At 69.3% G+C, this 57,671-nt stretch carries 49 protein-coding genes; 24 read left to right on the forward strand and 25 right to left on the reverse strand.

The window, feature by feature from the left end; translation table 11 throughout:
* Positions 1–308: 308 nt before the first annotated feature.
* Positions 309–1,556, reverse strand: a complete 1,248-nt coding sequence (locus tag BLV57_RS31645; RefSeq protein WP_091295996.1) for an alpha/beta hydrolase family protein — start codon at positions 1,554–1,556, stop codon at positions 309–311.
* 160 nt (positions 1,557–1,716) lie between these two features.
* Between BLV57_RS31645 and BLV57_RS31650 the strand changes: the two genes are divergently transcribed.
* From BLV57_RS31650 to BLV57_RS31675, 6 genes are all read left to right on the forward strand, one after another.
* Positions 1,717–2,352 (forward strand): acyl-CoA-like ligand-binding transcription factor, encoded by a 636-nt coding sequence (locus BLV57_RS31650; RefSeq protein ID WP_245757599.1) that lies wholly within the window; start codon positions 1,717–1,719, stop codon positions 2,350–2,352.
* A complete protein-coding gene (locus tag BLV57_RS31655; protein ID WP_091295159.1) occupies positions 2,346–4,079 on the forward strand; it encodes an ABC transporter ATP-binding protein in 1,734 nt (577 codons plus the stop codon). The genes BLV57_RS31650 and BLV57_RS31655 overlap by 7 nt, the downstream gene beginning before the upstream one ends.
* Positions 4,080–4,204: 125 nt before the next feature.
* The gene (locus tag BLV57_RS31660) at positions 4,205–6,103 is read left to right on the forward strand and encodes an ABC transporter ATP-binding protein (protein WP_176968919.1); all 1,899 of its coding nucleotides are present in this window, start codon (positions 4,205–4,207) and stop codon (positions 6,101–6,103) included.
* A 66-nt stretch (positions 6,104–6,169) separates the two neighbouring features.
* Positions 6,170–6,940, forward strand: a complete 771-nt coding sequence (locus tag BLV57_RS31665) for an NBR1-Ig-like domain-containing protein (protein ID WP_245757600.1) — start codon at positions 6,170–6,172, stop codon at positions 6,938–6,940.
* A gap of 225 nt (positions 6,941–7,165) precedes the next feature.
* A complete protein-coding gene (locus tag BLV57_RS31670) occupies positions 7,166–7,582 on the forward strand; it encodes a hypothetical protein (protein WP_091295162.1) in 417 nt (138 codons plus the stop codon).
* 155 nt (positions 7,583–7,737) lie between these two features.
* The gene (locus BLV57_RS31675) at positions 7,738–8,331 is read left to right on the forward strand and encodes a DUF4232 domain-containing protein (protein WP_245757601.1); all 594 of its coding nucleotides are present in this window, start codon (positions 7,738–7,740) and stop codon (positions 8,329–8,331) included.
* Between the two features lie 57 nt (positions 8,332–8,388).
* On the opposite strand, the gene tuf is transcribed toward BLV57_RS31675, so the two are convergent.
* The 6 genes from tuf to BLV57_RS31705 all read right to left on the reverse strand — a co-directional run bounded on the left by tuf (position 8,389) and on the right by BLV57_RS31705 (position 14,688).
* Positions 8,389–9,567 carry an elongation factor Tu gene (tuf, locus tag BLV57_RS31680; RefSeq protein WP_091295165.1) on the reverse strand — a complete coding sequence of 393 codons (1,179 nt, stop codon included), beginning with the start codon at positions 9,565–9,567 and terminating at the stop codon, positions 8,389–8,391.
* A 303-nt stretch (positions 9,568–9,870) separates the two neighbouring features.
* Positions 9,871–10,125, reverse strand: coding sequence for a hypothetical protein (locus tag BLV57_RS31685; RefSeq protein ID WP_091295168.1), 255 nt, complete (start codon positions 10,123–10,125; stop codon positions 9,871–9,873).
* A gap of 64 nt (positions 10,126–10,189) precedes the next feature.
* Positions 10,190–12,055: an anthranilate synthase family protein gene (locus BLV57_RS31690; protein ID WP_091295171.1), complete on the reverse strand. Its 1,866-nt coding sequence runs from the start codon at positions 12,053–12,055 to the stop codon at positions 10,190–10,192.
* Entirely contained in the window at positions 12,052–12,711 is a 660-nt protein-coding gene (locus tag BLV57_RS31695) for an isochorismatase family protein (protein ID WP_091295173.1), read from the reverse strand. The genes BLV57_RS31690 and BLV57_RS31695 overlap by 4 nt, the downstream gene beginning before the upstream one ends.
* 26 nt (positions 12,712–12,737) lie before the next feature.
* Complete coding sequence (locus BLV57_RS31700) at positions 12,738–13,508, reverse strand: 2,3-dihydro-2,3-dihydroxybenzoate dehydrogenase (protein WP_091295176.1); 771 nt, start codon at positions 13,506–13,508, stop codon at positions 12,738–12,740.
* Positions 13,509–13,512: 4 nt separating this feature from the next.
* On the reverse strand, positions 13,513–14,688 hold the full coding sequence (locus BLV57_RS31705; RefSeq protein WP_091295178.1) for a 3-deoxy-7-phosphoheptulonate synthase: 1,176 nt from the start codon (positions 14,686–14,688) through the stop codon (positions 13,513–13,515).
* 446 nt (positions 14,689–15,134) lie between these two features.
* On the opposite strand from BLV57_RS31705, the gene BLV57_RS31710 reads away from it, so the two are divergent.
* On the forward strand, positions 15,135–16,310 hold the full coding sequence (locus tag BLV57_RS31710) for an IS701 family transposase (RefSeq protein WP_091295181.1): 1,176 nt from the start codon (positions 15,135–15,137) through the stop codon (positions 16,308–16,310).
* Positions 16,311–16,516: 206 nt separating this feature from the next.
* Here BLV57_RS31710 and BLV57_RS31715 read toward each other — a convergent pair whose 3' ends face one another.
* From BLV57_RS31715 to BLV57_RS31725, 3 genes are all read right to left on the reverse strand, one after another.
* Positions 16,517–18,484 (reverse strand): FAD/NAD(P)-binding protein, encoded by a 1,968-nt coding sequence (locus BLV57_RS31715; RefSeq protein ID WP_091295183.1) that lies wholly within the window; start codon positions 18,482–18,484, stop codon positions 16,517–16,519.
* Positions 18,485–18,876: 392 nt separating this feature from the next.
* Complete coding sequence (locus BLV57_RS31720) at positions 18,877–19,650, reverse strand: arylamine N-acetyltransferase family protein (RefSeq protein ID WP_091295186.1); 774 nt, start codon at positions 19,648–19,650, stop codon at positions 18,877–18,879.
* Between the two features lie 110 nt (positions 19,651–19,760).
* Complete coding sequence (locus tag BLV57_RS31725) at positions 19,761–21,917, reverse strand: ATP-binding protein (RefSeq protein ID WP_143047193.1); 2,157 nt, start codon at positions 21,915–21,917, stop codon at positions 19,761–19,763.
* A 216-nt stretch (positions 21,918–22,133) separates the two neighbouring features.
* Between BLV57_RS31725 and BLV57_RS31730 the strand changes: the two genes are divergently transcribed.
* The 4 genes from BLV57_RS31730 to BLV57_RS31745 all read left to right on the forward strand — a co-directional run bounded on the left by BLV57_RS31730 (position 22,134) and on the right by BLV57_RS31745 (position 26,723).
* Positions 22,134–24,722: an ATP-binding protein gene (locus tag BLV57_RS31730; RefSeq protein WP_091295192.1), complete on the forward strand. Its 2,589-nt coding sequence runs from the start codon at positions 22,134–22,136 to the stop codon at positions 24,720–24,722.
* A gap of 141 nt (positions 24,723–24,863) precedes the next feature.
* Entirely contained in the window at positions 24,864–25,289 is a 426-nt protein-coding gene (locus tag BLV57_RS31735) for a hypothetical protein (RefSeq protein ID WP_091295195.1), read from the forward strand.
* A 15-nt stretch (positions 25,290–25,304) separates the two neighbouring features.
* Positions 25,305–25,670: a YchJ family protein gene (locus tag BLV57_RS31740; RefSeq protein ID WP_091295198.1), complete on the forward strand. Its 366-nt coding sequence runs from the start codon at positions 25,305–25,307 to the stop codon at positions 25,668–25,670.
* A 27-nt stretch (positions 25,671–25,697) separates the two neighbouring features.
* Complete coding sequence (locus tag BLV57_RS31745; RefSeq protein WP_091295201.1) at positions 25,698–26,723, forward strand: DNA polymerase IV; 1,026 nt, start codon at positions 25,698–25,700, stop codon at positions 26,721–26,723.
* A 262-nt stretch (positions 26,724–26,985) separates the two neighbouring features.
* Here the strand turns inward: BLV57_RS31745 and BLV57_RS31750 are convergent, their stop codons facing one another.
* Positions 26,986–27,708 (reverse strand): TetR/AcrR family transcriptional regulator, encoded by a 723-nt coding sequence (locus BLV57_RS31750; protein ID WP_091295203.1) that lies wholly within the window; start codon positions 27,706–27,708, stop codon positions 26,986–26,988.
* A 124-nt stretch (positions 27,709–27,832) separates the two neighbouring features.
* Here BLV57_RS31750 and BLV57_RS31755 point away from each other — a divergent pair, with 124 nt between their 5' ends.
* The 5 genes from BLV57_RS31755 to BLV57_RS31775 are packed head-to-tail and all read left to right on the forward strand — an operon-like array spanning position 27,833 to position 34,971.
* Entirely contained in the window at positions 27,833–28,237 is a 405-nt protein-coding gene (locus tag BLV57_RS31755) for a VOC family protein (RefSeq protein WP_091295206.1), read from the forward strand.
* Positions 28,238–28,277: 40 nt separating this feature from the next.
* Positions 28,278–29,690: a neutral zinc metallopeptidase gene (locus BLV57_RS31760; RefSeq protein ID WP_091295208.1), complete on the forward strand. Its 1,413-nt coding sequence runs from the start codon at positions 28,278–28,280 to the stop codon at positions 29,688–29,690.
* Positions 29,691–29,710: 20 nt separating this feature from the next.
* Positions 29,711–30,775 carry an ATP-dependent DNA ligase gene (locus BLV57_RS31765; RefSeq protein ID WP_176968895.1) on the forward strand — a complete coding sequence of 355 codons (1,065 nt, stop codon included), beginning with the start codon at positions 29,711–29,713 and terminating at the stop codon, positions 30,773–30,775.
* A complete protein-coding gene (ligD, locus tag BLV57_RS31770) occupies positions 30,772–31,788 on the forward strand; it encodes a non-homologous end-joining DNA ligase (protein ID WP_091295211.1) in 1,017 nt (338 codons plus the stop codon). The genes BLV57_RS31765 and ligD overlap by 4 nt, the downstream gene beginning before the upstream one ends.
* A gap of 57 nt (positions 31,789–31,845) precedes the next feature.
* Positions 31,846–34,971, forward strand: coding sequence for a S8 family serine peptidase (locus BLV57_RS31775; RefSeq protein ID WP_091295213.1), 3,126 nt, complete (start codon positions 31,846–31,848; stop codon positions 34,969–34,971).
* On the opposite strand, the gene BLV57_RS31780 is transcribed toward BLV57_RS31775, so the two are convergent.
* The 10 genes from BLV57_RS31780 to BLV57_RS31825 form a co-directional block, all read right to left on the reverse strand.
* Positions 34,956–36,752 carry an ABC transporter ATP-binding protein gene (locus tag BLV57_RS31780; protein ID WP_091295216.1) on the reverse strand — a complete coding sequence of 599 codons (1,797 nt, stop codon included), beginning with the start codon at positions 36,750–36,752 and terminating at the stop codon, positions 34,956–34,958. The genes BLV57_RS31775 and BLV57_RS31780 overlap by 16 nt on opposite strands.
* Positions 36,749–37,234, reverse strand: a complete 486-nt coding sequence (locus BLV57_RS31785) for a TlpA family protein disulfide reductase (RefSeq protein WP_091295218.1) — start codon at positions 37,232–37,234, stop codon at positions 36,749–36,751. Before BLV57_RS31785 ends, BLV57_RS31780 begins: the two co-directional genes overlap by 4 nt.
* An 8-nt stretch (positions 37,235–37,242) precedes the next feature.
* Positions 37,243–37,773 carry a MauE/DoxX family redox-associated membrane protein gene (locus BLV57_RS31790; protein WP_091295220.1) on the reverse strand — a complete coding sequence of 177 codons (531 nt, stop codon included), beginning with the start codon at positions 37,771–37,773 and terminating at the stop codon, positions 37,243–37,245.
* A gap of 29 nt (positions 37,774–37,802) precedes the next feature.
* On the reverse strand, positions 37,803–38,006 hold the full coding sequence (locus BLV57_RS31795) for a hypothetical protein (RefSeq protein WP_091296003.1): 204 nt from the start codon (positions 38,004–38,006) through the stop codon (positions 37,803–37,805).
* Between the two features lie 80 nt (positions 38,007–38,086).
* A complete protein-coding gene (locus BLV57_RS31800; protein WP_218134919.1) occupies positions 38,087–38,524 on the reverse strand; it encodes a S26 family signal peptidase in 438 nt (145 codons plus the stop codon).
* A 492-nt stretch (positions 38,525–39,016) separates the two neighbouring features.
* Positions 39,017–40,102 carry a metallophosphoesterase gene (locus BLV57_RS31805; protein ID WP_091295226.1) on the reverse strand — a complete coding sequence of 362 codons (1,086 nt, stop codon included), beginning with the start codon at positions 40,100–40,102 and terminating at the stop codon, positions 39,017–39,019.
* Positions 40,099–40,938, reverse strand: a complete 840-nt coding sequence (locus BLV57_RS31810) for a spermidine synthase (RefSeq protein WP_091295229.1) — start codon at positions 40,936–40,938, stop codon at positions 40,099–40,101. The genes BLV57_RS31805 and BLV57_RS31810 overlap by 4 nt, the downstream gene beginning before the upstream one ends.
* Positions 40,938–41,297 carry an adenosylmethionine decarboxylase gene (gene speD / locus BLV57_RS31815; RefSeq protein ID WP_091295231.1) on the reverse strand — a complete coding sequence of 120 codons (360 nt, stop codon included), beginning with the start codon at positions 41,295–41,297 and terminating at the stop codon, positions 40,938–40,940. Before speD ends, BLV57_RS31810 begins: the two co-directional genes overlap by 1 nt.
* Entirely contained in the window at positions 41,290–42,369 is a 1,080-nt protein-coding gene (locus BLV57_RS31820; protein WP_091295234.1) for a type III PLP-dependent enzyme, read from the reverse strand. The genes speD and BLV57_RS31820 overlap by 8 nt, the downstream gene beginning before the upstream one ends.
* A 9-nt stretch (positions 42,370–42,378) precedes the next feature.
* Entirely contained in the window at positions 42,379–43,383 is a 1,005-nt protein-coding gene (locus BLV57_RS31825) for a LacI family DNA-binding transcriptional regulator (protein WP_091295236.1), read from the reverse strand.
* Between the two features lie 164 nt (positions 43,384–43,547).
* Between BLV57_RS31825 and BLV57_RS31830 the strand changes: the two genes are divergently transcribed.
* The 7 genes from BLV57_RS31830 to BLV57_RS31860 all read left to right on the forward strand — a co-directional run bounded on the left by BLV57_RS31830 (position 43,548) and on the right by BLV57_RS31860 (position 52,448).
* Positions 43,548–44,612, forward strand: a complete 1,065-nt coding sequence (locus BLV57_RS31830) for an ABC transporter substrate-binding protein (protein ID WP_091295238.1) — start codon at positions 43,548–43,550, stop codon at positions 44,610–44,612.
* A 12-nt stretch (positions 44,613–44,624) separates the two neighbouring features.
* Positions 44,625–46,121, forward strand: coding sequence for a sugar ABC transporter ATP-binding protein (locus BLV57_RS31835; RefSeq protein WP_091295241.1), 1,497 nt, complete (start codon positions 44,625–44,627; stop codon positions 46,119–46,121).
* Positions 46,118–47,044, forward strand: a complete 927-nt coding sequence (locus tag BLV57_RS31840; protein ID WP_091295243.1) for an ABC transporter permease — start codon at positions 46,118–46,120, stop codon at positions 47,042–47,044. The genes BLV57_RS31835 and BLV57_RS31840 overlap by 4 nt, the downstream gene beginning before the upstream one ends.
* Positions 47,041–48,015 (forward strand): ABC transporter permease, encoded by a 975-nt coding sequence (locus BLV57_RS31845; protein ID WP_091295246.1) that lies wholly within the window; start codon positions 47,041–47,043, stop codon positions 48,013–48,015. Before BLV57_RS31840 ends, BLV57_RS31845 begins: the two co-directional genes overlap by 4 nt.
* Before the next feature lie 12 nt (positions 48,016–48,027).
* Positions 48,028–50,448 carry a LamG-like jellyroll fold domain-containing protein gene (locus BLV57_RS31850; RefSeq protein WP_091295249.1) on the forward strand — a complete coding sequence of 807 codons (2,421 nt, stop codon included), beginning with the start codon at positions 48,028–48,030 and terminating at the stop codon, positions 50,446–50,448.
* A gap of 153 nt (positions 50,449–50,601) precedes the next feature.
* Complete coding sequence (locus tag BLV57_RS31855) at positions 50,602–52,038, forward strand: MFS transporter (protein ID WP_091295251.1); 1,437 nt, start codon at positions 50,602–50,604, stop codon at positions 52,036–52,038.
* Positions 52,035–52,448: a MarR family winged helix-turn-helix transcriptional regulator gene (locus BLV57_RS31860; protein ID WP_091295254.1), complete on the forward strand. Its 414-nt coding sequence runs from the start codon at positions 52,035–52,037 to the stop codon at positions 52,446–52,448. Before BLV57_RS31855 ends, BLV57_RS31860 begins: the two co-directional genes overlap by 4 nt.
* Before the next feature lie 35 nt (positions 52,449–52,483).
* On the opposite strand, the gene BLV57_RS31865 is transcribed toward BLV57_RS31860, so the two are convergent.
* The 3 genes from BLV57_RS31865 to BLV57_RS31875 form a co-directional block, all read right to left on the reverse strand.
* Positions 52,484–53,611, reverse strand: a complete 1,128-nt coding sequence (locus BLV57_RS31865; RefSeq protein WP_176968896.1) for an iron-containing alcohol dehydrogenase — start codon at positions 53,609–53,611, stop codon at positions 52,484–52,486.
* A gap of 124 nt (positions 53,612–53,735) precedes the next feature.
* Positions 53,736–54,698 (reverse strand): FecCD family ABC transporter permease, encoded by a 963-nt coding sequence (locus tag BLV57_RS31870; protein WP_091295258.1) that lies wholly within the window; start codon positions 54,696–54,698, stop codon positions 53,736–53,738.
* Positions 54,695–55,678 (reverse strand): FecCD family ABC transporter permease, encoded by a 984-nt coding sequence (locus BLV57_RS31875; protein WP_091295260.1) that lies wholly within the window; start codon positions 55,676–55,678, stop codon positions 54,695–54,697. Before BLV57_RS31875 ends, BLV57_RS31870 begins: the two co-directional genes overlap by 4 nt.
* Before the next feature lie 43 nt (positions 55,679–55,721).
* On the opposite strand from BLV57_RS31875, the gene BLV57_RS31880 reads away from it, so the two are divergent.
* Positions 55,722–56,747, forward strand: a complete 1,026-nt coding sequence (locus BLV57_RS31880) for an iron-siderophore ABC transporter substrate-binding protein (RefSeq protein ID WP_245757602.1) — start codon at positions 55,722–55,724, stop codon at positions 56,745–56,747.
* Here the strand turns inward: BLV57_RS31880 and BLV57_RS31885 are convergent.
* The gene (locus BLV57_RS31885; RefSeq protein WP_091295265.1) at positions 56,734–57,642 is read right to left on the reverse strand and encodes an NAD-dependent epimerase/dehydratase family protein; all 909 of its coding nucleotides are present in this window, start codon (positions 57,640–57,642) and stop codon (positions 56,734–56,736) included. The genes BLV57_RS31880 and BLV57_RS31885 overlap by 14 nt on opposite strands.
* Positions 57,643–57,671 lie beyond the last annotated feature (29 nt).

Raw genomic sequence — 57,671 nt, forward strand, 5'->3', positions numbered from 1 at the left:
CTGACGTGGGCCGATCGATGATCGAGTACAAAGGGAGACCGGGCCTCTGCTGGGAATGATCGTGATGTGGTGTCAAGATCACTAGCAGAGGCCCGACCCATACCCACGGCCGGGATCACAGACAGGCTCTTAGAACCGCCCGCAACGCTCACGACCCCCTCACGCAACCCTTGCGCGATCCCGGGTTGGTGAGGGCCTCCCTCACCAACCCGGCCCGGGTGAGGGAGGCCCTCACCCAGACGCTCAGACGCGCCACGTCGGGCTCGCCGCGCGAAGAGAACCGGCCGCAACGCTCACGACCCCGGTGGTCACGCGATGAACTTGATCTCGGGGTAGCGGGGCGAGTCGCCGTCGAACAGGTGCTTGTCCCGGCCGAGCAGGTGCAGTGCGAAGAACGCGTCGAGGTAGTCGCGCTCGGCTGTCAGCGCCTTGGTCGCGTCGACCGTGCCGACGAACATCGCGCGCCGCTCGGCAGGCACCAGGTTCGCCAGCTGCGGCACGATGGCCTGCAGGTCGCTGTAGCTGTGGTGCGCGCCCTGCTTGAGCAGCAAGTCCCGCTTCCAGCCGCGCTGGTTGCCCCAGAAGTCGCCCCAGGTCTTGTCAACGGGATTCAGGTGCGTGTGCTCGACGCCGAACCCGCCGCCCATCAACAGGAACGGCCGGTCCAGACCACGCTTGACCACCTCGCCGGGCAGGTACGAACCGTCGAAGCCGTAGCCCATCGTGCCGTCGAGGTTGACGCCCGCGTCGATCCGGCGGTCGGCCACCATCGTCTCGCCCGCGGTGAAGCCGCCGTAGGAATGGCCGAACATGCCGACCTTCGACAGGTCGAGCGCGCCGGCGAGCCCGAGCGGGAGCGGGCGGTGCTCGGCGTCGGGGTTGGCGCCCTGGTTGAGCTTGGTGAGCTGGTCGAGGAGGAACCGGGTGTCCGCGACGCGGGCGTCGATCGCGGTCTTCATGGTCTTGGGGTCGTTGCCGAGCTGGAGCTGCGGTTCGACACGGCCGCCGGGGAACTCGACGGCCGCCGACTCGAAGGTGTGCGACAGCGAGACGACGATGTAGCCGCGGCTCGCCAGGTCGTCGGTGAGCACGGCGTGCAGCTCACGCGGGGAACCGAAGCCTGGCGAGAAAAGCACCACCGGGCGCTTGCCCTGCCAGCGGTCCACGGGCGTGTTCGCGTGCGCGTCGCGCTGGGCGGAACCCCAGTCGACGGAACCCGGGGGCAGGCCGAAGAAGTTCGGGTCGGCGGCGGCCGCCTCGACGACGGGCGCCATCTTCTCGCTCATCCACGGCACCCGTGGCGTGCCCGCGGTGAACCACGACGGGTAGGTGACCGTGGCCATGACCTCGCGCTTGCGATCGGGCTTCCACGGATCCTGCCGCGCCTGATCGACCAGGTGCAGCGTCGTGGTGCCGACCTGGTGATGACCGGTGAGCGCGGGCAGGGTCAGCTCGACCTTCGCCGGGGCCGCCGAAGCGGGCGCGGCGACGGCGAGTGCGGAAACAACGGCTAAGCCCGCAGCGAACAGGCCACGGCGGGAGCGCCGATGAGGCATGGTGGACACTGATTTTCCTTCCCCCAGGTGATTCGTCCTTGATTTCCACCGTGCCAGAGCCGTGCGCGGCGCCGCATCCCTCTCGAGGTTGAGTCACCCGAAAGTGCGGGGCGCGCACAATTTTGCGCGGCACGCAAAATTTTCGGGTAGAGTGGCACGCATGGAACATCCGGGGATGAGCCTGCGCGAGCAGAAGAAGCTGGCGGCCAGGGAGGCGTTGAGCTGGGCGGCGATCCGCCTGGCCACCGAGCGCGGGCTCGATCGGGTGCGCGTCGAGGAGATCGCCGCCGAGGTCGGCGTCTCCCCGCGCACCTTCAACAACTACTTCTCCAGCAAGGAGGAGGCGATCTGCGCGATCGGCGTGGACCGGCAGCGCCGGATCGGGGCGAGGCTGCTGGCCCGGCCGCCGGCGGAGCCGCTGTGGCAGGCGGTCACCGCGGCGGTGATGGAGCAGTACGACGAATACGGTGAGCCGGACCGCGAACAGGTCATGCGGGTCCGGCTGATGGTGGGCAACCCCGCGCTGCGCGGCGAGTACCTCAAGTCGCATCATGAGGTGGAGCGGGTGCTCGCCGAGGCGATCACCGAACGCACGGGGACCACCGACGAATTGCGCCCGAAATTGATGGCGGCCACCGTGTCCGCCGCGACCAGGGTGGCGCTCGACCATTGGCTGCACAGCGGAACCGAAAAAACACTCACGGAAATACTGCGTGAGGCTTTACGCGAGGTTTCTTCCGGTCTGCCCGATTTATCAATATGCGTTGCGCACCATAGGAAGATGAAGACGTGCTGATCAAGCTCATGCGCAGTTTCCTGCGCCCCTACCGTAAGGATCTGTCACTGGTCGTCGCACTGCAATTGGTGCAGACGCTGGCGATCCTCTATCTGCCCACGCTCAACGCCGACATCATCGACAACGGGGTGGTGAAGGGCGACATGGGCTACATCCTCCGCGTCGGCGGGGTGATGCTGGCCGGCACGCTGATCCAGATCCTCTGCGCGATCGGCGCGGTCTATTTCGGCGCGCGCACCGCGATGGCGTTCGGCCGCGACGTGCGGGCCGCCGTGTTCACCAGGGTGCAGGACTTCTCCGCGCGCGAGGTCGGCAAGTTCGGCACGCCCTCGCTGATCACCCGCACCACTAATGACGTCCAGCAGGTGCAGATGCTGACGCTGATGACCTTCGTGATGATGGTGTCGGCGCCGATCATGTGCGTCGGCGGCATCGTGCTCGCCGTCTCGCAGGACGTGCCGCTGTCGTCGCTCGTGCTGATCCTGGTGCCGGTGCTCGGCGTCTCGATCGGCATCCTGATCGCCAGGATGCGGCCGGCGTTCAAGCTGATGCAGGAGCGCATCGACAAGATCAACCAGGTGCTGCGCGAGCAGATCACCGGGATCAGGGTGATCCGCGCGTTCGTCCGCGACACCAAGGAGCGCGAGCGCTTCACCGAGACCAACACCGAGCTGTACGACGTCTCGCTGAAGGTCGGCAAGCTGATGGCGTACATGTTCCCGATCGTGATGCTGGTGATGAACGTGTCCAGCGTCGCGGTGCTGTGGTTCGGCGGGCATCGCATCGACAGCGGCGCCATGCAGGTGGGCGCGCTGACCGCGTTCCTGAGCTACCTCATGTACATCCTGATGTCGGTCATGATGGCCACCTTCATGTTCATGATGGTGCCGCGCGCCGAGGTCGCGGCCGAGCGCATTTCCGAGGTGCTCGACACCGAATCCAGCGTCGTGCTGCCGTCCAATCCCGTGCGGCTCACCGAATTGCACGGGCACCTCGAACTGTCCAATGTCGAATTCCGGTACCCCGGCGCGGAAAACCCGGTCGTGCAGGGAGTCGACCTGGTGGCGAGGCCCGGCGAGACCACCGCGGTCATCGGCAGCACCGGCAGCGGCAAGACCACCCTGCTCAACCTGATCCCCCGGCTGATGGACACCACCGACGGCGTCGTCAAGGTCGACGGGATCGACGTGCGCGAGCTGGGCGCGGACGCGCTCGCGAAGGCCGTCGGGCTGGTCCCGCAGAAGCCGTACCTGTTCTCCGGCACCGTCGCGAGCAACCTGCGCTACGGCAAGCCGGAAGCCACCGACGAGGAACTGTGGCACGCGCTCGAGGTCGCGCAGGCGCGTGACTTCGTCTCGGCGATGCCGGAGGGTCTCGACGCGCCGATCGCGCAGGGCGGCACGAACGTCTCCGGCGGGCAGCGGCAGCGCCTCGCCATCGCGCGGATGCTGGTGCAGCGTCCGGAGATCTACCTGTTCGACGACTCGTTCTCGGCGCTCGACTACGCCACCGACGCGGCGCTGCGTGCCGCGCTCGCCCGGGAGACCTCCGACGCGACGGTCGTCATCGTCGCCCAGCGGGTCAGCACGATCCGCTCCGCCGACCGGATCATCGTCCTCGACGACGGCCGCGTGGTCGGCACCGGCACCCACACCGAACTGATGGACGGCAACGAGACCTACCGGGAAATCGTGCTCTCCCAGCTGACCGAGCAGGAGGCGGCGTGAGCGCCACCCAGTCTTCAGAAACCACGGAGAAACCGGCGGCGTCCGGCAACGGGGAACGCGCCGTCCCCACCCGCGGCCCCGGCCCGTCGGGCGGACCGGGCCTCGGCCGCGGACCGGCCTCGTTCATGGCCGGGCAGTCCACCGAAAAGGCGCTGGACTTCAAGGGATCCGGCCGCCGGTTCCTCACGCTGCTCGCCCCGCAGCGGCTGTTCGTCATCGGCGCGCTGCTCACCGCGGCCGTCAGCGTCGGGCTGAGCGTCGTCGGGCCGAAGGTGCTCGGGAACGCGACGGACCTGATCTTCTCCGGCATCGTCAGCCACGACCTGCCCGCCGGGGTGACCAAGGAAGAGGTCATCGCCGGGCTGCGCGCGCGGGGCGACAACACCATCGCCGACATGTTCGCGGCGATGAACATCGTGCCCGGCCAGGGCATCGACTTCACCGCGGTCGGCCGGGTGCTGATGATCGTGCTCGGGCTGTACGTGCTCGCGTCGATCTTCAGCCTCATCCAGGGGCGGCTGACCGCGTCGATCGTGCAGCGCTCGGTGTTCGACCTGCGCGAGCAGGTGGAGGCGAAGTTCGCCAGGCTGCCGCTGAGCTACTTCGACCGGCAGCCGCGCGGCGAGGTGCTCAGCCGGGTCACCAACGACATCGACAACCTCGCGCAGTCGCTGCAGCAGACGCTCGGCCAGCTCATCGCGTCGCTGCTCACCATCGTCGGCGTGCTGACCATGATGTTCGTCATCTCGCCACTGCTGGCGCTGCTCGCGCTGGTGAGCGTGCCGATCTCGGTGTTCGTCGCGGCGAAGGTCGGCAAGCGGGCCCAGCCGCAGTTCATCAAGCAGTGGCGGACCACCGGCCAGCTCAACGGCCACATCGAGGAGATGTACACCGGGCACTCGCTGGTCAAGGTCTTCGGCAGGCGCGAGGAGGCGCAGAAGACCTTCGAGGAGCACAACGAGACGCTGTACAACGCGAGTTTCCGCGCGCAGTTCATCTCGGGGCTGATCCAGCCGGCGATGATGTTCATCGGCAACGTCAACTACGTGCTCATCGCCGTGGTCGGCGCGCTGCGGGTGTCGTCGGGCTCGCTCTCGCTGGGTGACGTGCAGGCGTTCATCCAGTACTCGCGGCAGTTCAGCCAGCCCATCACCCAGGTGGCGAGCATGGCGAACCTGCTGCAGTCCGGGGTCGCCTCGGCCGAGCGGGTGTTCGCGCTGCTCGACGCCGACGAGCAGGAGCCGGACCCAGCCGACCCGGTGCGCCAGCCGAAGGTGACCGGCAAGGTCGAGTTCGACCACGTGTCGTTCCGGTACAGCCCGGACACCCCGCTCATCGAGGACCTGTCGCTTTCGGTGGAGCCGGGGCAGACGGTCGCCATCGTCGGCCCGACCGGCGCGGGCAAGACCACGCTGGTCAACCTGCTGATGCGGTTCTACGAGATCGACAGCGGCCGCATCGTCCTCGACGGGGTCGACATCGCCGACATGACCCGCGAGGACCTGCGGGCCAAGACCGGCATGGTGCTGCAGGACGCGTGGCTCTTCGGCGGCACGATCGCGGAGAACATCGCCTACGGCGCCCCCGACGCGACCCCGGAGAAGATCTGCGAGGCCGCGCGGGCGACGCACGTCGACCGGTTCGTCCGGACATTGCCGGATGGCTACGAAACGATCATCGACGACGAGGGCGACAACGTCAGCGCCGGCGAGAAGCAGCTGATCACGGTGGCGCGGGCGTTCCTGGCCGAGCCCGCGATTCTCATCCTCGACGAGGCGACCAGCTCGGTCGACACCCGCACCGAGGTGCTCATCCAGCGTGCGATGAACTCGCTGCGGCAGGGCCGCACCAGCTTCGTCATCGCGCACCGGCTGTCCACCATCCGCGACGCGGACCTCATCCTGGTGATGGAGTCCGGCCGCATCGTCGAGCAGGGCACGCACACCGCGCTCCTCGACGCGGGCGGCGCGTACGCCCGGCTGTACGCGGCGCAGTTCGCCGAAGCGGTGGTCGAAGTCGACTAAGGCCGTCACGCCGCTTTCGGAACCGGCACCGGTTCCGAAAGCGGCGTTCGGGTACGTTCGTCGGCTGTGACGACGCTCGACAACCCGGCGACCACGCTCGCGGCCGAGCTCGCACGCCTGCGCCGGGAGGCGGGCGACCCGTCGTTCCGGAAGATGGCCGAACGCTCCGGCCGCATCTCCCACACCACCCTGCACGAAGCCGTCCGCGGCACCCGGTTCCCCTCCTGGGAGACCACCCGCGAGTTCGCCAAGGCCTGCGGCGCCGACGAGGAGCACTGGCGCCGACGCTGGGTCGAACTCCAGTCCGTCCCCGAGCCTCCCGAGCCGGACGCCGCCGATGAGGTCCCGGCCGCCGAACCGGACCACCACCGTCGCCGCCCGGTCGCCTGGGCCTTCGCCGCCGTGGTCGTCCTCATCCTCGCGGCCATCGCCGTCTTCGCCGTCCCGGCCAGCAGCCCACCGGTCGACACCGGCGCCCGCCTGCCCGGCGACGAAAGCGTCTTCGTCGCCGACGTCACCGTCCCCGACGGCACCGTCCTGCGCCCCGGCCAGTCCGTGCAGAAGGTGTGGGAGATCCAGAACGCGGGCACCGTCTACTGGCACAACCGCTACCTCCAGCGCATGGACCTGCCCGCCCCGCCGGAGGGCTGCCAGACCCCGGATCGGGTCCCGATCGGCGACACCGCGCCCGGCGAGCACGTGATGATCAGCGTGACGGTCCGCGCCCAGCAGGCACCCGGCCGATGCTGGATCGGCTGGAAGATGGTCGACGACAAGGGCGTCCAGTTCTTCGCCACCCGCCGCCCGGTCTTCCTGCTGGTCGAAATCGCGCCATAGGCCTGTCAGATTTTGTAAGACCTGGTCAGAGCCCTACCGAACACGCGGCCCCACCACCCAGGATGGTCCACGGCGGCGCCACCGCCTCGAGTCCATTTCCGAATGGCTGGGGGTGCGATGCGGGTTCCGCCCCCCAGCTTGTGGGAACCCGCATCGCTCAAAAAACCCATCAGCCCGACCTCCCCGTGTGGCATGCTCGACCCATGACCTGCTTCCGAAAGGGCGATGGCGCGTAGCCGCCCCGGCGCGCTCCGCGCCGCTCAAGCCCGGTTCCCCGCGAACGTTCCCGAGCGCCGGATTCCCGGACTGTCACCACGAGCACGCGAAGCGATTCGACTACTCGAGGCCCGCACCGGTGACTACAACGCCATTTATCTCGCGCTGGACGCCTACCGACAGGCTCTCCGCAAGCCAGGTCGAATCAACTCGGCCGAGCACCCGTGCCCGTGCTGCGACTCATTTGAAGCGCGAGACGTTCTCGGCCGGGCATTGGAGACACTGCCCGGCTACGCGCGGGCCGAGCTAGGCCGCCTGGTAGCGCCTCTCGATGCGATCCTCCTGCGGCGGACCGTCCCTTATCCCTGGCCGGAACGGCGTCCCTGGGCGACCGGCTGGTGGCACCTGCGCTGGCCGGAGCGGTGATCCGCTCGCGCCGCACGACGCCACCCGGGTGGAAAACCGGACACCGCCTGCGGTTGCTTCCCGTTGAGCAATGTCATAGGAAAGGCACCGCGCTGCTCGGGCAGACGTCTCCCGTAGGTACCTGTGGCCGACGAAGTCCTTACCGGGAGCGAAAAATGCGCAAGTCCATCATGGTCCTGACCGCCGCCGCGTTCTTGCCGCTGACGCTCGCCGCCTGTGGCAGCGGCGGCGGCACGACCACCGCGGCCGCGCCGTCGCCGAGTTCGAGCACCGAAACCCCGGTCGCGCCCGCCGCGGCCAAGAAGCCCGTCGAGGCCGAGAAAACCTGCACGATCAAGGCCGACCTGAACACCCAGCCCGACGGCGGCAAGGCGCTGCTCGCGCTGACCAACACCGGCACTGGCCCGTGCACGCTGCAGGGCTGGCCGACGGTCGGCTTCCTAGCCGCGAACGACAGCGCGATCAAGGTGCCGGTCAAGAAGGTCGACCAGCCGGGCGCCGGGCCGAAAATCGTCCTGGAGCCGGGCCGGTCCGCGTTCGCCGGCGTCAAGTGGACCACCTGTGACAAGGGCGAGGACACCTGCTTCGTGGCCACCACCGTGAAGGTCACCGCGCCGGGGACGACGAAGCCGGTGGTCGCGGACTTCATCGGCGCCGAGGGCGGCGGGCAGAAGGTCACCCAGCTCCCGGTCTCGTCGGTCGAGGTCGGCACGCTCCAGCCGTCGACGCAAGGCGTCGTCGCCTGGTAGCCCCGGGGTCGTGAGTGTTCCCGACGGTTCTAACCGTCGGCAACACTCACGAGCCCTTCAGTCGAGCACTTCGGTCACGACACCCGAGGCCACGGCGCGGCCGCCTTCACGGACGGCGAAGCCGAGGCCCTCGGTCATCGCGATCGGGCGGCCCAGTTCGACCGTGAACTCGGCGCGCTGGCCCGGGAGCACGACGCCATCGTCCAGCCGGATCTCCCCCACCACGTCACTGGTGCGGAAGTGGAACTGCGGCCGGTAGTGGTCGGCGAACGGCGTCCGCCTGCCACCCTCGTCCGCCGACAGCACCTGGACCCGCGCGCGGAACCGGCTGTGCGGGGTCACGCTGCCGGGCAGGCTCAGCACCTGGCCGCGGCGCACCGCGTCACGGCGGACCCCGCGCAGCAGGACGGCCGCGTTGTCGCCCGCCTCGACGCGGTCCAGCGCCTTGCCGAAGGTCTCGAGCCCGGTGCACACGCTGGTGACCGTGTCGCCGAGCCCGACCACCTCGACCGGGTCGCCGACGCGCAGCGTGCCCTGCTCCACCGCGCCCGTGACGACCGTGCCGCGGCCGCTGATGGTCAGCACGTTCTCGATCGGCATCAGGAACGGCCGGCCGAGGTCGCGGACGGGCTCCGGCACGTACTCGTCGACCGCGGTGAGCAGGTCGGCGATGCGCTGGGTCCACACCGGGTCGCCCTCGAGTGCGCGCAGGCCCGACACGCGGACCACCGGGACCGCGTCGCCGTCGAAGCCGTAGCGCGTGAGGAGCTCACGCACCTCGAGCTCGACGAGGTCCAGCAGGTCCTCGTCGTCGACCAGGTCGGCCTTGTTCAGCGCGACCACCACGTGCCGGACGCCGATGCCGCGCGCGACCACGAGGTGCTCACGCGTCTGCGGCATCGAGCCGTCCTGCGCCGAGACGACCAGGATCGCGCCGTCGAGCTGGGCGGCGCCGGTGATCATGTTCTTGACGTAGTCGGCGTGCCCCGGCATGTCGACGTGGGCGTAGTGCCGCGTCGGCGTCTCGTACTCGACGTGCGCGATGTTGATCGTGATCCCGCGCTCGATCTCCTCCGGCGCGCGGTCGATCCGCTCGAACGCGACGTAGCCGGTGCCGCCGGGCTCGGCGAGCACCTTGGTGATCGCCGCGGTCAGCGTGGTCTTGCCGTGGTCGACGTGGCCCATGGTGCCGATGTTGAGGTGCGGCTTGGTGCGCACATGCTGCTGCTTGGTCATTTTTTGTTCCCTGGAAGAAGAAAACGGACGCGCGAAACCGCGAAAAAGCCCAACCCTCCTCCACTGGTTCCGCGGGAAGGGAAAAGAGGAGGGTCAGCTTCGAGCGCCGTCGAACCGTGCCGAAACGGCGCTCGGCAGGGACAGGCCTGCGAGCGTCACGGATTCGGTCACGGGGAACATGACCACGAGGATGTCAGGCCGGATCCGGCCGTGTCACCCGATTTTCGGGCTTGGAGACACCACGATGCGATGGCGAGGGTGGCCGAGCCACGGCCAATGAGTATCGGCCACCCTCGCCACAGCTCACGCCGCCCGATCGGCGAGCGCCGCGAGCCCCGCGGGAGTCAAAGCGGCAGGGACGCGCTGGCCGATGGCGGCCAGGCGGGAGGCCGTGATCAGGCCCGCGTGCGCGAGCGCGTGCGCGGTGAACTGGTCCCCGCAGGACACGCCGTCGATGAAGAGGTCGGGTTCGCAGCTGCAGCTGACCTGCGCGCGTCCGGCGACCACCGCGCGCAGCATCGCCTGCGCCCGTCTCGTATAGGCAACCTCCGGTGTCATGGGACACCTCCTTCCCCCGTACATGGATCAGGAGGGAAGGAAAGCCCGAAGAGATACAAAAAACCTACGCGGCGACCGCCAGGCCGGGCGTGACCGCCCGTTCGAGCAACGCGCTGACCCGATCGCGCAGGATCCGGACTCCATCCGCCGTCAGCAGTGACTCGGGGTGGAACTGCAGCGAGGCGAAGTCGCGGCCACGCAGCGCGTGCACCTCGCCGGTCGCGGCGTCACGGCTGACCTCGACCCAGCCGAGGCCGGGCAGCGCGAACGCGCCAGCGTGGCTCTCTGCGGCGAAAGTGTTGTAGAAGCCGACTTTCTCGCGCTTGCCGAAGAGGTCGATCTCCTTCTGCACGCCCTGGTTGGGTTCGGCGCGGCGCGCGATCGGGAGCCCCAGCTGCAGGCTCAGCACCTGGTGGCTCAGGCACACCGCCAGGAACGGCTTGCGGTCCTGGAGCAGTGTGCGGACCGCGTCGTGGAGCCGGGTGATCTTGGGGTGGTCGGTGTGCCGGGGGTCCCCGGGGCCGGGGCCCAGCACGACCAGGTCGTAGGCGTCGAAGTCGAACTCGGTGTCGAAGCGGCGGACGTCGACGTCCAGTCCGAGCGAGCGCAGCTGCTGCTCGATCATCGACGTGAACGTGTCCTCGGCGTCGACGACCAGCACGCGCCCGGAAAGCTCGTCCGAGCTGCGCTGCTTGCCCAGCCAGAAGCCGGAGATGGACTTGTTGCGCTCGGCCAGCATCGCCCGCACGCGCGGGTCGTCGGCGTAGCGGACGGGACCCTCGGTGCGCAGCGCGGCCAGCAGACCGGCCGCCTTCGCGCGGGTTTCGGCGACCTCGGACATCGGGTCGGAGTGGCGCACCAGCGTCGCGCCGACGCTGATCTTGACCGCGCCGGTGGCGGAGATGTCGGCCGTGCGGATGACGATCGACGAGTCCAGCGCGTGGCCACCATCGGCATCACGGCCGATCAGCGCGACGACGCCGCTGTAGTACCCGCGGCCCTGCGGCTCGTAACGGTTGATAACCCGGCAGGCGCTTTCGAGCGGGCTGCCGGTGACTGTCGGCGCGAAGAGCGTCTCGCGCAGGATCTCGCGAGGGTCGCGGCTGGTCTCGCCCTCGATGAGGTACTCGGTGTGCGCGACCTTCGCCATCTCCTTCAGGAACGGCCCGAGCACCCGGCCGCCGCCGTCACAGACACGCGACATCATCTTGAGTTCCTCGTCGACGACCATGTACAGCTCGTCGGCCTCCTTGCGGTCGGCGAGGAAATCGAGCACGCCCGCGAGCGACGCGCCATTCTCGCCGTACCGGTACGTCCCGCTGACCGGGTTCATCACCGCGGTGCCGTGGTCGAGGCTGAGGTGCCGCTCGGGGCTGGCGCCGACGAACGTGCGGTCGCCCGTGTGCACCAGATACGTCCAGTACGCGCCCTGCTCCTTCTGCAGCAGGCGCTTGAAAAAGGACAGTGCACTGTGGACGGTGTAGTCGCTGATCTCGGCCAGGTACGAGCGCTTGATGACGAAGTTCGCGCCTTCGCCGGTGCCGATCTCGTCGGCGATGACCCGGCGGACGGTCTCCGCGTAGGTCTCGTCGTCGACGTCGAACCGGCCGCTCTCAAGGGAAATCGGCACGTCCGGCAGCCGCCACAACGCCTCGCCGACCGAGACCACGGCCTGCGACTCGACGCTCAGCGCGATCAACGGCTCGCCGTCGTCCGGCGCTTCGAAGCCGCGCTCGGCGAGCTGGCGATACGGCACGATCGTGAGCACCTGGTGACCACGGACGTCGGTCAGCGGCAGTTCGGCGAGCGTGTCCGGAGTGGACACCTCGCCGACGATGATCTCCAGCTTGCCGGTGCCGGTGCTCTCCGGCCGGTGCAGCAGCGCGAACGCGGGCGGGTTGTCGGCGAGGATGGTGTCGAAGAGGTTCATGCCGCGAACTCCCATTCACGCGTGACGGCCAGCCGGGACACGAGCTGCTCGGTGCTCACGACCATGCCGCAGCGCTTGGCCACGTAGTCGAGTGCGAGCCGGTGGTCGGCCTCGGAGAAATCGGCGACCGCGTCGGCGGCCAGGAACGGCTGGATGTCGTTGGTGTACGCGTCGACCGCGCTCATCATCACGCCGACGTGCGCGTAGACCCCGCAGATGACCAGCTGGTCGCGCCCCTCGGCACGCATGCGCTCCAGCAGGTCCGAGCGGAAGAACGCGCTGTAGCGCCACTTCGTGAACATCCAGTCGCCTGGCCGCGGCGCCATCTCGTCGACGACCAGCCGGTCGGCCGGGTCGACGCGCATGCCAGGTCCCCAGAAGTCCTTGAGCAGCCCGCGGTCCTCGGCCGTCATGTCACCGGGCTGCGCGGTGTACGCGACCGGCATGCCCGCCGCGTCGGCCCGCTCGCGCAGCAGCGCCGCGTTGCCCACCATCCGCTTGCGCAGCATCTCCGGCAGCGGCTTGAGGAAGTACCGCTGCAGATCGTGCACCAGCAGCACGGCGCGGGCCGGGTCGACCGCCCACTTCGCGGTGTTGGCGGGCAGCGTGTTCTCGGTGGGCATCGGGTAGGGCTGGATGCTGGGCAAGCCGGGCATGATCGTCTCCAGGGAGTTTCGGTGCGTCAGACGCCGAGCGTCGCGCCGCCGTCGACGGTGAGCTCGTGCAAGGTGATGTGGCAGGCGCGGTCGGAGAGCAGGAAGAGCACGGCGTCCGCGATGTCGGAGGGCTGGGCCAGCTTCTTGAGCGGGATACCAAGCCGGTAGGCGTCCAGGTTGCCTTCGAGCGTGGTCTGGCGGCCGGTCTCGTCGTGCCACATCGAGGTGAGCATCGGGGTGGCGGTCGAGCCGGGCTGGACGAGGTTGCAGCGGATGCCGTGCTCGGCGACCTCGAGGCCGAGCACCTTGGTGTACATGGTCGCGGCGGCCTTCGAGGCGGCGTACGCGGCCATCCCGGTGCGCGGGGTGCTCGCGGAGTTGGAGGCGACGGTGACCAGTGCGCCGCGCCGGCGCGGCACCATCCGGTTGGTGACCGCGCGGGAGACGTTGAAGACGCCGGTGACGTTGACCGCGAAGGTGTCGGCGAAGTCCGCGTCGGAGAGCTCGCGGGCGGCGCCCATGCGCAGGATGCCCGCCGCGTTGACCAGCTGGTCGATCGGGCCGAGGTCGCGCTCGACCTGGTCGACCACGGCCTCGACGTCGGCCGGGCGGGTGACGTCGAGCGGGTAGGCGCGCACCTTCAAGCCGGCCAGCTCGCACTTCTCGACGGTCTCGGCGAGCCGCTCGGTGTCGCGGTCCGCGGCGGCGACGGTCGTGCCCTGCGAGCCGAGCGCGCGGGTGACGGCTTCTCCGATGCCGCCTGCCGCGCCGGTGACGAAAGCGATCTTGTTCCCCATGACTTCAGGCCTTCCAGGTTCCGACGACGGACAGTGCTTGCGCGGCGGTGAGCCGCGGGTCGCAGAGGGTGGTGCGGCGCTCCCCCGCCAGCCCCGCCTGCGACTTGTTCTCGACACACTCGGTGACGTCGTCCGGCGTGGTCTCCAGGTGCAAGCCGCCCGCGACCCCGCCGCCCTCGCGGACCGCCGCCTGGAAGCCCTCGACCTCGCGCATGATCGTCTCGACGTACCGGGTCTTGAAGCCGCCCGGCGCGGTGACGGTGTTGGCGTGCATCGGGTCGCACTGCCAGATCACCGGGTGCCCGGCCATCCGCGCGGTCTTGACGAGCGCGGGCAGCCGCTCGGCGACGGCGTCGGCGCCCATCCGCGCGATCAGCGTCAGCCTGCCCGGCTCACCCGCCGGGTCGAGCCTGGCGAGCAGCACCATCAGCTCGGCAGGCGTCACGGCGGGGCCGATCTTGACCGAAACCGGATTGACGACGTCCGACAGCAGCGCGACGTGCGCGCCGTCGGCCTGGCGGGTGCGCTCGCCGATCCACGGCCAGTGCGTCGACGTGAGCAGGCGGCGGCCGTGCGCGTCCATGCGCAGCGACGGGGTCTCGTAGTCCAGCAGCAGCGCCTCGTGGCTGGTCCACACGCGCTCGGTCAGGTCGACGCTCAGCCGGTCCGGCGAGTTCCAGCCGAGGTGGTCCATCGCGTGGCGCGACGCGCGGTAGCCGTCGACGAGGCGGCGCGGGTTGGCCTCCCGCGCCTCCCGGTCGCGTTCGGGCGAATTGACCAGATGACCGCGGTAGACGGGCAGCTCGACGCCGTCGACTGTCTCGGTGTCGCTGGAGCGGGGCTTGGCGAACTGGCCCGCGATCCGGCCGACGCGGAGCACCGGCTTGCCGGTCACGCGGGTCAGTTCGCCGGCCAGCGAGGCGAGCAGCTCGACTTTGCCGGCGACGTGACGCTCGGTGCACTCGGCGGGGTCTTCGGCGCAGTCACCGGCCTGGACGATGAGCGCCTCGCCCGCGGCGACCCTGGCGAGCAGCATGCGGAGCAGGCGGACGTCGGTGGAGCGGACCAGGCCCGGCGCGTGGCGAAGCTCGTCACGCACGCGCTGGAGCGCCGCCTCGGATCCCCAGACGGGCTGCTGCCTGGCCTCGGGGGATCGGGGGTCGAGCCGCGTGCTGATCATCGCTTCCCACCTGGTTCGCTTGTCTGAAACTGACGTATGTCTATATCTTGCGCCGAATGATGCAAGGGAACACACGGGGTGAGACTTAGTCCGTCAGGTGCGCCCGGAATTCCGGCCCGCGTTACGAAGATCGTCCAATGTTACGAAAAATAGGGGCGTTACGAAAACCCCTACCGTTGCGAAAAGGTCCGAAAACTCACCCAATGTTTTTGCGGCACCTGGGAAAGGTCGGGTGTTCGCGGGTTTAGGGGCCTTTAGGGGTGTAGCGGCGACAGTGCGATAACTTAGCGTTAACCTCGGGAATTTCCTCCGCTTCGGCGCCGCCCTGAGGTGATTCCCCGACAGTTCGAAGCGATAACACAGTGTCGCGATTGGGACCGCCCGGCAGCTTCCCCAGCCCGCGACACCGATGAACTGGGTTCAAGGGGAGCGCAATGTTGCACACAATGGACAGAACTGAATACCGCAGCCAGGCGCCGGTGAGGACCGACGCCTACGACGTGATACTGGCCGAACTGTGTTCGGCCCTGTTCGCGTCGCTGCCACGGAGTGACCAGCGCAGAAAGGGCGTGGAATACCTGCGTGGCCTGCTGTGCGCGCCGGGCCGCAAGTCGATCCGCAACATCGCGGCACTGGTCGGCGGCCAAGCCACCGAACAGAGCCTGCACCACTTCATCAGCGACTCCACCTGGGACTGGACGCCGGTGCGCCGCGCGCTGGCCAAGTACGTGGCGCGCAACGCGCCACCCCAGGCGTGGGTGGCCAGGCCGATGGTCATCCCCAAGGCGGGACGGCACTCGGTCGGCGTCTCGCGGCGCTTCTGCCCCTCGCTGGGGCAGGCACTCAACGCCCAGCAGGCGATCGGCGTCTGGGCCGCGTCGGAGGAGCTGAGCAGCCCGGTGGGCTGGCGGCTGCACCTGTCGCAGGCCTGGCTGGACGACGGCCAGCGGCGCAGCCGCGCGTCGATCCCCGACGGCGCCGGGCTCGAGTCGCTCGGCGACTGCGCGATCGAGGCCTACCTCGAGACCGCGGCCAGGCAGGACCTCCCGGTTCTGCCGCTGGTCATGGACGCGCGGGAGATGGACGTCATCGCCGCCGTGCGCAAGCTGCGGATGGCGGGCGTCCCGCTGCTCATCAGGATCACCAGCACGCTCCGGCTCACCGCGGCCGATCCGGCGTTGCCAGGGCACAGCGCGGAAGCGCTTCCCGCCCAGCAGATCATGGGTGCGGCACGGGACTTCCGCCGCACGGTCACCTGGACCGACCACGGGTCCAGCACGGCCACCAGGATGAGCCTGGCCGCCGCCGTACGGGTGCGCATGCCGTACTGCGGGCGAGGCGAGTTCCTCCTCCTCGGCGAGGGCACCAGCGGCAGGCCGTGGCCCGCCGAGCTGTGGCTCACCGACCTGACGGGCGTCCCGCCCGCGACGCTGCTGCGGCTGAGCAAGCTGGTCAACCGCGTCGACCAGGACTTCACCGAGATCGCCGACAAGGTGGGGATCAGGGACTTCGCCGGTCGTTCCTACGACGGCTGGCACCGCCACATCACGCTGGCGTCCGCGGCACACGCGGCGGCGGCGCTGAGCGGCAGCACCGACCAGGGCATGAGCTTCGTGTCCTGACCACTCCCCCGGCCAACGCGGTTTCGGGGCTCCAGGACGGCCGCTCACCGGCCGGCGTGGAGCCCCGCTGCCGCGGGGGACGCCCGTTCCGTTGACCGGAACAGCTCTTCGGTAAGCCCCGAATTCCTTGTATGACAACGATGTCGCCATTCCCCTAGAAGAGGCCGCGCCGGATACTCCGGCGCGGCTTCGGTGTTTCCTGGCCCTCACACGATCACTCCCGCGAGCTGAGCCTCCTCGGCGATGCGGCGCTGCTCGGACGGCACGTGCGCGACCGGCGTCAGTGCGAGCACCGCACGCGCGATCGCGTCGGAGTCGCGCAAGGTCACCGAATCGACGCCAGGCCGGATGCCGGTGGCGGTCACCCAGTGCACGGATTCGGTCGGCACCCCGTACGCGAACCGGCGCGGGTGGACGCGGCCGTGCCCGTCGATCACGTGATAGGGCCGGTCGGTCACGGCGAGCCCGCCGGTCTCGTGGAACGTGCCGTCGTCGCTTTCGATGCGGTAGGGGCTGATCTGCTCGGTGGCCAGCAGCTGGCGCAGCAGCGGATCGGCCGTGCGGCGCAGGTCCGGCTCCGGCAGCCGCGCCTCGATGAGCACGGTCGCGCGGATCGGCTGGCCGGGCACCAGCTCGGATTCGGCGATGAACACCCGGTGTTTCGTGTCGAGCCGGATGACCGTGCCGGGGCCGGTGATCACCAGCACCCCGGCCTCGATCAGCGCGATCATCTCCTCGATGCGCGAGACCGGCGGGCCGACCGAGAGGAACGCGTTGAGCGGGGTGTACCAGCCTTCGAGGTCGTCGCGGTGCGAATTCCCTTCCAGGCCACCGTGATCGACCGCGAGCCGGATGTCGTTGCGCAGGTCGCGCAGCACGTCCAGCGCCGCCTTGAGCGGACCGCTGACGTTGCCCGCCCGTGCCGCGCGCACGTCGTCGTGCAGGTATTCGAGCAGCCACGCGGTGAAGTGCTCGCGGTCGGCGAATTCGCGGTCACCGTAAGGGTTCGTGAGCTTCTCCCAGTCCCAGCGATGCGCCGGGGTGATGCCGTAGGAGTCGAGCAGCCAGCCGGGATCCTCGTCCGACGGCAGCGCGAGGTACTTGCCGATGATCGCGTCCTTCTCGTCGCCGCGGCCCCAGGATTCGAGGAGCGTGCCGTAGTAGACGCTCTCGACCTCCTTCGCGATGACCGGCCACAGCTCGGAGGTGAACTGCACGCGCACGCCCTCTTCCGCGCGGCGGCGCAGCTGCGCGATGTACTCCGGCGTCAGCAGCCGCGGGTGGTAGCGCCCGGTCGCGCCCTTCTCGTTCTCGCCGCGCGCGTGGTACGGCACGCCGCGCCGCGAGCTGGCGTAGAGCTTGGGCTCGTTGCCGGACGGGCGATAGACCAGCCTGCCGTCCTCCCGCGCGAAGTAGCCGCCACGGCCCGAGGTGAACAAGGCCATGTGGTCGAAGAAGTTCAGGCCGAGCCCGCGCAGCAGCACCGGCTGTCCCGCCTCGATCTGCCCGAGGTCCAGGTCGGCGGGGTTGGCCGGGGTGATGTAGGTCAGGTAGTGGATCCGCGCGAGCTGCGCGGTGCGCTCCTCACGCGGCGAAAGGTGCGCGGGCACGTGGCCGACCGCGAGCACGATCGCGTCGAGCTGGTTGAGCCGCACACCGTTGTCGAGCCGGACGCCTTGCGGGCCACCGAACACGCCGAGTGTGTCGGCCATCGCGATCACGCGGGACTGGTGGACGACGACCTTCACGTGATCCGGCGCGCGGACGACCACGTTCTGGAAGCTGCTGTGCAGGTAGCGGCCATAGAACGCGCGGGTCGGGTAGGTGTCGGGGCCGAGGTCGCGAGCTTCGGCGAGCGTGGCGTCGTCGAGCTCGGTCGAGTCGGAGAACGTCTTGGTCCACTCGTACAGGCTCGGGCCGGGCTCGATCGGCCCGTCGATCTGGGTGCTCTCGTCGGTGTAGATGGTGATCTGCGACGCGACGGTGTTCATCAGCAGGTGCCGTGACTGGTCGGCGCGCCAGATCGTCCCCGCCCCGGGTTCCGACGGGTCGACGACGTGGATGACCAGCGCCTCACACGACGGCGACGCGCGCTCGTTGGCGAGCAGCCGTTCCAAAGTGGACAGTCCGCGCGGACCGGCGCCGACGATGCAGATCTCGACCTTGCCGCCCATGGCCGGCACTCCCGTTCCCTCTGCGAGCACATCCCCGGTCTTGGATGCTCGCAGAGCGTGGCGCCGGTGACCAGGCCGGGCGAGCCCGGTCCGTCAGGTCCGTCAGGTACGTCCAGGCCTGCCCCGGACGACATGAACGCCACTTGCGCAACGTCGGGCGTCGCAGAAGTGGCGTTCGGGCGGATGGGCAGGCGATCAGCGCGTCATCGCCCTGATCCAGTCGGCCAGGCTCGCGCCAGGCGGGTCGGGCCATTCCGGCCAGAAGAGCGGTGATTCGTTCGGTGAGTTCAGCCAGTAGCACATCGGCCAACATCCCGTCTTTGTCGTTTTCATCGGGTGGAGGAAAAGGCGAACCGGCAGCGCCGGTGGGTAAACCTCCTTCCTTTTTCAGGTCACACCGGGTCTTGGCCCGGCAGGTCTGGCAACCGGTCCAATTCGATCCCGAACGACTTGCGCACCTCGTCGAGGAACTCGTCGTCCTCCAGCACTTCGATCGTCCGCTTGCCGTTCTCGAACCGGGTCAGCACCCGGCCCTTCAGTTTGATCCGGCCCTCCGGGGTGGCGATGGACGCCCACAAAGCACTGTCCAAAGGAGAGTCCGGCGCGGTGCGCAGCCACCACAGCGGCGCCTCGAAATCGGTGAGTGAACGCTCACGGACTTCCACGCGGTACAAGGGATTCCCGTCCCGCAGCACGTCAACGTCGCCGTCCGGCGCGTCGACCACCTGGAACTCGCCCTCGAAGTCGCTTTGCGTGTGCCGCAGGTCGAGCCTGAGCGGTTTCCTTGCGGCGAACCAGTATCCGACGTCCACGAGCCAAGGTTCGTGGTGATCGACTCTGAGCACAAGATGCCCGTTCAGCGGGCCAAGGCGGCCGTCGGGGCCGACGACCCGCGCGCCGAGCAGCGAGACCTTGAACCCCAGTTCACGCAACAGTGACGCGAACAAGGAATTCAGCTCGGCTCCCGCGCCTCCCCTGCCGCGGACCACCTTGTCCAGCACGGCATCCCCGAGCACGATCGGTTCCTTGAACTGGAAGCCGAAGGTCTCGAACGGAATCGACTCCAGATGACGTTCTTGCAGGTGACGTAGCGCGTCGAAGTCGATCTCGAACGGCCTTCGCGTTCCGATCCGGTCCAGATAAGCCGCTACATCAGCTTTTTCCATTGCCGTGGCACTCCTCCGGCGCGAGAGATGAATCGGCTTCCCATCCTGAAACCGGACAAGGGAAGCCGCCATCCACGCTCACCGCACTACGTCAAGTCGCCGGCGAGCTTTTACCTGCCGGACAACACCGCGTGTCCGCGCCCACGCGCATAGTCGATGATCTGCTCACGGCGCAGCCGCCTGCCCGCCGCCAGCGCTGCTTCGGCGGCGGACGGCGCGAGCAGGCGCCGCGCGGAGGTCTCGGCCGCTTCGAGTTGTTCGCGCCAGCGTGGGCTTTCCTCGCCTTGCACCGTATTACGCATGCGTGCCGACGCACCTATCAGCCGCAGCGCGCGCTCCGCCTGCCCCTTGCGGGCGGCGACCACGGCGAGCCCGTCGATGAGGTACGCGGGCCCGCGGAAATCACCGGGCTGCAACAGCAAACCCTCGGTGAACAACGCCTCGGCCCGGTCGAGTTCTTTACGAGCCAACGCGACCACGCCCGCCGTGTGCAGGATCGCGGTCAGCTTGGCGCCGTTCGCGCGCAGCACCGGCAACGCCGCGGAAACGAGTTCGTGCGCTCGCTCGTTGTCACCGTTCTGCAGAGCCGCCCACGCGTAGTTGTGACGGCAGAACGCTATGTCGAGCGGGCTGGGTATTTCTTTGATCTCGCGAAGAATGTCGAGGCATTCCTGATAACAGACACAGGCGGGACCGTAATCACCGAGCGACACCCGGATACCGGCGAGCACGCTCAGCGCGCGGGCGACCGCGAGCGGGCTGTCGGCCGTCCGCGCGAACGCGAACGCGCGCTCGGCGAGCTGGCGCGCGACGATCTTGTTGCCGTCCATCACCTCGAGCCAGGCCAGATGCACGAGCGCGAGGCTGCGGTCGGCCGGTGAGCACGGCGTCCGCGCGAGCACCGTCGTGAGCAGCTTCCGGCCCTCGGACATGTAGCCCTGGCGCCGCCAGCACACGGTCAGCGCCGTCGCGAGCAGCAATTCGCGGTCGTCGCCGCGCTCACAGGCGGCTTCGACCGCCTTGCGCAGATTCTTGCTCTCGTCGGAAAGCCGTTCTATCAGCCCCGGCGGCGCGCTCGGGGTGAACACCGCGTCGACGAGCGGGCGGCACAGCGCGACCGCCCAGTCGATGCCCCGTGCCCGCCACGGGCCGGACTCGGCGGCCTCGTGCAGCCGCTCCTCGCCGAACCGCCGGATCGCTTCCAGCTGGTGATACCGCGTCGGCCCGCCGGGCACGGCGGTGGCGATCACCAGCGAGCGCACCGCGAGCGAGCGCACCAGTCCCTCGACGTCCTTGCCGGAGATGCCGGCGTCGGTGCACACGGCCTTGGCCATGTCCGAATCGAAGCCAGCTTCGAGCAGCGAGAGCCTGCGGAACACGCGTTTCTCCTGCGCGCCCAGCAGATCGTGGGTGACGGTGAGCGCGGCGGCCAGCCCGTACCGGCCCGCCGAGGTGAACCTCGTCGCGATCGCGCCGATCGGCAGCGTGTCGGCGAGCCGGGCGGCCAGCTCGATGGCGAGCGGGATCCCGGACAGCCGCTCGCAGATCGTCTCGACGGTCGCGGAGCCGTCTTCGTCGAGGGTGCCCGCGCGCTCGGCGAACAGGCGCGCGGACGCGGCGGCCGCCAGCGGGCCGACCGCGAAGATCATCTCGCCCGGCACGCCCAGCGGCGCGCGGCTGGTGACCAGCACGCGCAGGCCGGGACAGCGGCCGAGCAGCAGTTCCACCAGGTGGGCGCAGTCGGCGGCGACGTGCTCGGCCTGGTCGAGCACGATCAGCACCCGGCGCGAGCCGACCACCCTCGCGATCGCGGCGGCCACCGGCTCACCCGGCTGCTCGGGGATGCCCAGCAGGCCGGCGACCGTCTGCGGGACCAGCTCGCCGCCGGTCACCGCGGCCAGCTCGACCAGCAGCATGCCGTCGGGGCGCACGCCGCGGGTGCGGGTGGCCAGCTCGATCGCGAACCGGGTCTTGCCGATGCCCTCGGGGCCGGTCAGCGTCAGCAGCCTGGTGCGCTTCAGCGAGCGCGCGACCTCGGCGAGGTCGGCGTCCCGCCCGAGGAAGCTGTCGGCGGGGGCGGTCAGCTCGGCGGCGAAGGCGCGCGGGACGAGCGCGTGTTCCTCGCCGGGTTCGCTGCGGGTCCGCTGCCGGTAGGCACGCTGACGGCACGCGTTGGAGCAGTAGCGGGCTCGCCGCCCGGGGTCCTGTTCCGCTCGGACGGGCAGCGCGGCACCACACTGCTGGCAGCAGTCCGCCAGGTCGAACACCAAACCCCCTTGAAATTCCCTTTTCAACGGATCTTGATCCTCCGGCCGGAGCCGGGGGGTGCGCATCGGAAAATCGGGCAGTATCCTGCCGTCATCCTCCTGTGTACCGGTAAACGCCTGATAGACGCGCTCTGTACGTAATGAACAGGGGGCATCTGATCGATCGTGTACGAGCCTAGTACACGAATTGAGTCCAATCAGTTACGCTTTGTAGACGTGACCGGCGATGCGTCCCCCGAGGGGAGTGACCAGCCCGCTCTGGCGGACCACCTCCGCAGGCTGGAGCAGCTGATCGCCGCGTCCCTGCGCCTCGAACCGGGTATCGACCAAGCGGCCGCTTTGGCGGAGGTGCAGCGGGTAAGCGCTTCCGCGCTGCGTGCGGCGGTGGCGGGCGCGCGCGGGCAGGGTGTCACCTGGCGGGAACTCGCGAAGGGCGTCGGCATGCCCGCGATGACCCTGCACGGGCAGTTCCGGTCCGGCCGCGGGGTGATAGCAGTCGGCAATAGCACCACCGACCCGCCCAAGCCCGCCGTCCGCCAGCCCGGCGCCGCCGCGCAGAAGCGCTACGTCTGCCCGCCGCCGCGCGACCGGTTCATCGGCCGGGAACGCGAACTCACCGAGCTGCGCGGGGTGCTGGCCAAGAACCGGATGGTCACGCTGGTCGGCTGCGCCGGCGTCGGCAAGTCCCGGCTGGCGGGCGAGTTCCTGCGCGCGACCGCGGGCCGCGGCTACGGCGGTGGCGTCTGGTGGGTCGACCTGGCCCCGCTCGCCGACGGCTCGCAGGTCACCGAGGCGGTCAACTCCGCCATCCGCGACGGCCGCAACGGCTGGAAGCCCATCAACGAGGACCGGGGCAACGCGCTGCTCGTCCTCGACAGTTGCGAGCACCTCGTCGACGACTGCGCCGAGCTGCTCGAACAGCTCTCGGACAGCCATCCCCAGCTGCACGTGCTCGCCACCAGCCGCGAAGCGCTGCGCACGCTCGGCGAGGTCATCGTCAGCATCGAACCCCTGGTCGCCGCCGCGCCGTCGGCCTCGGACCCGCGCGGGGTGGACGCCGTCCGGCTCTTCGTCGACCGGGCCCGCTCGGCGGTGCCGACCTGGGAGCTGACCGACGAGCTGGTCCCCGTGGTCGCGGAACTCTGCCGCAGGCTGGACGGGCTGCCGCTGGCCGTGGAACTGGCCGCGCGCCAGATCGGCGTGCTCCCGCCCGCGTCGCTGCTGGAGCAGGCCGACCAGCGGCTCGACCTGCTCGCCGGCGGCGCGCGCACCGCGCCGGAGCGGCACCAGAGCCTGCGCGCGGCGATCGAGTGGAGCTACGACCTGCTCTGCCCGCTCGGTCAGGAGGTCTTCCGCCGGGTCGCGATCCTGCCCGGCGCGTTCGACATGCATGCCGCCACCGCGGTCTGCGCCGACCTCGGCACCGGGCCGGACGAGCTGTGGCCGGTGCTCACCGATCTCGCCGCCAAATCGCTGCTGGTGGCCAGACCCGGCACGGCGACCCGGTTCGTGCTGCTGGAGTCGCTGCGCAAGTTCGGCAGGGAACGGCTGGCCGAAGAGCACGAACTCGCCGGCGCGCACGAACGGCTGCTGGCCTGGCTCGCGGCGCTGTCCGAGGACTGGCTGTTCGACGCCGACGAGAACCCTTCGCAGATCTACGAAGAACAGCATCTGCTGCACTACGCCGTGACGGTCGCCGAGGAGTTGAAGGACGCCCGGTTCCCGTTGCTCTCGCTCGCGCTGGCTTCGTGGTGGCGGCGGCAGGGCGACTTCCGGCAGACCCGGCAGCTCATCGAGCGCATCCTGCCTTCCCTGCCCGAGGATTCCCCGATCCGCGCGCGCGGGCTGATCGAGCTCGCGCGCGGGCTCGAGATCCGGGGTGACTACGTCGAAGCCGAGTTGCACGCCAAGGAAAGCCTGACGCTGAGCTCCCGGCTCGACCAGCCGACGCTGGTGGTCCGCGCGCTGATGGCACTCAGCTCGGCCTACCGCGGACTCGAGAACGCGGCCTCGGCGCTCGAGGTCGACGTGCGCGCGGTCGAGCTGCTGCGCTCACTCGACCGGCCCGCGATGCTCGCCAGCACCCTCGCGCTGGTGGCCTGGGATCTGGTGCTGCGCCACCGCTACGCCGACGCTCAGTCCACAGTGGACGAGGTGCTCGCGTTGCTGGACAGCAACCCGGAAGAAGGGACGCTCGCGGCCGTCACGCACACCGCGGGCACCATCGCGTTGATGCGCGATCAGCTCGAAGAGGCGGCGCGGCAGTTCACCCGCTCACTGACCGCGACGATGCTCGACGCCGATAGTCCCCCGGAAGCACTAGAAGGACTGGCCGCCGTCGCAGCGCGTTCCGGTCAACCCGAACGGGCATTGCGGCTTTTCGCCGCGGCGAAGGCGACCAAACTCGCCATCAGCGCGGTCACCGAACCGTGGTCCGCGCGCCTGATGGCCGAGGAAATGGCTGCCGCGCGCGGCCAGCTTCCCGAGGCGAAGGTGATGCGCGCACAAGCGGAAGGCGCCGCGCTCACGGCCGAGCAGGCCATCGACTACGCGTTGCACGACACGCTGCCGACGGTGCCCGCGTGGGACTCTGAGCAGGTACTGACCCCGCGGGAGCATCAGGTCGCGGATCTTGTCGCGCAAGGACTGACCAACAAGCAGATCGCGCTGCGGCTCGCGATCTCGCCCCGTACGGTCGTAAGCCATCTCGAGCACATCAGGACCAAACTCGACTTGCCGACGCGTGCGCACATCACCGCCTGGGTCACCCGGATGCGCTTCGAAACGGTCCATTCTCGTCACTAGTACGTCACATGCAACTATGGCGATAAATGCCGCAGACCATCCTTCGAGTGAAGAAATCCTTTTCATATAGGGGAAACCCGGGGAAACTCCTTACCATCAGGCGACCACTCCTGCGTAAAACGAATGGGAGGATGAGTCGCCGTGACACAGTCCGTGGAAGTTCCGGTCCGGGAGTTCAGTCTGCATTGGACACTGCCGGGCAGCCGCGGTGGCAGAGTGAGCTTCGAGATCTCCGGTCAGGTCAGCCTCCTCAACAACGACCGCGCCTACAAGATCGATGGCGTCCTCTATGTTGCCGAGGGCACGACCTATTCCAAGGAGCTCGGCAACCCGAAGCTCTTCGTCCGCCGCAACGGGGTCGAGCACACCGGCAGGCAATGGGGCTGGGAAACCATCTGCGCCAAGAAATCCTGCGAACGCCTTTGCACAATGGACGCCTATTTCGTCCGTACCGGCTATTGGGCGCCCGCCGACAGGGCCATTCAGCTCAGCATCGGCGCCGAACACGGCTTCGGCGGCCGTCAGAAGACGTACAGCCCCACCGTGACGGTGAAGCTGATCGACTAAGTAAGTTCTTCGTTTGTGCGCTGTCCTTGTGGCTACGGCCTGCCTTACGACGAATGCTGCGGCCGTCTGCACGACGGCCGGGCGACCGCGTCCACCGCCGAGCAGCTGATGCGTTCCCGCTTCAGCGCGTTCGCGGTGGGCGACACCGCCTATCTCCGCAAGACCTGGCTGAAACCGCCGTCGCCGCTCGAGCTCGACCCCGGGCAGCGCTGGACCCGCCTGGAGATCCTCGGCACCACCGGCGGCGGCCCGTTCCACACCGAGGGCACGGTCGAGTTCCGCGCGCACTACATCGCGGACGGCGTCAAGGACTCGATGCACGAGAACAGCGCGTTCTCGCGAGTGGACGGCCAGTGGGTCTACGTGCGCCCGGTCGCCTGATCGGCGCAGGTCACGCACACTGGATCCGTGAAGGACTGGATCCTGCACTTCGACCTCGACCAGTTCATCGCCGCCGTCGAGGTCGCCAGGCATCCCGAGCTGCGCGGGCTGCCCGTGGTCGTCGGCGGCACCGGCGACCCGACCCAGCGCGCCGTCGTCGCGACGGCGTCGTACGAGGCCCGCGAGTTCGGCATCCACTCGGGCATGCCGTTGCGACTGGCCAAGAAACGCTGCCCTGAGGCGATCTTCCTGCCCTCGGACGCGCCCGCGTACCTCGAAGTCTCCGCGCGCGTGATGGACACCCTGCGCGAGTTCCCGATCGTGGTCGAGGTGATGGGCTGGGACGAGGCCTTCCTCGGCGCGCACACCGACGATCCCGAAGCGCTCGCCCAAGAACTCCGCCAAGCGGTGACCGACTCGACCGGTCTGGCCTCCTCGATCGGCATCGGCGACAACAAGCTGCGCGCGAAACTAGCCACCGGCTTCGCGAAACCGGCCGGGATCTACCGGCTCACCAAGGAGAACTGGGCCGAGGTGATGGGCTCACGGCCCACCGACGCGTTGTGGGGCATCGGCGCCAAGACCACCAAGAAGCTCGCCGCACTGGGCATGCACACGGTCGACGAACTCGCCGCCGCCGACCCGGCGATGCTCGCCGAGCGCTTCGGCCCGACGATGGGCCCGTGGTTTCGCGTGCTCGCGCACGGTTTCGGCGACACGGAGGTCACGGCGACCCCGTACGTCCCGCGGTCCCGTAGCCGCGAGACGACCTTTCAGCAGGACCTGACCGAGTCCGAGGACATCACGGCCCAGATCAAGGTCTTGGCCCAGCGGGTCTTCGAGGACGTCGTCGCCGAAGACAGGCCCGTCGCGCGGGTCGCGGTGAAGGTCCGGTTCAAGCCGTTCTTCACGCAGACGCGGAGCATGACGCTGCCTGGGCCGATCGCGTCCGCGGCCGACCTCGAAGCGGCGGCGCTGACCGTCCTGGCCAAGTTCGACCTCGACCGCCCCGTCCGCTTGCTCGGCGTCCGCGCCGAGTTCAAGGACTCGTGACTGGGCTCCCCGGGGGTGGGCGAACGTTGCGAAAGGGGCGCTCACAACGCCCAAGGTTGCGAAAGAGGCGCTCATTCCGTCCAGAAGCCCCCGCGAGCCCGGACCGAGGAAGTCGATCTTTGCGAAACCCGAGTTTGGGCCACTGGATGGCCCAAACTCGGGTTTCGCGTGGTCACGTCTCACATCGCTGGGCCGTCCAGGGTGCCGGAAGGGAACAAGGGTGGCCCTTGTAACGCTCAGCGTGACAAGGGCCGCCCTTGTGTCATCCGCGGGGCGCCGCGCGGGAGTCGATGAGGACGGCTAGGCCGTCGAGGATGCGGTCGAGGCCGAAGCGCCAGCCGTTGTCGAGCGGGGCGCCGTTGGCCGAGGCGGTGGCGGCGGCGAGCGCGGGGAAGGCGTAGCCGTGGCGGGCGAGCAGGTCGGTGATCACCGGGTCGAGCTCGCGGCCGCGGGTCCACGGCTGGGTTCCGGCGGTCCCGGTGGACTGGGTGTTGCGGATGTGGCCGCTGAGCAGGAAGACCGCGTCCATCCGCTCGGCGCCGTCGAGGCCGGTGTCCTCCAGCGCGGCGACCGCGGACTCGGTCCAGCCGATCTCGCGCGGGCCCTCCATCCGGTCGCCGACCGTGGCGACCGGGATCCACGGGTGGCGCTGCCAGGCCTCGCGCATGCCTTCGGCCCACGTCACCAGCCGCTCGCGCCAGTGCGGGATCGCGGTCAGGTCCGGTGGCTCGCCGACGGCCGTCTCGATCATGACCGCCACGAGTTCCGCCTTGTTCGCGACGTGGCGGTAGAGCGCCATCTTGGTGACGTCGAGCCGGGCCGCGACCTGCTGCATCGAGACCGCGGGCATGCCTTCGGAGTCGGCGAGGTCGATGGCGGCGGCGGCCACGCGTTCGAGGTTCAGTGTCGGCCTGGTCTTGGGGACGGGACGGTCGCGAAGGCCCCACAGGCGCTCGGCACTCTCCTCGGAAACGCTCTCGGCCATCCGCTCTCCGTTCACATTTTGGGACTTGCCGCAGGCACCTTGATGTGTCTACCGTACACGATGTGTCCGGCGGACACATAGGTTTCCTGGGGATACAATCACCGCACCGAGAGTGAGGCTTGCCATGGCCAAGATGATCTTCGTCAACCTGCCGGTGGACGACGTCGCCAAGTCGACCGCGTTCTTCAACAAGCTCGGCTTCGAGACCAACCCGCAGTTCTCGAACGAGTCCGGCTCCAGCCTCGTGGTCAGCGAGAACATCTTCGTGATGGTGCTCGACAAGACCAAGTTCGCCGAGTTCTCGACCAAGGAGATCGGTGACACCTCGAAGACCACCTCGGCGATCATCTGCCTGAGCGCGGACAGCCGCGAAGAGGTGGACACGCTGGTGGACAACGCATTGGCGGCTGGCGGCCAGCCCGCGCAGGAGCCGCAGGACCACGGCTTCATGTACGGCCGCAGCTTCCTCGACCTCGACGGCCACCACTGGGAGGTCGCGTACATGGACATGTCGGCCATGCCGTCCTGACGCGTTGAACCGGTTTCGCGCGCGGTCCGTGTAGCCAGGCATGAAGGCGTTGACACGGGCCGCGTGCGCGGCCGCACTGGTCGCCGTGCTCGGGGGCTGCGCACAGGCCGTTCCGGGGTCGAGCACCGCCGACCGGCAGGATCCGACCAAGGTGGCCGGGCTGGCCATCACCGACGGCCCGAGCGGGCCGAAGACCGGGGTGGCCGACGCCGGGCTCAGCGTGCTCAACGGCGACGGCGGCGCCATCGACAAGCTGGCCGCGAACGCCGTCGCGGATGTGCAGCAGTACTGGAAAGAGCAGCTGCCCGAGCACTTCGGCAGGCAGTTCAAGCCGATCACCCGGCTCGTCTCCTACGACTCCGGCGCACGCGGGCTCAACCTCTGCGGCAGCTCGACCGCCGGGCTGGTCAACGCGTTCTACTGCGCGAACGACGACACGGTCGCCTGGGATCGCGGCGAGCTGCTGCCGAGCCTCGACGAGTCGTTCGGCCCGATGTCGGTGGTCGCGGTGCTCGCGCACGAACTCGGCCACGCGATCCAGTTCCGGCTCGGGGCGGGCGACGCGCCCTCGATCGTCAAGGAGCAGCAGGCCGACTGCTACGCGGGCAACTTCTTCCGCTGGGTCGCGGAGGGCAACGCGCCGCATTTCCAGCTCTCGACCGGCCCCGGGCTGAACCAGATCATGTCCACCTTGTTCTTCATCAGGGACAACGCGGGCACCAGCGCCGCGGCCGACGGCGCGCACGGCGACGCGTTCGACCGGGTCTCGGCGTTCCAGTTCGGCTTCGGCGAGGATCCGAAGCGCTGCGCGAAGATCGACGTCGCCGAGGTCCGGCAGCGGATCAGCCAGCAGGCGTTCAGCCCGGACGAGCGGGATTCGGGACTGGGCAAGGGAAATCTCCGGGTCACCGACCCGAACGCGCTGAAGAACCTCGAGGACTCGCTGCGGATCGCGTTCCCCGGCACGCAGCCGCCGTCGTTCACCCAGCGCACGGCCAGCTGCGCGGACGCCAAGCTCACCACGCCCGCCGCCTACTGCCCGGCCACCAACGTGGTCACGCTCAACCCGGCCGAGCTGACCAAGATCGGCACCCCGCCCCGGCGCGGCAACAAGGGCGGCATCGGCGACTTCGCCGCGTTCGCCGAAATCGCGTCGCGGTACGCGCTGGCGGCGCAGAAGGCCTCAGGTGGCTCGCTCGACGGCCCGGTCGCGGGCCTGCGCACCGCGTGCCTGACCGGCACCTGGGCCAGCACCATGCGCGGCGACCAGGAGACGCCGCTGAAGCTCTCCCCCGGTGACCTGGACGAGGCCGTCGCCGAGATGCTCAAGGCGAACAGCCTGATCGCGGGTGACCTGGACGGCAAGAGCGTCGGATCCGGCTTCGCCCGGGTGGAGGCCTTCCGCGACGGGTTCGCGTCCGGGTCCGCGATCTGTACCAGCAAATACGCCTGATCGGATCTACGATCGGCGGCGTGGATCTGCCACTGATGCCGCCGGTCAAGCCGATGCTCGCCAAAGCCGTGCACGAGGTTCCGCGTGCGCCGGGGCTGGTCTACGAGCCGAAATGGGACGGGTTCCGCTGCGTCGTGTTCCGCGACGGCGACGACATCGAACTCGGGTCCCGCAATGACAGGCCGCTGACCAGGTACTTTCCCGAGGTCGCCGAGCTGCTGAAGGCCGCGTTGCCGCCGCGCTGCGTGGTCGACGGCGAGATCGTGCTCGTCACCGGCGAGGGCCTGGACTTCGAGACGTTGCAGCTGCGGCTGCATCCGGCGGCGTCGCGCGTCAAGAAGCTGGCGGAGGAGACACCCGCCAGCTTCGTCGCGTTCGACCTGCTCGCGCTCGGCGACCGCGACCTCACCGATGAGCCGTTCGCCGAGCGCCGCAAGCTGCTCGAAGGCCTGCTCGACGCGTCGGTGGAGCGCGTCCACCTCACCCCGATCACCGCCGACCCCGACGTGGCGCAGGACTGGTTCACCCGGTTCGAGGGCGCCGGGTTCGACGGCGTGATGGCCAAGCAGTCCGAGCTGCCCTACGAGCAGGACAAGCGCACGATGTTGAAGGTCAAGCACGTGCGCACGGCCGATTGCGTGGTCGCGGGCTTCCGCTGGCACAAGGACGGCGCCGGCGTCGGCTCGCTGCTGCTCGGCCTGTTCGACGACGAGGGCGTGCTGCACCACGTGGGCGTGGCGAGCAGTTTCACGGCCGCGCGGCGCAAAGAGCTGGTCACCGAGCTGGCCCCCCTGCGCGAAAACGCGCTGGAAGGCCACCCGTGGCGGTCGTGGGCGGAGGTCCAGGACACGCGGCTGCCGGGCGCGCAAAGCCGGTGGGCGCCGACCAAGGATCTGACCTGGGAGCCGCTGCGGACCGAGCTGGTGGCGGAGATCCGGTACGAGCACCTGCAGGGCAGCCGGTTGCGCCACGGCGGCAGGCTGGTGCGGTTCCGCACCGACCGCACGCCGGAGTCGTGCACCTACGCCCAGCTCGAAGAGGTCGCGCCCGCCGAGCTGGCGACGCTGTTCTCGGAGGCACGATGAGTGAGTTCCTGATGCTCGATGTGGACGGCACCGAGGTGAAGATCTCCAGCCCTGCCAAGGTGTACTTCACCGAGCGCGAGGAGACGAAGCTCGACCTCGTCCGCTACTACCAAGCCGTCGCCGAGCCACTGCTCGCGACGCTGCGCGGGCGTCCGCTCATGCTCGAGCGCTACCCGGACGGCGCGAGCGGCAAGTCCTGGTTCCAGAAGCGCGTGCCGAAGTCGGCGCCGGAGTGGCTGACCACGACCGTGGTGTCCACCCCGAACGGCACCACCAGCGACGCCTTGGTCGCGGCGGATCTCGCGCACATCCTGTGGGCGGTGAACCTCGGGTGCATCGGCTTCCACGTCTGGCCGATCCACGCGGACCAGCCCGAGATCGCCGACGAACTCCGCGTCGACCTCGATCCGTCGCCGGGCGTCGGCTTCGAGGAGATCCGCTCGGTCGCCGTGCTGACCCGGGATTTCCTGCGTGAGCACGGCATCGAGGCGAAGGTGAAGACCTCGGGCTCGCGCGGTCTGCACATCTACGTCGGGCTGGAACCTCGTTGGGACAGCTACGAAGTCCGCGCGGCGGCGGTCGCGCTGGCTCGTGCCTTGGAGCGCAAGTACCCCGACCTGATCACCGCGCAGTGGTGGAAAGAGGAACGCGGCTCCCGGGTCTTCATCGACTTCAACCAGAATGCTCCACATAAGACAGTGTTCGGCGCCTGGTGCGTGCGCCCCCGAGTGGGCGCCCAGGTCTCCACCCCGCTGTTCTGGTCCGAATTGGACAGTGTGGACCCGGCCGAGCTGACGATCGCGACCGTGCCCGCGCGAGTGGCGGAAGCGGGAGATCCTTGGCGTGACTCGGTTCCGCAGTCGCTGGAACCGTTGCTGGAGATGTCGCGGCACGACCTCTCGCACGGCTTGATGGACGCGCCGTGGCCGCCGGTGTATCCCAAGCAGCCCAACGAACCACCGCGCGTCGCGCCCAGCCGGGCGAAGCAGATGCCCGCTGATCGGGACGGGTGAACCTGGCGATCTCCGCATCCGTGCTCTCATCGAGTCCCTACTGTGAGAGGTCCGAAGATGCGCTTCAGGCACCTGTGTGTCGGTTCCGTGCTGGCCCTGACCGCTGTCTCCCCCACACCCGCGCTGGCCGACGACGGAACGCCGGAACCGGTCATCGTGCTCATGGCCGATCAACAGCCGTTGACGGCCCAAGTCCCTTTGCTGGACCGGATCAACGCGAAGGCAGTACACCGTTTCAGTGTCCTCAATGGATTCGCCGCGAAGCTGACCTCGGCCGATCAAGCGAAACTGGCGGCGGACCCGCGTGTCAAAGCCGTCGTGCCCGACCTGATCGTCAAGCGCCCCAAGCCGGTGCCCGAGGCCGAGCCGACCGGCGCGTCGGCGACGGTGAAAGCACCGCTCAGCGGCACTTGCCCGGCGGATCCGGCGAAACCCTTGCTGGAGCCGGAAGCCTTGCGGCTGACCAACGCCGAACAGCCTCAAGCCACCGGACAGGGCGTGAAGGTCGCCTTCCTCGCCGACAGTGTCGACATCCGGAATCCCGACTTCCAGCGTGCCGACGGTTCCGCGGTCTTCGCCGACTACAAGGACTTCAGCGGTGAAGGACCCGACACACCGAACAGCGCACGCGAGGCCTTCGGCGACGCGAGCGCCATCGCCGCACAGGGACGGCAGGCGTACGACCTGAGCGAATACGTGAATCCGGCTTCCCCCCTGCCCCAGGGCTGCACCATCAAGATCCGCGGTGTCGCACCGGGCGCTTCACTGGTCGGGCTCAAGACCTCGGGCGACGACGGCGCCCCCACCTCGACCATCGTCCAGGCCATCGAATACGCGGTGAAGGTCGCGAAGGTCGACGTGATCAACGAATCGCTGGGCGGCAACCCCTATCCCGACCGGCACACCGACCCGATGTCGCTGGCCAACCAGGCCGCGGTGGCCGCGGGAGTGACCGTGGTCGCCGCCAGCGGCGACGCGGGGTTCAACAACACCATCGGCAACCCGGCGGGCGACCCCGCGGTGATCAGCGTCGGCGCGTCGACCGCGTTCCGGGTGAACGCGCAGACCCAGCGCGGCATGCCGGGCCTGACCGGGTTCACCAGCGGCAACATCGCGTCGATCAGCTCGGGCGGGGTCACCGAGGGCGCGAGGACGCTCGACCTGGTCGCGCCCGGCGACCAGGGCTGGTCGGTGTGCACGCCCGACCCGGCACGCTTCACCGGCTGCAGGAACTTCCGGGGCGCGCCGTCGCCGATCTTCAACTTCGGCGGGACGAGCCAGTCCGCGCCGCTGGTCGCCGGCGCGGCCGCGCTGGTGATCGAGGCGTACGCGTCGGCGCACTACGGGGAGAAGCCCAAGCCGGCGCTGATCAAGCGGCTGCTGACGAGCACCGCGACGGACCTCGGCGATCGCGCCGAACAGCAAGGCGCCGGTCTGCTCAACGCGGGCGAAGCCGTTCTCGCGGCGAAGTCGCAGGGTGACACCCTGCGGGTCGAGCAAACCCAGCTGTCGGCGACGGCCGCGCCGGGGTCCGCGAAGGACTTCGCGCTGACGGTCACCAACACGGGCACCCGCCCGCAGACGGTTTCACCGCGTACCAGTGCGTTCACCAAGGTGCTCGCCGACACGCGCGGCTCGGTCGAGCTGGACGCCACCACAAGTCCACAGTGGACAAGCGGCTCCGGCACGACGTTCGGCTTCGTGACGAAGAAGTTCACCGTCGCGCCGGGTGCCGAACACTTGGACTTCTCGCTGGCCTTCTCACCGAGCGGCGGGAATTCGGTGAACCTGCGGCTGCTCGATCCCCAGGGCTCGTTGACCGCGGTCTACGGCTCGCAGGGCGACTCCGGCTTCGGCCACGTCGAAGTGCACGCGCCGATCGCGGGCACCTGGACGGCACTGTTCGACAGCAAGGCGGCGGGCGGCTACCGAGGTTCGATCGCGTACGGCGTCCGTGCTTCCGCCTCGGCTCCGCTGGGCACCGTCTCCCCCGCCTCGGCGACGGTGGCGCCCGGCCAGAGCCAGACCTTCCACGTGCTCGCGCGGACCCCGGACGCGCCGGGCGACGTCGTGGCCGCCGTGCGGGTCGGGCGTTCCGTGGTGCCGATGGTGTTGCGCAGCCTGGTCAAGACCACCTTCAGCGGGGTGCTGACCGGCGGCAACGGCCGTGACTTCATCGCCGCGCAGAACAGCTTCTACCAGTTCGACGTGCCGGCGGGCCGTCGTGACTTCGGCATCAACCTCAAGCTCGCCGGCGACCCGAACCAGATGATCTTCGGCTACCTGGTGAGTCCCGACGGGCAGATACTGAGCCAGCAGAACAACGTGCGGACCCTCGACGGGAACGGGAACCCCGCGACGTTCGGCGCCACACTGCAGGAGTTCCGGCGGGATCCGGCGCCGGGCCGGTGGACGTTCATCGTCGCGGTGTCCAACCCGGTCGCGGGCACCACCACCGAGCAGAAGTTCACCGGTGAGCTGAAGTTCGACACGGTCGACGTGCGGGCGATCGGCCTGCCGTCGGGCGCGGTGCTGCCCGCCGGGACGCCGGTGACGGCCCGGGTCGAGGTACGCAACACCGGCAACGCGCCGCTGTCGTACTTCGCGGACGCGCGCTCGACGGCCACCGGGAACGTGCGGCTGCTCGCGAACGGCCCGGAAAAAGGCGTTCCGCTGCCGATCGGACGGCCGCTGATCTACCTGGTTCCCCCGGCGACGACCAAGCTCACCGGGACGGCGGCCGCGAACGCGCCGGTCGACGTCAGCCTGATCGGCTTCCTCGGCGGCCCCGAGCTGCTGCGACGTTCCGGCCCCGACTACGTCGCGAACGCGGCCGTGTCTTCCCCCGCGGTCGCGCCAGGGCCGTGGCTGCTGGCCGCGAACACCGTCGGCTCGGGCGACCGCACCGCCGACTTCAAGATGGTGGCGACCACGCGGCTGTTCGACAAGACGGTGACCACGTCGACCGGCAACGCGTGGCTCGGCGCGAGCGAGCCGAACCCGCCCGCGTTCACGCCGCTGGTGCTCCAGCCGGGGCAGAGCGGCACCATCACGGTGACGCTGAACCCCGGCGCCGCGTCGGGCACCAAGGTGTCCGGGGTGCTCTACGTGGACGACTTCAGCGACTTCGCCACCACCGGCGACGAGCTGAAGGCGTTCCCGTACTCCTACACCGTGCGGTAGCCGTCGGCCTGGATGGCGAACAGCCTGGCGTACTCGCCATCCAGGCCGATCAGCTCGTCGTGCGAACCACGTTCGATGATCCGGCCGCCGCCGAGCACGACGATCCGGTCCGCCTCACGGACCGCGCCCAGCCGGTGCGAGACGAGCAGGCTGGTCCGGCCGGCGCGGTGCGTGCGCAGCCGCGCGTGGATCTCGTGTTCGGCCTGCGCGTCGAGCCCGGCGCTCGGCTCGTCGAGGATGAGCAGATCGCTTTCGTCGCGCAGCAGCGTTCTGGCCAGCGCCAGGCGCTGCCACTGGCCGCCGGAGAGCGAGACGCCCTGGTCGTCGTCCTCATCGGCGAAGATCCGGCTCAGCATGGTGTCGTAGCCGCGGGGCAACGACTCGATGGCCATGTCGATGTCGGCCCGGCTCGCGGCGGCCTCGATCTTTTGCCGGTCCCCGAGCGCTTCAAGGTCGCCGACGCCGATGTTCTCGGCGACGGTCAGGTCGTAGGACATGTAGTCCTGGAAGAGCACGCCCATCCGGCGGCGCAGCTCCTCCGGCGGCACGTCGCGGATGTCGACGCCGTCCCACAGGATCGCGCCACGGCAGGGATCGTAGAACCGGCAGAGCAGCTTGATGAGCGTGCTCTTGCCCGCGCCGTTGAGGCCGACGAGCGCCAGCGACTCGCCGTGCGCCAGCGTGAGGTCGACGCCGCGCAGCACCCATGGCTTGCTTTCGTCGTAACGGAACCACACGTCCCGCAGCTCGATGCCGGTCCTCAATGGAGGGAGGACGGCGTCTCCGTCCGATGGGAGATCGTCGGGCAAGGACGTCATTTTCGTGTGATAGGCGAACAAAAGCAGGGCCTGGTGCGCCATCGCCACACTGCCGACCAATCCGACGAGCGCGCCCTGCGCGCCGGCGACCGCGGCGACGAACGCGGTGACGTCACCGACGCTGAGCCGCCCGCTCGCGGCCGAGTACACCGCCCAGACCAGCCCGGCACCCGCGACGACCGCGGACAGCAGAGCCAGCTGCGACCGGGTGCGCGCGTCGCGGCGGTCGAGTCCGCGCTCACCGTCCTGAATGGTGTCGAGCTCGGTGAGCATCCGTCCGGTGAGGAATCCGCCGAGCCCGAACAAGCGGGTTTCCTTGGCACCACGGACATCGGTGATCAGCGACGAGTAGAAGACCCGGCGCCGCGTCGACGGTGACAGCCGGGCCATGGTGCCTACCCGGCCTTTCGTGAGCGCCAGGCTGGCGAACAGCGCGGGCACGGCGGCCGCTGTCACGAGCGCGGCCATCACGGGGCTCAGCAACGACAGCGTCGCCAGCAGGCTGACCAGCGTGATGATGGTGCGCCCGGCGTCGAACAGACCGGTGGTGACCGGCCGCATCGCGCCACCGGAAGCCTGGACGGCCATGTTCAGGTCGTTCAGGAATCCCGGGCTTTCGAAGCGCGCCAGCCCTTGGAAACCATTGATCCGGTTGTAGAGCTCGTCCTGCATCGCGCGGTCCATCCGCCGGGACAGTTCCGCTTGCAGGTAAGCGGAAAGCGGGGGCAATACCCCAGCTGCGACACCGGTCAGCAGCAGCCCGCCCGCGTCGAGCAGCGCGCGTTCCGGACGGGCGGCGACGAGATCGTCGACGACGAACTTCGTCAGCCAGGCCGTCGCGGTCGGCAGCAGCCCGCCGAGCACCGCGAGCGCCAGCTGGCCCAGTGCGAGTGACCGTCCGGCCCGCCAGCACAGCCGCCAGACCACGGCCGCTTGGCTGGCGAGTTCCCGCGTCTTGGTCACGCCGACGGCACCGGTTCGGCGAGCGCCGCCACGGAGGTCTGCGCCTGGTCGATCCGGGAGCCGCTGACCCGCAGGAAGGTCGGGAACGCCTGGATGTCCACGGCGGTCACGAGTTCCGAGGCCTCGTCACCGAGCACGAGCGACGCCACCGGCGAAAGCAGCTCGATGAGGTCGGTGACGTCCTTCGGCGCGCCGCTGATGACGGCGAGCGCGGTGTGGTGCACGGCCAGTTCGGCGAAATGCGGCGCTTCCTCATGGCAGGTCGGGCAGCCGGAGTCGAAGAAGCCGACCAGGTCGTGGCCGGTCACCGGGATTTCCTTGCCTGTCAGCACCGCGGGGTCGTACCGGTGCCCGTGCTTCGCCTTGAGGGCCGCCAGTTCCTCGCCCTGCTCGCGCAGGCGCCGCAGCACGGCGAAGGTGAGCAGCAGCTCGAACAGGCACAACGCGCCGACGAACACGACGGCCGCCACCAGGAAAGTCATCTCCAGCCTCACTTCGAATCTTGGGTGACGGCGAACAACGCCATCAGGTCGTCGGCACGCACCACGAGCAGGACCCCGACCGCGGCCGCGGCCAGCGCGAGCACCACCCCGCCCGGCTCCGTCGCGCCGGTGGAGCCCGCGAAGGCGAGCCCGCCCGCGCTCGCGGCGAGCAGGATCAGGTTCCGCACCACATGGCCGGTGCCCAGCGGAGTGACCGAGGCGCCGAAGCACCGGCAGGGCGCTTGACGGCCTTTGCCGATCGCGACCACGATCGCGCCGGTCATCCCGATCAGCAGCACCGCGGCGAGCCCGAAGCCCGCCACGACGGTGCCGGGCACGGCCAGCAGCACCACCACGGCGGCCTCGGCGGCCACCACCAGCGCCGCCAGGTGCGCCGACCATTTACGGGGCGTCAACCGCAGCCCCTGTAGAGAAAGAACGAACTCCTCGAAAGCCGCCCGTCCCCGCGCCTTTCCGAGTACGGCGAAAAGGAAGACGCCGAGCAGGAAAGCGCGGAAGAACAATTCGGCATACGACATGAGAACCTCCCGCGCTTTCCCGCCCGGATTCAGCAGCCGATGCCGCGGATCTCGCAGGGCCCACAGGAGCTGTGGCCACCGACGACGTGGCAGTACCGCTCGTACCGGTAGGTGGTGCCATCCACGGTGCCGCAGTAGCAGCGGCTCCAGAAGCTGGTGTCCGCCTTCGCGGTCGTCTTGGGGACCAGACGCTCGAGCACGCGGTCGCCGATACGGCCCAGTACAGAGTTCATCGGGTTTTTCTCCATTCCCATCACCGAAACGTGATGCCCGGACATTAGGAATGGCCCGTATATGAATCGTACAAACCGCCCTAGTGCCGGTTTATACGGCGGCTGACCACGCCAAGCACCTGATCGGCCGGATAGAACCCCCGCTGCCGCGAGTCGACACTGTCGGGGTTGTCGCCGAGCACCACGAGCATCCCCGCCGGCACGGCCTCGTGCCCGTCCGACCCCGCGATACCCGGCGGAACGGGGTCGCCCGCCAGCGCCACGGCCCGCTTGAGGTTCCAGTACCGGCCATCCGCGCCTGGCCCCGACGGAAGGTACGCCCCGCTCGGGTCGAGCGGCGGCTCGAGCACGACCACGTCACCGCGCCGCACCGGCCTGCCCTTGCGCACGAGCACCCGGTCCCCGTCGGCGAACGTGGGCCGCATGCTGACACCGTCCACAGTGACCACCAGCACCCGGCGGCGCACCCACACCACCGCCAACGCGAGCCCGGCGAGCACCCCGGCGAAGATCTTCACGCACCCCATCCTAGGGCTCGTGAGTGGTATGGCCGGTTCTAACCGGCCGCAACACTCACGACCCCCACGCGATGGACAAGCAGCCTGACTGAGGAGGGTTTGCGGCGTTGAACGCATTTCCGCCTCAGCCGACCTGCCGAAGTCAGCGTCGGGGGCAGGTGAAACCCGAGTCCGAGCGCCCCAACGGGCCCGACCCGGAGGAACGAACGGGGCTTATGTTCCGCTCAGTGTTACAAGAGTGGCGTCTGTGCGCTCCGCGCGACCCGAGTCGAGCGACCGGGCATAGCGGAGCCCGCGCGCGGTGGCGCGAGTGGTGACATTGCTGCGTCTAACGGAGCAGAGGTACCACTCGCGCAGGCTTTGCCGCTACTGAGCGAGGGGTTCCCCTGCTGCGTCAGATGCAGCAGGGGAACCCCTCGCTCACAGCCCGGCCGCGCGAGAGCGACACCTGGGGTCGTGAGTGGTATGGCCGGTTCTAACCGGCCTAAACACTCACGACCTCTTCAGGGTCAGGACGGTGATCTCGCTGGGGGCGAAGACCCGCAAGGGCGGGCCCCAGAAGCCGGTGCCGCGGGTCGTGTAGAGCTGAGTGCGGTCGCTGTGGCGGGTCAGGCCGTGGACGGTCGGCTGGTCGATCCGGACCAGGTAGTGGAACGGCCAGATCTGGCCGCCGTGGGTGTGGCCGGAGACCTGCAGGTCGACCCCGGCCGCCACGGCGTCGGAGATCTGCTTGGGCTGGTGCGCGACGAGCAGCACCGGCAACGACGGGTCGGCGCCGGACAGGGCACGCGGGAGGTCCGCGCCGTGGCCCGGCAGGCGGGAGGCGGCCGCGGTCCGGTCGTCGACACCGGCGATCACCAGCTGGGCGCCGTCGCGTTCCACGATCACGTGGCGGTTGTGGAGTGGTTCCCAGCCCAGGGTTTCCATGTGGTCGAGCCAGGACTGGGCTTCGCCGAAGTACTCATGGTTACCGGTTGCGTACACTTTGGACAGGCGAGCCCGCACGTCGGCCAGCGGAGCCGCCTGGGGCGTGCGGCGGCCGACCGAGCCGTCGGCGATGTCGCCCGCGTGGATGGCGATGTCGGGCTTGAGGTCGTTGACCACCGCGACGACCTTGGCCATCCAGCGGGCCCTGTTCAGCGGGCCGAGGTGGGTGTCCGAGATGAGGACGACCCTGGTGCCGTCGAGCCCCGCGCCGAGCCGGGAGATGGGCACGTCGACGTGCTTGACGCGTGGAACGCGCATGGCCTCGAAGTTGCCCCACAGCACCAGGATGACCGAGATCGCCAGCACGACCAAGGCCACTGTGGAGCTGTCGAAGAAGATGTGCAGCAGCTGGCCGAGCGCGCTCCACGCGAAGAGCACCCAGATCACGCCCAGCATGGTGTCACCGACGCGGGCCGCCCAGTCGAGGGCGCGGCGGCTGTGGCCGAGGTACATCATCAGCGGGAACAGCAGCAGGGCGGCCACGAACACGATCGTGCCCGGCAGCACCAGCACGCCCGGGGCGAGCACGAGCGTCCACCACGGGAGGCCGAACAGCAGAGCCAGGATGATGAGCAGTACGGGAAGCCTCACGGGTGCACCATTCGGAGAGAACGCGGCGGAACCGTTCCACCGCGCAGAGCCAACGCGTCCAGTGTGGACGGACGATACGGGAGTACGGGCAGGCGGTCGGCCACCGACACTTCTACCTGGTCACGGCGGCCGGAGAGGAAGGCCCATTCGTGTTCGTCCGAGCCGTAGTAGAGGACCGTGCCGAACACCTCGGAGAACCGGCGCCACGACGCGAGCAGCGTCTCGTTGCGCCACAAGGTCGGGCACCCGGCCTGGCAGCTCAGCACGCCGCCGTCGGTGAGGTGCGAGGCGCATTCGCGCAGGAACTCCGTGCCGTACAAGCGATTGTGCTGGGCTTCGGGGTCCGTGTTCTCGTCGGGGAGGTCGATGACGATCAGGTCGTACAAGCCGCTGTTCGCCAGGAACTTGAAGCCGTCCTCGTAGTGGACGTGGATCGGGCCTTCGCCGCGCTCGGCACGCTCCAAGGCGGAAGTCGTGTAGCCGTAAGGCAAGAAGGAAGCGCAAGCCCGCACTGCCTCGGTGTCGATGTCGACGTGGTCGACGTGCGCGGCGCCCGCTTCGACGGCCATCTCGCAGACCACGCCTTCGCTCGAGCCGATGATGAGCACCCGGTCGAGCTGGGACGCGAGCAGCATCGACGGGACCATCAAGGCCTCGTGGTAGACGAGCTGGCTGGCTTCCGTGCTTTGGCGTTCGTTGTCACAGAACAAGGTCACGCCTTGGGCGGTCTGTCCGATGAGGACTTCCTGGAACGGCGTCCGTGCCTCGAAGAGGACCTCGTCCACCTCCCAGAGCCTGGTCAGGCCGGTGCCCATGGGCTCGGCTATCCGGCGCATCAGTGTTCTCCTCGCAGCACAGTGGACAGTTCGACCGAAGTCGCGTTGAGCGCCTTCGCCAGCAGGCGGACCGCGTGTTCGGGGTCGGCGCGGTCACCACAGGTGAAGACGTCGACGAAGACCGCGCCGATCTCGGGGTACGTGTGGACCGAGGCGTGGGACTCGGCCAGCAGCGCGAGCACCGTCACGCCCTGCGGCGCGAAGCGGTGGGCCATCACCTCGCGGACGGTGGCGCCCGCCTCGGTCACCGTCGTCTCCAGCGTCGAACGCAGGAACTCCGAGTCGTCGAGCAGTGCCGGGGAAATGCCGTGGAGTTCGGCGAGCACGTGGCGGCCCGTGAACCGGCCGACGTCACGCATGGGCGAACCTTCCGACGCACCGGACGGCGAGGGGCTCGATGCCGTTGAACGCGACCGACGCGTAACTCGCCGTGTACGCGCCGGCGCCGGGGATCTCGACGAGATCGCCCGCGCGCAAGGAAAGTGGCAGCTCATAAGGCGTCCGCTGGTACAGCACGTCGTCGCCGTCGCAGGTCGGGCCCGCGAGGATCACCGGGCCGGACGGGCCGTCGCGCTCGGTCAGCAGGCGGTAGGCGATGGCTTCGTTCTCGGTCTCGGCGAGGCCGTTGTAGCGGCCGATGTCCAGATAGACCCAGCGCGGCGAGCCGGGTTTGACGAGGACCACCTCGGTCCGGATCACCCCCGCGTCCGCGACCAGCACCCGGCCGGGCTCCAGCAGCAACGGCGGGTGACCGTCCGGGAAGTACGCCGCCAGAGCCGAAGCGATCGCTGAGGCGTACTCCGCCAGCGGAGGCACGGAGTCCCGATAGGACACCGGGAAGCCGCCGCCGATGTTGACCCGCTCCAAAAAGAGCCCCTCGGCTGCGAGCTTGGCCGCGGTGGCGATCCCGATCTCCCACGCCCGCGGATCCGGCTGCTGTGAGCCGACGTGGAAGGCCAGGCCGACACGAAGTCCTAAAGCGACAGCCCGGCGCGCCAAGTCCAGCGCGGCCTCGGGCTCGCAGCCGAACTTGCGGCCGAACGGGGTCACGGAGTCGGGAGCGTCCAGGAGCAGCCGGATCGACACGAGCGACCCCGGCGCGTACTCGGCCAGGTTCTCGATGTCGCTCAAAGCGTCCGAAGTGAACTCTCGAACCCCGTGTGCGTAGGCGAAAGCGATGTCGTCGCGCTTCTTGATCGTGTTCCCGTAGGCCAGCGTCGCGGGATCGGCGCCGCGCGCGAGGCACAGCTCGATCTCCGCCCGCCCCGCGACGTCGAACCCGGCGCCCACGGACAGCACCGCGTCGAGCACAGCGGGTTCCGGGTTCGCTTTGACCGCGTAGCGGACATGCGCGCCGGGGAACAGCGAGACGAACTCGCGGGCGCGTGCCTCGACCACATCGGTGTCGACGAGCAGGTACGGGTGGTTCACAACCCGATGCTAGACGAGCCCGCTGGTGCTCTCCCTGACCTCCAGCGCGAACGGCGTCTGCACCTCGGTCGGCTCGAACTCCCCTGACTCCGCACGCCGGTGGATGAGGTCGACGGCCGCGCGGGCGATGGCGGCCTTGTCCGGCGCGATCGTGGTCAGCGACGGGAGCGAATACGCGCTCTCCTCGGTGTTGTCGAAGCCCGCGATCGCGATGTCGTCGGGCACGCGGAAGCCGCGTTCGGCCGCCGTGCGGAGCGCGCCGATGGCGAGCATGTCGTTGAAGCAGAAGACCGCGTCCGGCGGTTCGGGCAGGCTGAGCAGGTGCGCCATGGCGTTCGCGCCGTCCGCGCGGTGGTAGTTCAGCGCGGGCGAGACGTACTCGGGAATCGACGGCAGCCCGGCGGCGACCAGTGCTTCGCGGTAGCCGGTCAGCCGCAGTGCGGCCGTGCCACGGTGCGGGTTCGCGCCGATGGCGGCGATGCGGCGGCGGCCCATCGCGGCCAGGTGCGTGACGGCGGTGCGGGCGGCGAGGACGTTGTCGATGGCGACGCGGTCGATCGGCACGTCGAGCGCGTGCTCGCCGAGCATGACCAACGGGACTTTCGGCGCCAATTCGGTGAAATCGTCGACCTCGAGTGCCTCCGGGCCGATGATCGCGCCGTCGATCATGTGCGGGCCGAGTGACGCCAGCGTGGCGCGCTCGCGCTCACGGGTGCCCTGGGTCTGCTCGATGAGCACACTCCAGTCGCGGTCGTGCGCGGCCGTGATGACCAGGCCGGCGAGCTCGCCGAAGTACGGAATGCTCAGTTCCGGCACCACCAGCGCGATGAACCCGGTGCGGCCGCGGCGCAGGTTCCTGGCGCCCATGTTGGGCCGATATCCGGTCGCCGCCAGCGCTTCTTCGACGCGGCGCCGGTTCTCCGGCTTGACGAAGTCGTAGCCGTTGACGACGTTCGAAACCGTCTTCACCGATACCCCCGCCAACGTGGCGACGTCCTTGAGCGTCGGTGCCATGGGCCTCCCCTTCCGGTCTCGCTCGCCGATCCTAGCTACAACCTTTGCCGCTTTACAACGTTGTGCCAACGATGTAAAAACTGGAGGAAGCCATCCGGAGTGACGCGGGTCACCGCCGCCCCGCACGTCCGCCGACGTCTCCCCGGCATGAAGGAGCAGCACCCATGCACGTCCCCGCCAAGCGCGCCGCGGTCGCGGCCGTCTCACTCGCACTGCTCGCAAGCTGCGCCAAGACCGAGTCGCAGAACTCGGCGCCGTCCGGTCCCGGGCCCGCCGCCTCGGCCGCGCCGCAGCAGTCCTCCGGCCCCGGCTGCACGCTCGCCCAGACCGGCTACCCCAAGCTCGACCTGAAGACCACGAAGATCGGCTTCTCCCAGTCGGAGAAGGAGGCCAACCCGTTCCGGATCGCCGAGACGCAGTCGATCAAGGACGAGGCGGGCAAGCTCGGCATCCCGGCGTCGAACCTGCTGGTCACGAACGCGCAGAGCGACCTGAACAAGCAGATCGCCGACATCAAGTCGATGCTCGACCAGGGCGCGCAGGCCCTGATCGTGGCCCCGCTGAACTCCGATGGCCTGCAGCCGGCGCTCGACGCCGCGAAGGCGAAGAAGGTCCCGGTCGTCACGATCGACCGCAAGGTCACGCAGGCGCCGTGCACGGACTACCTGACCTTCATCGGCTCGGACTTCGTCGCGCAGGGCAAGCGCGCGGCCGACGAGATGATCAGGGTGACCGGCGGGACCGGCAAGGTCGCGATCCTGCTCGGCTCCTCGGGCAACAACGTGACCACTGACCGCACCAAGGGCTTCACCGACCAGCTCGCGAGCGCCACCGGACTGTCCATTGTGGCGCAACAGACCGGTGAGTTCGACCGGTCCAAGGGCCAGGCCGTGATGGAGCAGCTCATCCAGAGCCACCCCGACCTGACCGCGGTCTACGCCGAGAACGACGAGATGGGCATCGGCGCGGTCAACGCGCTCAAGGCCGCTGGCAAGAAGCCGGGCAAGGACGTCAAGATCGTGTCCATCGACGGCACCCGCAACGCGGTGCAACTGATCGTTGACGGTTCGTACAACGCGGTCATCGAATCGAACCCGCGCTTCGGCAATCTCGCCTTCTCGACACTGCAAAAGTTCGCGGAAGGCAACCCCATCGGGCCCTCCGTCGTGATCTCGGATGACCAGTACGACGAGACCAACGCGGCGCAGAAGGTCGCGAACGCTTACTGAGAGGGCACGAACGTGCTGGAAGCCGTCGAAGTCTCCAAGGAGTTCCTCGGCGTGAAGGCACTCGACCGGGTCTCGTTCACGCTGAGACCCGGTGAGGTGCACGCGCTCGTCGGGGAGAACGGCGCCGGGAAGTCCACGCTGATCAAGGTGCTGACCGGGGTCTACCAGCCGGATGGCGGGGTGCTGCGGCACCACGGCGCGCCGGTGACCTTCGCCAAGCCGATCCAGGCGCAGCAGGCCGGGATCTCCACGATCTACCAAGAGGTCAACCTCATCCCGTTGATGAGCATCGCGGCCAACGTGTTCCTCGGCCGCGAGCCACGCACCCGGGGCCTGATCGACTGGCGCAAGCTCAACGCCGACGCCACCGAACTCCTCGCGGGGTATGGCATCACGGCCGACGTCCGCAAGCCGCTCGCCAGCCTGGGTGTCGGCGCGCAGCAGATGGTGGCGCTCGCCCGCGCGGTCTCGCTCGACGCGCGGGTGGTCATCATGGACGAGCCGACGTCCTCTTTGGAGCCTCGCGAGGTCGAGACGCTGTTCACCGTCATCGAGCGGCTCCACTCCGACGGCATCGCGATCCTCTACGTGAGTCACCGGATGGACGAGCTTTACCGGATCTGTGAGCAGGTCACGGTTTTGCGCGACGGCAAGCTGGTCCACAGTGGACCTCTGGCCCACCTGCCCAGGATCGAGCTGGTGTCGATGATGCTCGGCCGGGCGGTCAGCGACATCCGTGAGCATGGCACGACGAGTTTCGGCGAAGACCACCACGCGTCGAAGGAACCGTTGCTCCGCGCGGAAAACCTGACCAGCGGCACCCGGATCAACGACGTCTCGGTGACGGTCAGGCCGGGCGAGGTCGTCGGGCTCGCCGGGTTGCTCGGCTCCGGCCGCAGCGAGACCGCGCGCGCGATCATCGGCGCGCTGCCGCTCGACAGCGGCACCGTGCTGCTCGGCGGGAAACCGGTCAAGCGCACGGTCGCCCAGGCCATGCGCGCCGGGATCAGCCTGCTCGCCGAGGACCGCAAGGCGGACGGGATCATCCCCAACCTGACCGTCCGCGAGAACATCGTGCTCGCCGCGCTCCCCCGGCTCTCCCGGTTCGGGCTGGTCAGCCGGTCCAAACAGGACAGGATCGTGGACACGTTCATGAAACGCCTGCGGATCAAGGCATCCAGCCCGGACCAGAAGGTGGCCGAGCTGTCCGGCGGCAACCAGCAGAAGGTGCTGCTCGCCCGCTGGCTTTGCACTCAGCCGAAAGTGCTCCTGCTCGACGAACCGAGCCGTGGCATCGATGTCGGCGCGAAGGCCGAGGTGCAGGCGCTGATCGACGAACTCGCCAAGGAAGGGCTCGCCGTGCTGCTCATCTCGTCCGAAATGGAGGAGCTCATCGACGGCGCGGACAGGATCGTGGTGTTGCGCGACGGCACCGTCGCTGGCGAGCTGAGCGGCGAGGACGTCACCGAGAAGAACGTGCTGGCCGCGATCGCCGGGACGCGCCCATGACGAGGACCAGATGGCTGCAGGAGTACGGCGTCTACCTGGCGGTCGCCGGGTTGTTCGCGTTCAACCTGCTGTTCACCGAGAACTTCGTGTCCGCGGCCAACTTCCGCACGCAGCTGCTGCAGGCGGCCCCGGTGTGCATCGTCGCGCTCGGGATGGCGCTGGTCATCGGCACCGAGGGCGTCGACCTGTCCGTCGGCGCGGTGATGGCGTTGTCCGCCGCGCTCATTCCGCTCTATCTCGGCTATGGGCCGCTGCTGGCCGTCCTCGTCGCGCTCGTGGTCGGGTTGGCGGCGGGCTTGTTCAACGGCTTTTTGGTGGCCCAGCTCGGAATTCAGCCGATCGTCGCCACACTCGGGCTCTTGGTCGGCGGGCGTGGGCTGGCACTCGTGATCGCGGAAGGCAAGCTCGTCGAGGTCCGGTCGCCGGAGTTCCTCTCGCTGGGTAACGGCGATGTGCTCGGCATCCCGGTGAGCGTGCTGGTCGCGGCGGTGCTGGCCGTCGGCGTCGGGCTGCTGGTGCAGCGCACGACGTTCGGCCGCCAGCTGGTGGCGATCGGCGGAAACCGGTCCGCGAGCGCACTGGCCGGGTTGCCGGTCAAGCGCGTGCTCATCGGCGTCTACGCGATCTGCGGCGTGCTCGCCGGGGTCGCGGGGGTGCTGGCGACCGCGCGGCTCGGCGCGAGCGATCCGGCGGACATCGGGCTGCTGATGGAACTTTCGGCCATCACCGCGGTGGTCGTCGGCGGCACCCCGCTGACCGGCGGGCGGGTGCGGGTGTTCGGCACGGTGATGGGCGCGGTGCTCATGCAGCTCGTCCGCGCCACGCTGATCAAGCACGACCTGCCGGATTCGGCCACCCAGATGGTGCAGGCGGCGATCATCATCGCGGCCGTCTACGTCGCACGAGAGCGGAGCACGCGATGACGGCGACGACGGTCCAGGCCAACCGCGAACGGTGGGCGAGCCTGCTGCAACGGCAGGGCGCGGCGGTCGTGCTCGTCGTGGTCATCGTCGTCGCGTGGCTCGCGTTCCCGCGCTTCGGCTCGCTCGGCAACCTGCGCGACCTGGCGCTGCAAAGCTCGTTCCTGCTGGTCATCGCGCTCGGGATGACGTTCGTGATCATCACCGGCGGCATCGACCTGTCGGTCGGCTCGGTCTACGCGCTGGGCGGGGTGCTCGCGGCGTACGGGTCGCAGTGGGGCTTCTTCGGATCGCTGCTGCTGCCACTGGCCGTGTGCGGGCTGATCGGGCTGATCAACGGGATACTGGTGGCCCGCACCGGGATGGCGCCGTTCATCGTCACGCTGGCGTCGCTGCTGTTCGCGCGCGGACTGCTGCTGGCGATCACCAGCGAGGGGTCGACGACGTTCAAGATCCCCGGTGACGCCTTCTTCCTTCAGCTGGGACAAGGCACTTTCCTCGGTATCGGCTATCCGGTCTACATCGCCGCGGCGCTGTGCCTGGCCGGTGGTGTCCTTTTGCGACGGACGCGGTTCGGGCAGTCGGTGTTCGCCACCGGCGGCTCGGAATCGTCCGCGCTCCTGATGGGTTTGCCGGTGGCCCGCACCAAGATCGCGGTGTACACGATGAGCGGGCTGCTCGCCGGGTTCGCGGGCGCGCTGACCGCGTCGTACCTGCAGTCCGGGGTCACCGTGATCGGCGTCGGCACCGAGCTCGACGCGATCGCCGTCGTGGTCATCGGCGGCACCCTGCTGACCGGCGGCGCCGGCACGATCCTCGGCACGGTGATCGGCGTCGGGCTGCGCAACGTGATCCAGAGCGTGATCAACCAGATCGGCACTCTCGACAGCAATTTCCAGTCGGTGGTGAGCGGCGGCTTCCTGCTCGTGGTCGTCGTGGTCCAGCGCTGGCTCGCCCAATCCCGTAACGCATAGAGAGGTTCGTCAATGTTCTCTCCGCGTCCGGTGCTCCTCGCCGTCGCCGCCGTCTTACTGTCCACTGTGGGCGTTGCCTCAGCCGACCCGCCAAGCTGGCAGAGAATCGAGCCGGCGCTGAAAACGCCGTGGTCCGACCAGGTCTCACCGTCCAACGCGCTGCCGGAGTACCCGCGGCCGCAGCTGACCCGCGACCGCTGGCAGAACCTCAACGGGGTCTGGCAGTTCTCGAAGGCCACCGCCGGTGAGGCGCCGCCGATCGGGAAGAACCTCGCCGAGCGGATCCTGGTGCCGTATCCGGTGGAATCCGCGCTGTCCGGGATCATGCGGCACGAGACGAACATGTGGTACCGCCGCACGTTCACCGTGCCGCGCGAGTGGCGTGACCGGGTGGTGCTGCGGTTCCAGGCGGTCGACTGGGCCACCACCGTGTGGGTCAACGGCAAGCAGGTCACCCGGCACACCGGCGGGTACGACGCGTTCTCGGTCGACGTGACCGACGCGCTGAAGTCCTCCGGGGACCAGGAGATCGTGGTCGGCGTCTCCGACCCGAACGACGCGGGTGAGCAGCCGCTGGGCAAGCAGCGCAAACCCGGCGACGGCATCTTCTACACGCCGAGTTCCGGGATCTGGCAGACCGTCTGGCTCGAACCGGTGGCCGCGACGCACATCGAGCGGCTCGACATGACGCCCGACCTGGCGAAGAGCGCGCTCGCACTGAACGTCCGCGCGACCGGCGGCGGCATCGTCGAAGCGGTCGCGTACGACGGTGACCGCATGGTCGGCCGGGTGAGCGGCATGGCCAACGCTCCCCTGTCGCTGCCGGTGCCGAAGCCACATCTGTGGACACCGGACGATCCGCACCTCTACACGCTGCGCGTCAAGCTGAACGGTGACCAGGTCGGCTCGTACTTCGGCATGCGGTCGATCAGTCTCGGCAAGACCTCCGACGGCAAGACCCGGATGCTGCTGAACGGCAAGTTCGTCATGCAGATGGGCCCGCTGGACCAGGGTTTCTGGCCGGACGGCATCCACACCGCGCCGACCGACGCGGCGCTGCGCTTCGACCTGGAGCAGGAGAAGGCGCTCGGCTTCAACATGGTCCGCAAGCACATCAAGGTCGAGCCGGACCGCTGGTACTACCACGCCGACCGGCTCGGGCTGCTGGTCTGGCAGGACATGCCGTCGATGATGACCGGGCGCGAGGCCTCGCCGACCGGGCGCGCGAACTTCGAGTCCGAGCTGCACCGGATGATCGACCAGCACAAGAGCTTCACCTCGATCGTCACCTGGGTGCCGTTCAACGAGGGCTGGGGCGACTACGAGGTCGGCCGGATCGCCGATCAGGTCAAGGCCTGGGACCCGAGCAGGCTGGTCAACGCCGAGAGCGGCGTGAACTGCTGCGACTCCGAGCCGGACAGCGGCCGCGGCGACATGTACGACAACCACCTGTACATCGGCCCTGGCGCGCCGATGCCGTCCGAGACGCGAGCCGCGGTTGACGGCGAGTACGGCGGGCTGGGGCTTAAGACGCCAGGGCACGAGTTCGACCCGGCAGGCAGCTTCGCGTACGAGATCGTGCCGAACAGCACGGTGCTGACCGATCGCTATGTCGACCTTCAGAAGCGCCTCACGCTTATTAAGCAGCGTTGCGGGGTTTCGGCGGGTGTCTACACGCAAACGACCGACGTCGAGAAGGAGATCAACGGCTTCTGGACCTACGACCGACAGGTGTCCAAAATGGACTTCGCGAAGGTCCGTGCGGCCAATGAGGCGCTGATCCGGTCGGCCGACACGGCTCCGCCCGGCGAGTTCCCGCCTGGCAAGCCCGGGATCGACGGCATCGACGCGTACGCGTTCAACGAAGGCCAGGGCACGGTGGCGCGCGACAGCGTCGGCGGGCACGACGCGACCGTGACGAACGGCGGCTGGGCGGACTCGGCGCTGACGTTGACCGGCAACGGGCAGGCCGACACCGGTGCCCCGCTGCTGGACACCTCGGGCAACTACACCGTGTCTGCCTGGGTGAAGTTCAACGAGGTGGGCGGCGCGTTCCAGACCGTGGTGAGCCAGGACGGGCCGCGCGACAGCGCGTTCTTCCTGCAGTACTCCGGCGCCGACCGCAAGCTGGCGTTCAGCTTCGTCGGCGAGCGCGCGCTCGCGCCGGTGACCCCGGTCGCCGGGCAGTGGTATCACCTCGTCGGCGTCCGCGACGCCGCGCACGGGCAGCTCAAGCTGTACGTCGACGGGCAGCCCGCCGCCGTGCGCGACGCCTGCCTGACCGACAAGACGACCGGCAACACGGTGATCGGGCGCGGCAAGTACGGCGGGAACCCCGTCGACTTCCTCAACGGCTCGGTCGACGAGGTCCGGGTGTACGACCGGGCGCTGACCGACGCCGAGGTCGCCGCCGTGCACACCCGAGGCCGGTAAGACCGGGATAAAGCGGGCTTTATCCCGGAGTGGAGTAAAGCCCGCTTTATCCCGTTCCTGACGCGTCCCCCTGTGAGACAGCACTTGGCCTACGTGATCTGACCTACAGCGAAACTAGTTGTATCTCTATAAACGTTGTAGGACTATAAGCATATGGGAGACTTGAGCCACCGCCGCAAGCTCGGCGTACTGGCGATCTGCTGCATGAGCCTGTTCATCGTCGGCCTGGACAGCACGATCGTGAACCTCGCGCTGCCGTCGATCCGGCGCGACCTGGACGCGTCGGTGTCCAGCCTGCAGTGGACGATCGACGCGTACACGCTGGTGCTGGCCAGCCTGCTGATGCTCGCGGGCTCCACGGCCGACCGGATCGGCAGGCGGCGCACCTTCCAAACCGGGCTCGTGCTGTTCAGCCTCGGCTCGCTGCTGTGCGGCATCGCGACGAACGCCGCGCTGCTCATCGTGTTCCGGATGCTGCAGGCGGTCGGCGGGTCGATGCTCAACCCGGTCGCGATGTCCATCATCACCAACACCTTCACCGAGCCGAAGGAGCGCGCCCGCGCGATCGGCGTCTGGGGCGGCGTGGTCGGGCTGAGCATGGCCGTCGGCCCGATGGTCGGCGGCCTGCTGGTCGAGTCGGTCGGCTGGCGGTCGATCTTCTGGATGAACGTGCCGGTCGGCGCGGTCGCGCTGGTGCTGACCGCGCTGTTCGTGCCCGAGTCGCGCGCCGCCCGCGCCCGCCGGATCGACCCGGTCGGGCAGCTGCTGGTCATCCTGCTGCTGGCGAGCCTGACGTTCGGGATCATCGAAAGCCCCAACCAGGGCCTGTCGTCGCCGCTGATCATCGGCGCGTTCACGCTGGCGGTGCTCTCGCTGGTGACGCTCATCTGGTACGAACAGCGACGCGAGGAACCGTTGCTGGACTTGCGTTTCTTCCGCAGCGCGCCGTTCTCGGGCGCGACGCTGACGGCGATCAGCGGGTTCGCCGCGCTGGCCGGGTTCCTGTTCCTCAACTCGCTGTACCTGCAGGAGGTGCGCGGGCTTTCCCCGCTGCACGCGGGTCTGCTGACGCTGCCGATGGCGGCGATGACCGCCGGGTTCGCGCCGGTGTCCGGCTGGATCGTGAGCACCCGTGGACCGAGGCTGCCGCTGCTGGTCGCGGGCGCCGGGCTGACGCTGTCCGCGCTGCTGCTGACCGGCATGACCGCGCAGACGCCGGTGGCGCAGCTCGTGCTGGCGTACGTCGTGTTCGGCATCGGCTTCGGCATGCTCAACGCGCCGATCACCAACGCCGCCGTCTCGGGAATGCCCAGGTCACAGGCGGGCGTCGCGGCGGCGGTCGCGTCGACCAGCCGCCAGGTCGGCGCGTCGCTCGGCGTCGCGGTCATCGGCTCGGTGGTCACCGCGCAGATCTCCGGCCCGTTCGAGACGGGGTTCGCGGCGGCCAGTCACCTGGGCTGGTGGATCATTTTCGGGTGCGGCCTCATCGTGATCGCGCTCGGAGTGCTCACCACGGGCCGCTGGGCGCGGGCGACCGCTTCGGCCGTCTCGGTGGACTTTCTGGAGGAATCGCTGGTGAAGACGGCATGAGCGACGCGGCACAGGTCTGGCAGCGCCTGCGCACCGTGGTGCTGGAGCAGCACGACCGGCGGCACGAGGTCTGCGCCGCGCTCGGGATGAGCTTCATCAAGATCAAGGCACTCGGGTACATCGCCAAGGGGCCGATGACGCTGACGGAGCTGACCGAGCGGCTGGTCACCGACCGGCCGTACACGACGCTGGTGGTCGACGACCTCGAGCGCCGGGGCCTGGCCGAGCGGACCGTCCACCCGGACGACCGCCGCCGCAAGATCGTCTCCATCACCCCCGCGGGCCTGAAGGACGCCGAACGCGCGAGGAAGATCGTCGGCGCGCCCCCCGAGCCCCTCCTCGCCCTGTCCGCCTCGGAGCTGGAGACCCTGGACCGCATACTCGGGAAGCTCGTCGACGGCCCGGGATAAAGCGGGCTTTATCCCGGGGTGGCGTAAAGCCCGCTTTATCCCGGGGTGACCGTGGTTTCGAAGAAGGCGGCCAGGTCTTCGCGGCAGGCGCCGGGGAAGCCGGGCGCCGCGTCCGCCCAGACCAGGTCGGCCAGGTCGCAGGCGCCGGGGTCGCCCTCGGTCAGGTAGGACAGCCGATCCGGCAATGTCCAGGCCGCCAGGCGCTGGCGTACCCACTCCCCCGGGTCCAACACCGCCGAACCGCCGCTCAGCATGCCGAGCACCTCGGAAACCCGGCCAGGCCAAGGGCCGATCGGATTGTCCTTGGTGCTCACCCAGTCCGCGAGCAAGGTGGTGAGCACCGCCGAAGCCGGGATGTCGAGCACGGCCGCGATCGGCGTGGCGAGGCGCCAGAGCCGGTGTTGCCCGTCGCAGCGGCCGTAGGAGGCCCAGTTGGTCACCGTGGCCGCGCTGCTGACGGCGAGGCGGTGGATGGCCGGGACACGCATGTCCTCCGGCAGGCGGGCGGCGACGGTGTCCGCGTCCGCGAGGACACAGCGGGCCAGCGCGACCGTGATCTCGTCGGCCATGCGGGAGCCCGCAGGCTCGCTCATCGCGGGCACCAGCAGCCTGGCGAGCGCTTCGACCGCTCCATAAAGGACCGAACGCGTCGAAGCGGTGGCCGTCGACTCGGGGTCGAGCACCGCGAGCGCCGGGCGGAAAGCGGGTTTGTCCAAGACCAGGCGGCGATCGCCGTCGGCCAGCACGGTGACCGGGCTGACCTCACTGGCCGTGCCGACCGTGGTCGGCACCGCGACCGTCCGCAGTGGACGGTGGCAGCCACGGAAGCCCGGGTTGGTCGCGGCGAACGCGGCCGCCTTGACGACGTCGATCACCCGGTCGTCGCCGATCGCGAGCAGGGTGTCGGCCTCCGCGAAGCGGGCGGCTTCGGTCAGGCGGAGCACTTCCGGCAGCCCGGCGCGGTCCAGCGGGAAGGGCACGGTCCGCAGGCCGGCGTCCACAAGGGACGAACACCAGCGCTGGACGAGCCCGTCCCGGCAGGCGTCGGAGCCGGACACGATGAGCACCCGTTTCGACTGACCGGCCAGCGCTCGCGCGGCGCGCCGCCGCGCCCCGATCCCGGTCAGAACTTCGGTGGGGGCCTGCCAATCCCAACGAGCCATGGTCAACTCCGGCGAGGTAGCGCGAGTGTTCGCACGCAACATCCGGCAGCGGGCACCGCACCGGCAAGATGATCATCGCGAGTACGTCAGCTGGCCGCCTGAACTCTGCACCATGCAGATCGGCTCAGGCCCGCTTGCGGCGCCAGGCGCCGATCAGCAGCCACAGCAGATAGAGCCCGCCGACGAGCCCGGTCGCGATCCCGACCGGCAGGCTCGCGGCCGGAAACAGCCGCTGGGTAAGGAAATCGCACGTCACGAGCAGCAGCGCGCCCACGAGCGCGGACGCCCCGACGCGCAGCGAGCCGACCACTCGCTTGGCCAGCTGGGGCGCGGCGAGCGCGACGAACGCGATCGGGCCGGCGATGGCGGTCGCGAAGGCGGTCAGGCCGACGCTCACCGTGAGCAGCACCAGCCGGGTGCGCTCGACGGGCACGCCGAGACCGGTCGCGGCGTCGTCCCCCATCTCCATCAACGCCATCCGCCTGCCGTGCACGAGCCCGAGCGGCAGCAGCACGGCCACCGCCGCCGCGACCGGGCCGACGTGTTCCCAGCCGAGCCCGTTCAGCCCGCCGACGAGCCAGGACTGCGCCGCGGCCGCGTCACGCAGCGAGGCCCGGGTGATCAGGTACGAGTTGACCGCGATGAGCATCGCCGACACCCCGAGCCCCACCAGCACCAGCCGGACACCCTGCACCCCGCGCCGGTAGGTGAGCAGATAGATCGCCACAGCCGTCAGGAAACCGCCCGCCAGCGCGCCCGCCGAGGTCTCGGCCGTCCCGGCGTCGGTCAGCACGATGAGCAGCAGCGCGCCGGTCGCGGCGCCCTCGGTGAACCCGATCATGTCCGGGCTGCCCAGCGGGTTCCCGGACAGGCTCTGCGTGATCGCGCCGCCCGCCGCGAGCGCGGCGCCGACCAGCAGCCCGGCCAGCAGCCTCGGCAGCCGGAACTCGGTCACGATGAACTGCGCGTCCCCGGTGCCGGTCAGCGCGCCGAAGACCTCGCCGAGCGAGAGCGGATAGTCGCCGCTGGCCAGGCTGAGCACGCTGATCGCGAGCACCGCCAGCACGAGCGCGCCCCGGCGGATCATCGGCGCACCAGCGCGATGAACACCGGCGCGCCGAGGAACGCCGTCACGATGGCCACCTGCAGTTCCTCCGGCGCGATCACCACCCTGCCGACGATGTCCGCGAGCAGCAGCAGAATCGGCGCGAGCAGCGCGGAAAGCGGGAAAACCCAGCGCTGGTCGGGCCCGACGAGCAGCCTGGCCGCACGGGGCACGGCCAGCCCGACGAACGCGATCGGCCCGGCCGCCGCCGTCGCCGCTCCACAAAGGACGGTGACGGCCACGACGCCGAGCGCCTTGGTCCTGCCGACCCGCACGCCGAGCGCACGGCCGTGCTGGTCGCCGAGCGCGAGCACGTTGAACGGCCGCGCCAGGCACAGCGCGAGCACGATGCCCGCCGCGATGAACGGCGCGAGCGCGGTGACCACGTCCATCCGGCGCCCGGACAGCGAACCGACGCTCCAGAACCGGAACTGGTTGAACGTCTCCGTGTTGAGCATCAGCAACGCCGAGACGTAGGCGATGAGCACGGCGGTGACGGCCGCGCCCGCCAGCAGGATCCGGTCCGGCGTGACCCCGCCGCCCGCCGAACCCGCGCCGTAGACGAGCATCGCCGCGAGCGCCGCGCCCGCGAAGGCGAACCAGACGTACCCCGAGACGCTCGCCACGCCCGCGAAGGCGATGCCGGAGACGACCGCGGCGGCCGCGCCCGCGTTGATGCCGAAGAGCCCCGGATCTGCGAGCGGGTTGCCGGTCATCGCCTGGAGCACGGCTCCGGCCAGGCCGAGCGCGGCGCCGACGAGGATGCCGAGCAGCGTCCTCGGCACCCGCAGGTCGTGGATGATCGCGGCCTCCGGCGACCCGTCGTGGTGCAGCAGCACCGAGAGCGTCGAGCCGAACGGGATGCTCTTCGACCCGATCCACAGGCTGAGCAAGGACACCAGAGCGAGCACCGCCAGTGCGGCCAGCAGCGCTCCGAACCGGCGGACTGAGATCACGCTCATAAGGTTAGGCTAACCTGACAAGCTGCTGATCATGGAGGTACCGATGGCTCGAAAAACAGCGCTGGCGCTGTGCGCTTTGCTGCTCACCGCCGCCTGTGGCACCCCAGCGAACCAGACCACCGCCGCGCCCGGCGCGAGTGCCGCCGAGGCGGGCGCCTTCCCGGCGACCGTCGAGCACAAGTACGGCAGCACCACCGTCAAGGCGGAGCCGCGCCGCGTGCTGACCGTCGGGCTGACCGAGCAGGACGCGCTGCTCGCGCTCGGCGTGGTCCCGATCGCCACCACCGAATGGTTCGGCGGCTACCCCGGCGCGATCGGCCCGTGGGCCAAGGACAAGCTCGGCTCCGCGCCGCTCCCCCAGGTGCTGCCCGGCGGCGAGGTCCCGGCCTACGAGAAGATCGCCGCGCTGCACCCCGATCTGATCATCGCCCAATATTCGGGCCTGACGCAGGAGCAGTACGACAAGCTGTCCAAGATGGCGCCGGTCATCGCGCAGCCGAAGGCGTACCCCGACTACGGCGTCGGCTGGCAGGAGGCGACGAAGAACGTCGGCGTCGCCGTCGGCAAGCCCGCGCAGGCACGGAAACTGGTCGACGACCTCGAAGCCAAGTTCGCCGGGATCCGCGCCCAGCATCCCGAGTTCGCCGGCGCCACCGGGCTGATGGCGACCATGTGGGAGGGATATTTCGTTTACGGGAGCCAAGATCCGCGGTCCCGCGTGCTCGCTTCGCTCGGGTTCAAGCCGCCCGCCGGTCTCGACGACGTGATGGGCGGCAAGTTCGGCGCGACGCTGAGCGCCGAGCGGACCGATCTGCTCAACGCCGACGCGCTCGTCTGGATCGTCGAGGGTCTCGAACCCGGTCGCGCGCAGCTCACGAAGGACCCGCTGTACGGCGGGCTCCGCGTGGCCAAGGAGAAGCGCGACGTCCTGGTCGACAGCCCGACCGACTACGGCCGCGCGCTGTCGTTCGTCTCCGTGCTGAGCCTGCCGTTCGTACTGGACCGCCTGGTGCCGCAGCTGAGCGCGGCCGTCGACGGCAACCCGGCCACCGAGGTCAAACCTGCTTAGCGGTGGCGATCCAGCCCTCGCGGGCGCTCGGGTATTCGGGGCGCCAGCCGGTGGCGGTCCGGAACCGGGTGTTGCGCACCCGCAGCGACCGGGTCAGCGAGGTGACCCGGTCGCCGAGCACCAGCGCGACCCGGCCGGGGCCGCGTACCCACGACCGTTTCCCGGCCGCGCGGGCGAGCGCGTCGGCGAACTCGCGTTTGGTCAGGGGTTCGTCGTCGACGACGTTGTAGATCCCGGCGGGCGCGGTCAGCGCGGCGGCGACGGCGCTGCCCGCGTCGGTCATGTGAATCGACGAGACGTAACCGCCCGGCGCGCCCATCACCAGCCCGACGCGGCGGCGCGCCTGTGCGAGGATCTGCTCGCTGTGCGCGGCGCCCGGCCCGTAGAACCAGCCGAGCCGCAGCACGATCCCGGCGCCACCGGCCCCGGTGAACCGCTTCGCGTTGGCCTCGGCGGCCAGATTTCCTTGGGTCATCGGATAATCGTCGACCGGCGCGTCCTCGTCGACCCAGCGCGGGCCGTGGTCGCGGTAGAGCATGCTGACCGATTCCTGGATCACCCGGCCAGCGCCGGCGGCGAGCGCGGCGTCGACGACCGCGGCCGAGCCGAGCGTGCGGATGCGGTCGTTGTCCTTCCACGCGCTGGCGTAGAGGAACTTCGTCATCGGCGGGATCGACGAGGCCAGGTTGACGACGGCGTCGTGCCCCGCGAACGCCTTCGTCAGCGCCTTCGTATCGAAGATGGACACCGAAACCGGCTTCGCGCCCTGCCCGGTGAGCACCGCGGCCTTCTCCGGTGAGCGGGCGAGCGCGGACACCTCATGCCCGGCCGCGATCAGCGTGGGAATGACGTGGCCGCCGATCGCGCCGGTGCCGCCCGTGACGAAAACCTTCATACCCGCAACCTTCATACCCGCCACGGTAG

The organism is Amycolatopsis xylanica, from assembly GCF_900107045.1.
GTDB classification, from domain to species: Bacteria; Actinomycetota; Actinomycetes; order Mycobacteriales; family Pseudonocardiaceae; genus Amycolatopsis; species Amycolatopsis xylanica.

Bases quoted from the DNA above. Each gene is read 5' to 3' on its own strand.
- BLV57_RS31695 (WP_091295173.1), bottom strand. From the start codon at position 12,711: ATGCCCGGCTTGCCCAGCATCCAGCCCTACCCGATGCCCACCGAGAAC.
- BLV57_RS31840 (WP_091295243.1), top strand. From the start codon at position 46,118: ATGACGAGGACCAGATGGCTGCAGGAGTACGGCGTCTACCTGGCGGTC.
- BLV57_RS31660 (WP_176968919.1), top strand. From the start codon at position 4,205: ATGGCCGGGCAGTCCACCGAAAAGGCGCTGGACTTCAAGGGATCCGGC.
- BLV57_RS31675 (WP_245757601.1), top strand. From the start codon at position 7,738: ATGCGCAAGTCCATCATGGTCCTGACCGCCGCCGCGTTCTTGCCGCTG.
- BLV57_RS31880 (WP_245757602.1), top strand. From the start codon at position 55,722: ATGGCTCGAAAAACAGCGCTGGCGCTGTGCGCTTTGCTGCTCACCGCC.
- BLV57_RS31760 (WP_091295208.1), top strand. From the start codon at position 28,278: ATGAAGGCGTTGACACGGGCCGCGTGCGCGGCCGCACTGGTCGCCGTG.
- BLV57_RS31865 (WP_176968896.1), bottom strand. From the start codon at position 53,611: ATGGCTCGTTGGGATTGGCAGGCCCCCACCGAAGTTCTGACCGGGATC.
- BLV57_RS31850 (WP_091295249.1), top strand. From the start codon at position 48,028: ATGTTCTCTCCGCGTCCGGTGCTCCTCGCCGTCGCCGCCGTCTTACTG.
- BLV57_RS31855 (WP_091295251.1), top strand. From the start codon at position 50,602: ATGGGAGACTTGAGCCACCGCCGCAAGCTCGGCGTACTGGCGATCTGC.
- BLV57_RS31670 (WP_091295162.1), top strand. From the start codon at position 7,166: ATGGCGCGTAGCCGCCCCGGCGCGCTCCGCGCCGCTCAAGCCCGGTTC.
- BLV57_RS31830 (WP_091295238.1), top strand. From the start codon at position 43,548: ATGCACGTCCCCGCCAAGCGCGCCGCGGTCGCGGCCGTCTCACTCGCA.
- BLV57_RS31845 (WP_091295246.1), top strand. From the start codon at position 47,041: ATGACGGCGACGACGGTCCAGGCCAACCGCGAACGGTGGGCGAGCCTG.
- BLV57_RS31690 (WP_091295171.1), bottom strand. From the start codon at position 12,055: ATGAACCTCTTCGACACCATCCTCGCCGACAACCCGCCCGCGTTCGCG.
- BLV57_RS31650 (WP_245757599.1), top strand. From the start codon at position 1,717: ATGGAACATCCGGGGATGAGCCTGCGCGAGCAGAAGAAGCTGGCGGCC.
- BLV57_RS31685 (WP_091295168.1), bottom strand. From the start codon at position 10,125: ATGACACCGGAGGTTGCCTATACGAGACGGGCGCAGGCGATGCTGCGC.
- BLV57_RS31860 (WP_091295254.1), top strand. From the start codon at position 52,035: ATGAGCGACGCGGCACAGGTCTGGCAGCGCCTGCGCACCGTGGTGCTG.
- BLV57_RS31875 (WP_091295260.1), bottom strand. From the start codon at position 55,678: ATGAGCGTGATCTCAGTCCGCCGGTTCGGAGCGCTGCTGGCCGCACTG.
- tuf (WP_091295165.1), bottom strand. From the start codon at position 9,567: ATGACCAAGCAGCAGCATGTGCGCACCAAGCCGCACCTCAACATCGGC.
- BLV57_RS31870 (WP_091295258.1), bottom strand. From the start codon at position 54,698: ATGATCCGCCGGGGCGCGCTCGTGCTGGCGGTGCTCGCGATCAGCGTG.
- ligD (WP_091295211.1), top strand. From the start codon at position 30,772: ATGAGTGAGTTCCTGATGCTCGATGTGGACGGCACCGAGGTGAAGATC.
- BLV57_RS31825 (WP_091295236.1), bottom strand. From the start codon at position 43,383: ATGGCACCGACGCTCAAGGACGTCGCCACGTTGGCGGGGGTATCGGTG.
- BLV57_RS31720 (WP_091295186.1), bottom strand. From the start codon at position 19,650: ATGGAAAAAGCTGATGTAGCGGCTTATCTGGACCGGATCGGAACGCGA.
- BLV57_RS31775 (WP_091295213.1), top strand. From the start codon at position 31,846: ATGCGCTTCAGGCACCTGTGTGTCGGTTCCGTGCTGGCCCTGACCGCT.
- BLV57_RS31795 (WP_091296003.1), bottom strand. From the start codon at position 38,006: ATGAACTCTGTACTGGGCCGTATCGGCGACCGCGTGCTCGAGCGTCTG.
- BLV57_RS31785 (WP_091295218.1), bottom strand. From the start codon at position 37,234: ATGACTTTCCTGGTGGCGGCCGTCGTGTTCGTCGGCGCGTTGTGCCTG.
- speD (WP_091295231.1), bottom strand. From the start codon at position 41,297: ATGCGTGACGTCGGCCGGTTCACGGGCCGCCACGTGCTCGCCGAACTC.
- BLV57_RS31715 (WP_091295183.1), bottom strand. From the start codon at position 18,484: ATGGGCGGCAAGGTCGAGATCTGCATCGTCGGCGCCGGTCCGCGCGGA.
- BLV57_RS31885 (WP_091295265.1), bottom strand. From the start codon at position 57,642: ATGAAGGTTTTCGTCACGGGCGGCACCGGCGCGATCGGCGGCCACGTC.
- BLV57_RS31755 (WP_091295206.1), top strand. From the start codon at position 27,833: ATGGCCAAGATGATCTTCGTCAACCTGCCGGTGGACGACGTCGCCAAG.
- BLV57_RS31710 (WP_091295181.1), top strand. From the start codon at position 15,135: ATGGACAGAACTGAATACCGCAGCCAGGCGCCGGTGAGGACCGACGCC.
- BLV57_RS31810 (WP_091295229.1), bottom strand. From the start codon at position 40,938: ATGCGCCGGATAGCCGAGCCCATGGGCACCGGCCTGACCAGGCTCTGG.
- BLV57_RS31790 (WP_091295220.1), bottom strand. From the start codon at position 37,773: ATGTCGTATGCCGAATTGTTCTTCCGCGCTTTCCTGCTCGGCGTCTTC.
- BLV57_RS31645 (WP_091295996.1), bottom strand. From the start codon at position 1,556: ATGCCTCATCGGCGCTCCCGCCGTGGCCTGTTCGCTGCGGGCTTAGCC.
- BLV57_RS31750 (WP_091295203.1), bottom strand. From the start codon at position 27,708: ATGGCCGAGAGCGTTTCCGAGGAGAGTGCCGAGCGCCTGTGGGGCCTT.
- BLV57_RS31700 (WP_091295176.1), bottom strand. From the start codon at position 13,508: ATGGGGAACAAGATCGCTTTCGTCACCGGCGCGGCAGGCGGCATCGGA.
- BLV57_RS31705 (WP_091295178.1), bottom strand. From the start codon at position 14,688: ATGATCAGCACGCGGCTCGACCCCCGATCCCCCGAGGCCAGGCAGCAG.